The organism is Kitasatospora sp. NPDC034533, assembly GCF_055575155.1.
In genome coordinates, this window is record NZ_JBVITE010000025.1 from 1 (window position 1) to 57,083 (window position 57,083).

General features: G+C 74.8%; 44 protein-coding genes and 1 pseudogene (1 of these 45 running past the window's edge). 24 read left to right on the forward strand and 21 right to left on the reverse strand.

The annotated features are described in order from the left end of the window. Positions 1-146 precede the first annotated feature (146 nt). The 4 genes from ACZ55U_RS18935 to ACZ55U_RS18950 all read right to left on the reverse strand — a co-directional run bounded on the left by ACZ55U_RS18935 (position 147) and on the right by ACZ55U_RS18950 (position 6,398). Positions 147-1,736, reverse strand: coding sequence for a TolB family protein (locus ACZ55U_RS18935; protein WP_465527271.1), 1,590 nt, complete (start codon positions 1,734-1,736; stop codon positions 147-149). Positions 1,737-1,885: 149 nt separating this feature from the next. Further along, entirely contained in the window at positions 1,886-3,283 is a 1,398-nt protein-coding gene (locus ACZ55U_RS18940; RefSeq protein WP_465527272.1) for a TolB family protein, read from the reverse strand. Positions 3,284-3,433: 150 nt separating this feature from the next. Next, positions 3,434-4,813 carry a TolB family protein gene (locus ACZ55U_RS18945; RefSeq protein WP_465527273.1) on the reverse strand — a complete coding sequence of 460 codons (1,380 nt, stop codon included), beginning with the start codon at positions 4,811-4,813 and terminating at the stop codon, positions 3,434-3,436. A 151-nt stretch (positions 4,814-4,964) separates the two neighbouring features. Beyond that, positions 4,965-6,398 (reverse strand): hypothetical protein, encoded by a 1,434-nt coding sequence (locus ACZ55U_RS18950; protein WP_465527274.1) that lies wholly within the window; start codon positions 6,396-6,398, stop codon positions 4,965-4,967. A gap of 208 nt (positions 6,399-6,606) precedes the next feature. Between ACZ55U_RS18950 and ACZ55U_RS18955 the strand changes: the two genes are divergently transcribed. Beyond that, positions 6,607-7,518 (forward strand): LysR family transcriptional regulator, encoded by a 912-nt coding sequence (locus ACZ55U_RS18955; protein ID WP_465527275.1) that lies wholly within the window; start codon positions 6,607-6,609, stop codon positions 7,516-7,518. Between the two features lie 74 nt (positions 7,519-7,592). Here the strand turns inward: ACZ55U_RS18955 and ACZ55U_RS18960 are convergent, their stop codons facing one another. After that, positions 7,593-8,609, reverse strand: coding sequence for a hypothetical protein (locus ACZ55U_RS18960; RefSeq protein WP_465527276.1), 1,017 nt, complete (start codon positions 8,607-8,609; stop codon positions 7,593-7,595). Positions 8,610-8,894: 285 nt separating this feature from the next. Here ACZ55U_RS18960 and ACZ55U_RS18965 point away from each other — a divergent pair, with 285 nt between their 5' ends. The 7 genes from ACZ55U_RS18965 to ACZ55U_RS18995 all read left to right on the forward strand — a co-directional run bounded on the left by ACZ55U_RS18965 (position 8,895) and on the right by ACZ55U_RS18995 (position 18,723). Beyond that, on the forward strand, positions 8,895-10,463 hold the full coding sequence (locus ACZ55U_RS18965) for a DUF3604 domain-containing protein (RefSeq protein WP_465527277.1): 1,569 nt from the start codon (positions 8,895-8,897) through the stop codon (positions 10,461-10,463). An 89-nt stretch (positions 10,464-10,552) separates the two neighbouring features. Further along, on the forward strand, positions 10,553-11,329 hold the full coding sequence (locus ACZ55U_RS18970; RefSeq protein WP_465527278.1) for a polysaccharide lyase: 777 nt from the start codon (positions 10,553-10,555) through the stop codon (positions 11,327-11,329). Between the two features lie 75 nt (positions 11,330-11,404). After that, the gene (locus tag ACZ55U_RS18975; protein WP_465527279.1) at positions 11,405-12,967 is read left to right on the forward strand and encodes an ABC transporter substrate-binding protein; all 1,563 of its coding nucleotides are present in this window, start codon (positions 11,405-11,407) and stop codon (positions 12,965-12,967) included. A 78-nt stretch (positions 12,968-13,045) separates the two neighbouring features. Further along, positions 13,046-14,005, forward strand: coding sequence for an ABC transporter permease (locus tag ACZ55U_RS18980; protein WP_465527280.1), 960 nt, complete (start codon positions 13,046-13,048; stop codon positions 14,003-14,005). After that, a complete protein-coding gene (locus tag ACZ55U_RS18985; protein WP_465527281.1) occupies positions 14,002-14,853 on the forward strand; it encodes an ABC transporter permease in 852 nt (283 codons plus the stop codon). The genes ACZ55U_RS18980 and ACZ55U_RS18985 overlap by 4 nt, the downstream gene beginning before the upstream one ends. Beyond that, a complete protein-coding gene (locus ACZ55U_RS18990; protein ID WP_465527282.1) occupies positions 14,850-16,706 on the forward strand; it encodes a dipeptide ABC transporter ATP-binding protein in 1,857 nt (618 codons plus the stop codon). Before ACZ55U_RS18985 ends, ACZ55U_RS18990 begins: the two co-directional genes overlap by 4 nt. A 37-nt stretch (positions 16,707-16,743) precedes the next feature. Next, positions 16,744-18,723 carry an NHL repeat-containing protein gene (locus tag ACZ55U_RS18995; protein WP_465527283.1) on the forward strand — a complete coding sequence of 660 codons (1,980 nt, stop codon included), beginning with the start codon at positions 16,744-16,746 and terminating at the stop codon, positions 18,721-18,723. Between the two features lie 121 nt (positions 18,724-18,844). Here the strand turns inward: ACZ55U_RS18995 and ACZ55U_RS19000 are convergent, their stop codons facing one another. From ACZ55U_RS19000 to ACZ55U_RS19010, 3 genes are all read right to left on the reverse strand, one after another. Continuing rightward, positions 18,845-20,119: a sulfatase family protein gene (locus tag ACZ55U_RS19000; protein WP_465527284.1), complete on the reverse strand. Its 1,275-nt coding sequence runs from the start codon at positions 20,117-20,119 to the stop codon at positions 18,845-18,847. 3 nt (positions 20,120-20,122) lie between these two features. Beyond that, complete coding sequence (locus ACZ55U_RS19005) at positions 20,123-21,121, reverse strand: hydroxyacid dehydrogenase (protein WP_465527285.1); 999 nt, start codon at positions 21,119-21,121, stop codon at positions 20,123-20,125. A gap of 287 nt (positions 21,122-21,408) precedes the next feature. Then, positions 21,409-22,623, reverse strand: a complete 1,215-nt coding sequence (locus ACZ55U_RS19010) for an ROK family protein (RefSeq protein WP_465527286.1) — start codon at positions 22,621-22,623, stop codon at positions 21,409-21,411. A gap of 173 nt (positions 22,624-22,796) precedes the next feature. Between ACZ55U_RS19010 and ACZ55U_RS19015 the strand changes: the two are divergent. The 3 genes and pseudogenes from ACZ55U_RS19015 to ACZ55U_RS19025 form a co-directional block, all read left to right on the forward strand. Beyond that, a pseudogene (locus ACZ55U_RS19015) lies at positions 22,797-23,573 on the forward strand (sugar phosphate isomerase/epimerase family protein); the annotation flags it as partial. A gap of 124 nt (positions 23,574-23,697) precedes the next feature. Next, positions 23,698-24,651, forward strand: coding sequence for a Gfo/Idh/MocA family protein (locus tag ACZ55U_RS19020; RefSeq protein WP_465527287.1), 954 nt, complete (start codon positions 23,698-23,700; stop codon positions 24,649-24,651). Between the two features lie 221 nt (positions 24,652-24,872). Beyond that, positions 24,873-26,741, forward strand: a complete 1,869-nt coding sequence (locus tag ACZ55U_RS19025) for an endonuclease/exonuclease/phosphatase family protein (RefSeq protein WP_465527288.1) — start codon at positions 24,873-24,875, stop codon at positions 26,739-26,741. 124 nt (positions 26,742-26,865) lie between these two features. Here the strand turns inward: ACZ55U_RS19025 and ACZ55U_RS19030 are convergent, their stop codons facing one another. The 3 genes from ACZ55U_RS19030 to ACZ55U_RS19040 form a co-directional block, all read right to left on the reverse strand. Continuing rightward, on the reverse strand, positions 26,866-29,241 hold the full coding sequence (locus tag ACZ55U_RS19030; RefSeq protein ID WP_465527289.1) for an ATP-binding cassette domain-containing protein: 2,376 nt from the start codon (positions 29,239-29,241) through the stop codon (positions 26,866-26,868). Positions 29,242-29,384: 143 nt separating this feature from the next. Next, positions 29,385-29,798 (reverse strand): VOC family protein, encoded by a 414-nt coding sequence (locus tag ACZ55U_RS19035; protein ID WP_465527290.1) that lies wholly within the window; start codon positions 29,796-29,798, stop codon positions 29,385-29,387. A 110-nt stretch (positions 29,799-29,908) separates the two neighbouring features. Beyond that, positions 29,909-31,138 (reverse strand): C40 family peptidase, encoded by a 1,230-nt coding sequence (locus tag ACZ55U_RS19040; RefSeq protein WP_465527291.1) that lies wholly within the window; start codon positions 31,136-31,138, stop codon positions 29,909-29,911. A 241-nt stretch (positions 31,139-31,379) separates the two neighbouring features. On the opposite strand from ACZ55U_RS19040, the gene ACZ55U_RS19045 reads away from it, so the two are divergent. From ACZ55U_RS19045 to ACZ55U_RS19075, 7 genes are all read left to right on the forward strand, one after another. Next, positions 31,380-33,083: an acyclic terpene utilization AtuA family protein gene (locus ACZ55U_RS19045; protein ID WP_465527292.1), complete on the forward strand. Its 1,704-nt coding sequence runs from the start codon at positions 31,380-31,382 to the stop codon at positions 33,081-33,083. Beyond that, positions 33,080-34,678, forward strand: a complete 1,599-nt coding sequence (locus ACZ55U_RS19050; RefSeq protein WP_465527293.1) for an acyl-CoA carboxylase subunit beta — start codon at positions 33,080-33,082, stop codon at positions 34,676-34,678. The genes ACZ55U_RS19045 and ACZ55U_RS19050 overlap by 4 nt, the downstream gene beginning before the upstream one ends. A gap of 21 nt (positions 34,679-34,699) precedes the next feature. Further along, positions 34,700-36,751, forward strand: coding sequence for an acetyl/propionyl/methylcrotonyl-CoA carboxylase subunit alpha (locus ACZ55U_RS19055; RefSeq protein WP_465527294.1), 2,052 nt, complete (start codon positions 34,700-34,702; stop codon positions 36,749-36,751). A 68-nt stretch (positions 36,752-36,819) separates the two neighbouring features. Beyond that, complete coding sequence (locus ACZ55U_RS19060) at positions 36,820-37,992, forward strand: acyl-CoA dehydrogenase family protein (protein WP_465527295.1); 1,173 nt, start codon at positions 36,820-36,822, stop codon at positions 37,990-37,992. A gap of 301 nt (positions 37,993-38,293) precedes the next feature. Then, positions 38,294-39,892, forward strand: a complete 1,599-nt coding sequence (locus ACZ55U_RS19065) for a 4-coumarate--CoA ligase family protein (RefSeq protein ID WP_465527296.1) — start codon at positions 38,294-38,296, stop codon at positions 39,890-39,892. A 113-nt stretch (positions 39,893-40,005) separates the two neighbouring features. Continuing rightward, on the forward strand, positions 40,006-40,626 hold the full coding sequence (locus tag ACZ55U_RS19070; protein ID WP_465527297.1) for a TetR/AcrR family transcriptional regulator: 621 nt from the start codon (positions 40,006-40,008) through the stop codon (positions 40,624-40,626). Positions 40,627-40,774: 148 nt separating this feature from the next. Beyond that, positions 40,775-43,252 carry a SpoIIE family protein phosphatase gene (locus ACZ55U_RS19075; protein ID WP_465527298.1) on the forward strand — a complete coding sequence of 826 codons (2,478 nt, stop codon included), beginning with the start codon at positions 40,775-40,777 and terminating at the stop codon, positions 43,250-43,252. A 114-nt stretch (positions 43,253-43,366) separates the two neighbouring features. On the opposite strand, the gene ACZ55U_RS19080 is transcribed toward ACZ55U_RS19075, so the two are convergent. The 7 genes from ACZ55U_RS19080 to ACZ55U_RS19110 form a co-directional block, all read right to left on the reverse strand. Further along, entirely contained in the window at positions 43,367-44,926 is a 1,560-nt protein-coding gene (locus tag ACZ55U_RS19080; protein WP_465527299.1) for an MFS transporter, read from the reverse strand. Then, positions 44,923-45,534 carry a TetR/AcrR family transcriptional regulator gene (locus ACZ55U_RS19085; RefSeq protein ID WP_465527300.1) on the reverse strand — a complete coding sequence of 204 codons (612 nt, stop codon included), beginning with the start codon at positions 45,532-45,534 and terminating at the stop codon, positions 44,923-44,925. Before ACZ55U_RS19085 ends, ACZ55U_RS19080 begins: the two co-directional genes overlap by 4 nt. A gap of 162 nt (positions 45,535-45,696) precedes the next feature. Continuing rightward, positions 45,697-46,089 carry a cell division protein SepF gene (locus ACZ55U_RS19090; RefSeq protein WP_465527301.1) on the reverse strand — a complete coding sequence of 131 codons (393 nt, stop codon included), beginning with the start codon at positions 46,087-46,089 and terminating at the stop codon, positions 45,697-45,699. 283 nt (positions 46,090-46,372) lie between these two features. Then, positions 46,373-46,888, reverse strand: a complete 516-nt coding sequence (locus tag ACZ55U_RS19095; RefSeq protein ID WP_465527302.1) for a DinB family protein — start codon at positions 46,886-46,888, stop codon at positions 46,373-46,375. A gap of 137 nt (positions 46,889-47,025) precedes the next feature. Next, a complete protein-coding gene (locus ACZ55U_RS19100) occupies positions 47,026-47,742 on the reverse strand; it encodes a TVP38/TMEM64 family protein (RefSeq protein WP_465527303.1) in 717 nt (238 codons plus the stop codon). Positions 47,743-47,786: 44 nt separating this feature from the next. After that, positions 47,787-48,557: a dienelactone hydrolase family protein gene (locus tag ACZ55U_RS19105; RefSeq protein WP_465527304.1), complete on the reverse strand. Its 771-nt coding sequence runs from the start codon at positions 48,555-48,557 to the stop codon at positions 47,787-47,789. Positions 48,558-48,686: 129 nt separating this feature from the next. Further along, a complete protein-coding gene (locus ACZ55U_RS19110; protein WP_465527305.1) occupies positions 48,687-49,898 on the reverse strand; it encodes an MFS transporter in 1,212 nt (403 codons plus the stop codon). A gap of 116 nt (positions 49,899-50,014) precedes the next feature. Between ACZ55U_RS19110 and ACZ55U_RS19115 the strand changes: the two genes are divergently transcribed. From ACZ55U_RS19115 to ACZ55U_RS19135, 5 genes are all read left to right on the forward strand, one after another. After that, complete coding sequence (locus tag ACZ55U_RS19115) at positions 50,015-51,202, forward strand: ROK family transcriptional regulator (protein WP_465527306.1); 1,188 nt, start codon at positions 50,015-50,017, stop codon at positions 51,200-51,202. A 101-nt stretch (positions 51,203-51,303) separates the two neighbouring features. Further along, the gene (locus tag ACZ55U_RS19120; RefSeq protein ID WP_465527307.1) at positions 51,304-51,720 is read left to right on the forward strand and encodes a TOBE domain-containing protein; all 417 of its coding nucleotides are present in this window, start codon (positions 51,304-51,306) and stop codon (positions 51,718-51,720) included. A gap of 51 nt (positions 51,721-51,771) precedes the next feature. Then, on the forward strand, positions 51,772-52,212 hold the full coding sequence (locus ACZ55U_RS19125) for a hypothetical protein (protein ID WP_465527308.1): 441 nt from the start codon (positions 51,772-51,774) through the stop codon (positions 52,210-52,212). Beyond that, a complete protein-coding gene (locus ACZ55U_RS19130; RefSeq protein ID WP_465527309.1) occupies positions 52,209-52,913 on the forward strand; it encodes a glycerophosphodiester phosphodiesterase in 705 nt (234 codons plus the stop codon). Before ACZ55U_RS19125 ends, ACZ55U_RS19130 begins: the two co-directional genes overlap by 4 nt. 137 nt (positions 52,914-53,050) lie before the next feature. Beyond that, positions 53,051-54,142 (forward strand): AI-2E family transporter, encoded by a 1,092-nt coding sequence (locus ACZ55U_RS19135; RefSeq protein WP_465527310.1) that lies wholly within the window; start codon positions 53,051-53,053, stop codon positions 54,140-54,142. Between the two features lie 6 nt (positions 54,143-54,148). On the opposite strand, the gene ACZ55U_RS19140 is transcribed toward ACZ55U_RS19135, so the two are convergent. Next, complete coding sequence (locus ACZ55U_RS19140; RefSeq protein ID WP_465527311.1) at positions 54,149-54,667, reverse strand: SMI1/KNR4 family protein; 519 nt, start codon at positions 54,665-54,667, stop codon at positions 54,149-54,151. Positions 54,668-54,785: 118 nt separating this feature from the next. On the opposite strand from ACZ55U_RS19140, the gene ACZ55U_RS19145 reads away from it, so the two are divergent. Continuing rightward, on the forward strand, positions 54,786-55,667 hold the full coding sequence (locus ACZ55U_RS19145; RefSeq protein WP_465527312.1) for a Vgb family protein: 882 nt from the start codon (positions 54,786-54,788) through the stop codon (positions 55,665-55,667). Positions 55,668-55,723: 56 nt separating this feature from the next. Here the strand turns inward: ACZ55U_RS19145 and ACZ55U_RS19150 are convergent, their stop codons facing one another. After that, positions 55,724-56,278 (reverse strand): GAF domain-containing protein, encoded by a 555-nt coding sequence (locus tag ACZ55U_RS19150; RefSeq protein ID WP_465527313.1) that lies wholly within the window; start codon positions 56,276-56,278, stop codon positions 55,724-55,726. Continuing rightward, positions 56,262-57,083: the 3' portion of a S8 family peptidase gene (locus tag ACZ55U_RS19155; RefSeq protein WP_465527314.1), read on the reverse strand. Its footprint extends 21 nt past the window's final position; the window shows 822 of its 843 coding nt (coding positions 22-843); its start codon lies beyond the right edge, outside the window — the gene reads right to left on this strand; its stop codon occupies positions 56,262-56,264. Before ACZ55U_RS19155 ends, ACZ55U_RS19150 begins: the two co-directional genes overlap by 17 nt.

Here is a 57,083-nt window from a genome sequence, read left to right on the forward strand (position 1 = left end):
CGGGGCGTGGGTGTGATCGGCTTCTCCTACCTGGGGGTACCGCACGGCTCACCAGCCACCTGCCCCACCCTCCCTCGACGGGGGCGGGACGCCGGCCCCCGCCGGTGTCCCGCCCCCGTCGGGGTTCCGGCCCGGTTCCGCCGGGGTCAGCCGTTCTGGTCCTCGCCCTGGTCCTCGCCCTGGTCGTCGGCCGCTCCCCGGCCGACCGCTCCCCGGTCGTCACCGGCGGTCCGGTCGTGGCCGCCGGGGCGGCTCCGGGCGGGCTTGGCGAAGACCTGGTAGCCCTCGGCCGCCGGGGCGTCGGTGCCCGCGACCAGGTTGCCGCTGGACGATTCGAACACCACGGTCCTGCCGGACCCGGACACGAACGGCTGCTTCGACGAGCCGTTGCCGAGCGAGCCGTCCGGCGCGGTGGAGACCCGTTCGGTGCGGCCGGTGCGCAGGTCCTGGCGGTAGACGTCCCAGCCGGGGTGCTGCGGGCCCGCGACCAGGTTGTCGGCGGCGGACTCGAAGTAGAGCCAGCGGTTGTCGGCGGTGACCGAGCCGTGGCCGGAGGAGCCGACCGAACTCGTGCCGGGCAGGCCGCCGCTGACCCTCGTCACGGTGCCCGTCCGCAGGTCCCGGACGTGGAGCACGGTGTGGTAGCGGTGGCCGCCGGTCGAGCCGCCGGGCTCGGGCAGGGCGTAGACCGCCAGCCGCCCGTCGGGGCTGATCGTGGCGTCGAAGGCCGCGTAGGCGAGCGAGCCGTTGAGGTCGAAGCTCGCCGGCGAGAGCTTCCCCGAGGCCACGTCGTACGTGTAGTAGACGGCGGTCGTCGGCAGGGCCAGGTTCGGCCGGGCCCCTGCGGGCGGGTGCGCCTCGGCGCCCGGGGGCAGGTCCACGTCGGCGGGCGCGGCGGCCGCGGCGGTGGGGGACTGCTCGGGCGGCAGCAGGTCGGAGAGGGAGCCGAACCCGATGGTGCGGCCGTCCGCGCTGAGCTTCGGGTGGAAGGAGGCGCTCTCGCCGGGCTTGCCGGACGCGTCGCGCGTGACCAGCCGGGTGGTGTGGGTCCAGCGGTCGGTGAGGTAGACGTTGAGCTTCAACGTGTAGGGCCTGGCGAGCGAGGGCTCGGGTTCCGGCTCCGGGTCCACGACGGTCGGGTCCAGGTCCTTCCGGGAGGACACGAAGGCGACGTACCGGCCGTCGGCGCTGATCGAGGGCGCGTAGGAGTAGTGGAACCGGTCGGGATCGGTGGAGGTGAGCCCGCCGCTGACGAGCTCGGTGCGGCCGGTCCTCCGGTCCCGGACGTACACCTCGGTGCGTCCCTTGACCTGCATGCCGGGCACCACGTCCTCGCCGTTGCTGACGAAGGCGACGTAGCGGCCGTCGGCGTTGATCGCGGCCTCCTCGGACCAGCCGGCCTGTCCCTCGCCGGAGTCCGCCAGGCTGACCCGCTCGACACGGCCGGTCCGCAGGTCCTTCAGGTAGACGTCGCGTCCGCCCTTCGCGGGCTGGGGCACCAGGTTCGTGGCCCAGGAGCCGAACAGCGCGTAGCGGCCGTCGGCGTTGACGCCCAGGCTGAAGGACTCGTCGTCGGGCGCGGCGCCGTTCGCCCCGGTGCTGACCCGGACGGTGCCGCGGGGCGGCGGGCCGGCCTGGGCGGGCGCGGCGGTGACGGCGAGCAGGGCGCCCGCGGCCAGCACGCTGCCGCCGAGCGCCGGCCACCGGCCGCGGGTGGTCCTGGTGGTGCGGGTCATGCTGCCTCCCCTGTGATCGCCCGGCCGGGCTCCCTCCCGGCGACGGGCTCTCGCAGAGCCAATCGCCGGGAGGGCCGGAGGGTCAACGGGCCGGGGCGAGCTTGGCGAAAAATACGCCAACAGGCCTACGCGGCAGGGGAGTCAGGGCATCACAGGCGGCGCAGGAAGGCGTCCTCGAAGCCGTTGGTGTCTCCTGGAACCAGGTTGCCGTCGTAGGCGCTGAAGACCACCGTGTCGCCGCTCGCGTCCACGAACGGGACGCTGCCCGAGGCGTTGCTCTGCTCGCCGTCCCGGGTGAGGCTGACCCGTTCGATCCGGCCCGTCCACAGGTCGCGGCGGAACACGTCGTAGACGCCGTTGGTGTCGCCGGGGACCAGGAAGTCGATGCCGGAGTCGAAGTAGACCCAGCGGCTGTCGGCCGTCATGACGCCGCTGGTCGTGTGCCCCTTCGGTTCCTTGCCCGACACCTCGGGGTTGACCGGGGTGACCTTGCCGGTGGCCAGCTCGTGGACGTACAGGTCCCACCGGGCGCCGCCGTGGCCGGGCATCCCGGCGGCGTCCTCCGCGAGGCTGTAGACGGCGTAGCGGCCGTCCGGGCTGATCCGGGCGTAGCGGCTGTCTTCGAGTGCCCCGGCTTCGTTCAGGCTGGCGCCGGCGATCGTGCCGGTGGTGGCCCTCCAGACGTAGGTGGGGTAGGAGCGGGGCCCGCTCGCCAGACCGGGGGCTTCGGGTTCGGGCGCGGACCCGTCGTCGGGGTCCGGTTCGGCGGGATCGGCCGGGAGCAGGTTCCGGGCCTTGGAGGTGAAGGCGACGGTGGAGCCGTCCGCGCTGATCGTCGGGTTGAGGGACTCCTTGTCGGCCGGCGCGCCGGCCGCGCCGACGGTGACGAGCCGGCTGGTGTGGGTCCAGCGGTCGGTGACGTAGATGTTGTTCATGCCGTTCTTCACCGGGCCGGGGGCGAGGTCGGTGCGGTTGGAGACGTAGGCGACGTAGCGCCCGTCCCCGCTGATGCCGGGAGTGAGGGCGTCGGCGGCGCTCTGGTCGCCGGTGCCGGGCAGGGCGGCGGCGGTGACCAGTTCGGTGTGCCCGGTCCAGCGGTCGCGGACGAAGACGTCGCTGCCGTGGGCCGGCTGGCCGGGCACCACGTTGGTGGCGGTGGTGCTGAAGGCCACGTACCGGCCGTCGCCGCTGATCGAGGCCTCGGTGGTGGGGGCGTTGAGCCGGGAACCGTCGTCGGCGACGCTGACCCGCTCGATGTGCCCGTTGCGCAGGTTCCGTACGTAGACCTCGTCCGAGTTCGGGGTGCCCGGCCCGGGCAGGAGGTTGGCCGCGGCCGAGGTGAACAGGGCGGAGCGGCCGTCGTCGCTCAGCCCGAGGGCCCTCGACGGACCGTCGAGCTGCTCGCCCTTGGGGGTTTCGCTGATCCGGGCGGTGTCGCCCTTGGGTGGCTTGGCCTCGGCGGCGGGCATCGCGGCGGCGGCCACGGCGGCGGCCATCAGGACGGCGGCGGTGCGGGCCTGCCATCGGCGGGTGCGTGCGGTGGTCATGGATCGTCCTCCCCTGGGGCCGCCCGGCCGGGCTCCCTCCCGGCGGCGGGCTCCCGCGGAGCCGGCCGCCGGGAGGGGTGGGGGCGGCGCGTGTGTGCGGTCGCGGCGAAATGGGTGTCAACAGGCTTGTGCGGAACGGGAGTCAGGAGGTCACAGGCGGCGCAGGAAGACATCGGTGGCGCCGTTGGTGTCGCCCGGCACCAGGTTGCCGTCCCCGGCGTCGAAGAGGACCGTGCCGCCGCCTTCGTGGACCCGGGGGTTCCCGGCGGCGGTGTCGCTCTGGCCGCCCTCCCGGGTGAGGCTGACCCGCTCGATCCGGCCGGTCCACAGGTCACGGCGGAAGACGTCGCTGACGCCGTTGGTGTCGTCGGGCACCAGGTTGTCGGCGGCGGAATCGAAGTACGCCCATCGGCCGTCGGCGAGGACGGGGTTGTAGGCGCTCTCGGTCGTCGTGGTGCCCGGCAGGAAGGCGTTCAGCTGGGTGAGCCTGCCGGTGGCGAGTTCCCTGGCGTACAGGTCCATCCGGTAGCGGTAGGAGTTGGGCGCGAGGCGGACCGGTAGGCCGAAGAGGGCGTAGCGTCCGTCACGGCTGAGCCGGGCTCCGACGCTGACGCCGCGCAGCCGCCCCTCGTCGTCCACGCTGGCGCCGGAGATCGTGCCGGTGTCGGCCTTCCACACGTAGTAGGGGTAGAAACGGGGAGCCGAGAGCGGCGCCGCGCCACCGGTGGGTTCCGGGGCGGCGGGCTCCGTCGGGACCGGGGGCCGGGGTAGCAGGTTGCCGGCCCGGGAGGCGAAACCGATGGTGGAGCCGTCCGCGCTGATCATCGGGTTGTAGGAGGTGTTGCTGGCGGGCTCGTCGTCCGTGCCGGGCGTGACCAGTCTGGTGGTGCCGGTCCGGCGGTCGGCGAAGAAGATGTTGAAGTAGCGCCCGCTCTGGCCCGGGGCGAGGTCGGTGCGGCTGGAGGCGTAGGCGACGTAGCGGCCGTCCCGGCTCAGGGTCGGGTGGTCGGAGTAGCCGTTGTTCCCGCTCCCGCTGCCGGGGACGTCCGCGGTGATCAGTTCGGTGCTTCCGGTCCAGCGGTCGTGGACGAAGACGTCGCTGGGGTGCGCCACCTGGCCGGGGACGACGTTGGTGGCGCTGGTGCTGAAGGCGACGTAGCGGCCGTCGCCGCTGATCGAGGCGTCCGAGGTGGGGGCGTTGAGCCGGGAGCCGTCGGCGGCGACGCTGACCCGTTCGACCTTCCCGTTGCGCAGGTCCCGGACGTACACCTCGTCCGAGTTCGGGGTGCCGGCCCCCGGCAGCAGGTCGGTGGCGGCCGAGGTGAACAGGGCGAAGCGGCCGTCGTCGCTCAGCCCGAGCGCGGACGAACTCCCGTCGAGCTGCTCGCCCTTGGGGGTTTCGCTGATCCGGGCGGTGTCGCCCTTGGGTGGCTTGGCCTCGGCGGCGGGCATCGCGGCCCCGGCCACGGCGGCGGCCATCAGGACGGCGGCGGTGCGGGCCTGCCATCGGCGGGTGCGTGCGGTGGTCATGGATCGTCCTCCCCTGGGGCCGCCCGGCCGGGCTCCCTCCCGGCGGCGGGCTCCCGCAGAGCCAACCGCCGGGAGGGGCGGGGGTCAACGGCCGGGGGTGATCCCGTCGGGAAATACGTCAACAGGCGTATCCCGCAAGGGAGTCAGGGATTCACAGGCGGCGCCGGAAGACGTCCTGGACGGTGTTGGCGCCGCCCGGCACCAGGTTGCCGTCGTCGGCGCTGAACAACAGCGTCGTGTTGCCGGCGTCGACCTGCGGCCAGCGGGCGTCGGTGTCGCTCTGCGAGCCGTCCGCGGTGAGCGTGATCCGCTCGGTGCGGCCGGTCTCCAGGTCGTGGCGGAAGACGTCGGCCTTGCCGTTGGTGTCGCCGGGGACCAGGTCGGCGACGTCCGAGCTGAAGTACACCCAGCGGTCGCCGAGCGGCATCACCGGGTCGGAGGAGGAGTCGCGGTTGGTGGCGCCGGACAGCGGCTTGCTCACCTTGGTGGTCCTGCCGGTGGCCAGCTCGCGGACGTAGACGTCCGTGTGGACGCCGTGCGAGCCGGGGCGACCGCCGTCCTCGAAGACGGTGTAGGTCGCGTAGCGGCCGGACGGGCTGATCCGGCCGTCGGTGCCGGCCGCGGTGAACTCGCCGGCCTCGTCGTAGCTGGCGGCCGTGGTCCTCCCGGTACGGGCGTCCCAGACGTAGTACGGGTAGGCGCGGATGGCGGCGGCGCCGGCGGTCCGCGGGGCGGGCGCGCCGCCGGCGGCGTCGGGGGTGTCGTCGGCGCCGGCCGTGTCCGCGGCGAGGGCGGCGGGCGGGGCCTGGTCGGCCGGGAGCAGGTTGCCCGCCCGCGAGCTGAACCCGATGACGCCGCCGTCCGCGCTGATCGTCGGGCGGTAGGAGTTGTTGTCGGCCGGAGTGCCGTCGGCACCGGTGGTGACCACCCTGGTGGTGTGGGTCCAGCGGTCGGTGACGAAGACGTTGAACTTGCCGCGGCGCACGCCGGGGGCCAGGTCGGTGCGGTCGGAGGCGTAGACCACGTACCGGCCGTCGCCACTGATGGCGGCGTCGAGGGCGTTGCGGTTGCTCTGGTCGTCGCCCGCGCCGGAGGTGCCGTCGCCGGCGGTGACCAGCTCGGTGTGCCCCGTCCAGCGGTCCCGGACGAAGACGTCGGTCGGGTGCTTGACCTGCCCGGCCACCACGTTGCCCGCGTCGCTGACGAACGCCACGTACCGGCCGTTGCCGCTGATCGCCCCGGTGTAGCTGCCGCCGTCCAGCGAGGAGCCGTCGTCGGCGACGCTGACCCGCTCCAGGTGGCCGTTGCGCAGGTCGCGCACGTACACGTCGCCCGCGGACCCGGCGCCGCCGGGCAGCACGTTGGTCGCCCACGAGGAGAACAGGGCCAGTCGGCCGTCGCCGCTCAGCCCGAGGGCGAAGGAGGCCCCGTTCAGCGGCTCGCCCTTGGAGGTCTCGCTGACCCGGGCGGTGTCGCCCTTGGGCGGCCTGGCCTCGGCGGCGGGCATCGCGGCCCCGGCCACGGCGGCGGCGACCAGGACGGCGGCGGTGCGGGCGAGTCGGCGGCGGGTGCGTGCGGTGGTCATGGATCATCCTCCCCTGATGACGGTGCCGGGCCCTCGACCCCCGCGGCCCGGTGGGACAGAGCCAAGCGCCGGGCCCGCCGGGCGGTCAACGACCGGGACGGATCTCGTCCGGAAATGCGCTCTCGGTGGTGCTCGCGGCCGAAACCCCCGCCGCCGCTCCTCCCGGCTCCGCAGACGGTCGGCCGCGCCGCGCTGGCAGAATTGGCCCGTGATCGACGCACGACGGCTGCGGACCCTGCGGGCCGTGGCGGACCACCGGACCGTGACCGCCGCGGCGGCGGCCCTCTACCTGACCCCCTCCGCGGTCTCCCAGCAGCTGGCCGCCCTGGAGCACGAGACCGGCCACCACCTGCTCGCCCGGGAGGGCCGGGGGGTGCGGCTGACGGCCGCCGGGGAGATCCTGCTGGGCCACGCCGACGTGGTGCTCGCCCAGCTGGAACGGGCGGAGGCCGACCTCGCCGCGTACAGCGCGGGCGTCTCCGGGGAGGTCACCGTCGCCTCCTTCGCGACCGCCATCGCCTCGGTGCTCGCCCCCGCCGTGGGCCTGCTCGCCGGGCACGCGCCCGGGGTGCGGCTCAAGGTGCTGGACGCCGAGGGCGACGCCAGCCTGCCGATGGTCCTGGACGGCCGGGCCGACCTCGCGGTGGCCGTCGAGTACCGGGGCGCCCCGCGCGCCGACGACGCCCGGCTGACCAGGGTGCCGCTGTACGCCGAGCCCTTCGAGGCGGTGCTGCCGCTGGACCACCGGCTGGCCGCCGAGTCCGGACCGCTGGCCGTCGCCGCGCTGACCGACGAGCCCTGGATCGGCCCCTACCCGGGCAACCCCTGCCACGACGTGGTGCTGCTGGCCTGTGAGCACGCCGGGTTCCAGCCCCGGGTGCTGCACTCCTCGGACGACTTCCGGGCCGTGGTCGCGCTCGCCTCGGCGGGCCTCGGGGTGGCGCTGGTGCCGCGCTCGGCCCTGCGCGGTGTCGATCTGGGGCGGGTCGCGGTGCGTCCGGTGGACAGCGAGCTGGCCACCCGTCGGGTCTTCGCGGCCGTCCGGGCGGGGGCCGATGGTCACCCGTTGATCCGGCCGGTCCTGGAGGCTCTCGCGGAGGCCGCCGCCTCGGGCGGGTGAGCCGGCCCGGGACACCGCCGAGCCCCCGCCGCCGACCCCGCCCCCGCCGCCGGGACCGGCCTTCGGCCCGCCGGTCAGCCGAGGTCCGGTGCGGCGCAGCCGCCGTCGGGGCGGACTCCGGCGAACTCGTCGAGGACGGCCACCCGCAGCTCGTGGGCGCCGTCCGGGCGGCTCCGCTCGTAGTAGAGGTACCAGCGGCCGCGGGCCGGGACGAGGTCGGCGTACCGGACGTCCAGCCAGGGGCCGTCCGGGGTCAGGCGCCGCCAGTCGCGCAGGTCGGCGGAGGCGGCGAGGCCGCAGCGCTCCTCGTAGTTGCCGGCGGCGTCGGACGAGCCGTCGTACAGAGCGAGCCAGCCGCCCCGGCCGTCCGGGAGGACGGCGGTGATCCGGGACTCGTAGCCGTCCCAGGCGCCGGCCGGGCCGACGTCCAGGACCTCGGCGGCCCGGCCGGGCGGGGCGGTGAAGCGCAGCCCGTCCGGGGACACCGCGAGCGCGGTGGGCTGGACGGTGAGGCCGGTGGTGTGGATGTCGGCGTCGGCGTGGGCACGGGACCGCTCCTCGGGGGTGAACGGCCGGGCGCGGGAGACGGTGGTGAACAGGTGCACGCCGTCCCCGGTGTCGAGCAGGTACGGGTCCTTGACGCCCTCGGTGCCGGTGCCCGCGGCGGTGAGCACGGGGGTGCGGGCGGCGAGGTCGAACGATCCCGGGGAGTCGGCCCGCAGGGCGTCGACCCGCCAGCGGTTGTCGGCCGGGTCGACGTAGCTGAGGTGGAGCAGGTAGCCGTCCCCGCGGCGCAGCAGGGCGAGGCGCTCCATCGACGGGGAGCCGAGCTCGTCGCGCCGGACCGACCACAGGTCGTCGAAGGCGACGCCGTCGGTGCTCTCGGCGACGGCGCAGCGCCAGCCCCGGTCGAGGCCGTCCGCCGTGCCGCGCGGACGGCGCTCGCGGTAGGTGAGCAGGAAGCGGTCGAGGTCCGGTTCGTACCGGACGCTCGGGCAGCCGGCCCAGTAGCCGGGCTCGGGGCGCTCGGGTGCGCGGACCAGGTGGGAGCCGCCCAGGTCGGGCGCGGCGGGCGGGGCGGAGTGCGGCATCGGGACCGTCCTAGGGGAGGGGAGGCGGGGTTGTCGCCGAGGATCGGAGAAGTTTCTATCAGATCGATCAAAAGTCCGGGCCGGTCGTACCGGGCCTCACTCGACCCGCTGACCGGCTCTTCGCCGCTTCCACCAGCTGATCTTCTGTGAAGCCCGTGTTTCGCCCGATGGCGATCACGCGACACCGAACGCCCGGCCCTTGACCGCCCCGGGGAGATCGCGGCTAGCTTCTTCTCACAGTCGATCAAACATCGCCGCCCGCGACCCCGAGGAAGCCCAGCCCCGATGACCGCCCCCACCACCGACGCGCCCGGTTACGCCGGCCTGGGCCTGTACGTCGGCGACCTCCACAACCACTGCGGCATCAGCTACGGCCACGGGAGCATCGAGGACGCCTACGCCAACGCCCGGCTCCAGCTCGACTTCGCCAGCGTCACCGGCCACGGCTGGTGGCCCGACCTGCCCGAACGCACCCCCGAGCTGGCGAGCCTGGTCGACTACCACACCGAGGGCTTCGCCCGGCTGGCCCGGCTCTGGGACCACGTCCAGGACGTCACCGCCGCCGCCCACGAGGACGGCCGCTTCGTCACCTTCCAGTCCTTCGAGTGGCACAGCCTCGCGTACGGCGACCACTGCGTGTACTTCGACGGCCCGCGCGGCGAGATCATCCGGGCGGCCGACCTGGACGAGCTGCGCGCCCGGCTGCGGACGCTCGCCGCGCGGGGCGTGCGGACCTGGGCCCTGCCGCACCACATCGGCTACGGGCCGGCCCGCCGCGGCATCGACTGGGCCTCCTACACCGAGGAGTTCGCCCCGGTGGTGGAGATGGTGTCGATGCACGGCTGCGCCGAATCCGACGAGGCGCCGCGCACCTACCTGCACACCATGGGCCCTCGCGCCGCCGCCGGGACGGCCGTCCACGGCCTGCGCCTGGGCCACCGCTTCGGGCTGATCGGCTCCACCGACCACCACAGCGCCTTCCCCGGCAGCCACGGACACGGCCGGGTGGCGGTCTGGGCGCCGGAGCTGACCCGGGACGGGATCTGGAACGCCGTCCAGCAGCGCCGCACCTACGCGATCACCGGCGACCGCATCCTGCTCGCCACCTCCGTGAACGGCGCGCCGATGGGCGCCGAGGCCGCCTCGGCCGACCGGCGCCGGATCCGGGTCACCGTGCGGGGCCGGGACGCGCTCGACCACGTGGAGGTGCTGCGGGGCGGCGTCCCGATCCACCGGGTCAGCCGGCCCGAACTCCTCGCCGGGGCCGGGACGGCGGACGCCTTCACCGGCACCCTGGGCTTCGCGGTCGGCTGGGGCCGGCGCGGCGAGCAGGTCCGCTGGGACGTCCGGCTGCGGGTCGAGGGCGGCCGGCTGCTGGACGTCCAGCCCCGGCTACGCGGGCCGGAGACGGTCGCGCCGGCGGAGGCCGAGCCGGACACCTACCGGCCGTCCGCCTGGGAGCGCACCGGGCCGGGCGAGGTCCGGCTGCGGACCGTCACCGACGGCAACCCCAACACGGCCACCGACAGCACCCAGGGCTTCTCCCTGCGGGTCGAGGGCGACGCGCGGACGCGGCTGGTCGCCGTCGTCAACGGCGTCGAGACGGCCCACGCCGTCGGCGAGCTGCTGGCGGGCGCGCGGACCGGTTTCACCGGCGGGTTCGTCTCCGGCGCCTACCGCTTCGACCGGGCCGTGCCCGACCGGGAGGCCACCGCCGACTTCGAGCTGACCGACGAACGCCCGGACGGCGACGGGGACTTCTACCACGTGCGGGTCCGGCAGGTGAACGACCAGTGGGCCTGGTCCAGCCCGACCTGGGTCGGGCCGGCCGGCTCCTGTCGCCGGGCCGGTTGACCCGCCCGGGTCGACCGGCCCGGACCACCGGCCGCCCGTCCCCGCCCGAACCCCGAACCGTCCCCGCACGAACCCCAAGGAGCAGAACCATGTCCCGCCTCCCCGGCCGCCTCGCCGGCGCCGTGCTCACCGCCGCCCTGGCCGTCGCCGCCGTGCCCGCCCACGCCGCCGTCCCGGTGCCCGCGGCGGTGTCCGGCACCGACGTCTTCGCCGACGACTTCGAGTCCGGCACCGTCTCCGCCTGGACCCGCCAGCGGATCGACGGCAACGGCAGCATCACTGTGGCCCCCGCGCCCGCCGGCGGCACCGGCCTGGCCGCCCGCTTCAGCGTGCCGGACGACGGCGTCTCGTACCGCTCCGAGGTCGCCGTCAACTCCCTCGGCTGGGGCAGCTACCGCTTCGCCCTCGCCGACTACCTGCCCGCCGACTGGGTGCGGACCTCCACCGAGACGATCCTCGCCCAGTGGCACGGCTACCCGCTGGCCGACGGCAGCGACACCAAGCCGCCGATCGCCCTGACCGTCAAGGACGGCAGCTGGCGGCTCAAGGTGCACTGGCTGACCGACCCGACCACCGTCCAGGAGGCGGTGATCCCGCTCGGCGACGTGCAGTTCGGCCACTGGAACCAGTGGGCCTTCGACATCACCTGGTCCACCGCCACCACCCCCGGTGCCATCACCGTGTTCCGGGACGGCACGCAGGTCGGCTCGTACAGCGGCCTCAACAACTACCACCAGAACCAGTCGCCGTACTTCAAGACCGGCATCTACCGGGCCAACTGGAACCCGGCCAAGAACATCCCCTACCCCACCGGCGGCCCCGACGTGGTGGCCTGGAGCGACAGCGTCGTCGTGACCAGGTACTGACCGGCACCCGTCCGCCCGCCCGAGCCGACCGCACGACGTACCCGCGTCCCCGAGAACCGAAGAGGTAGCACCACCATGAGCGATGCGGCCCGCCACCGCGGCCTGCCCCGAAGAGGCTTCCTGGGCCTGAGCGCCGGCGCGGTCCTGCTGGCGGCGGGCTGCCGCTCCGCCACCGAGGACGCCGCCGGCGGGGCCGCGGCCTCCGCCACCGCCTCCGCGCCGGACCTCCAGATCGTCTACGGCGCCGCCCCCGACCCCACCCAGCTGCTCCACCGCGGCCCGGACACCCCGGTGTTCGTCAACCTGGTGCTGGACCGGCTGGTCGACCTCGACCCGCAGACCCTCCAGCCGGTGCCGTGGCTCGCGACCTCCTGGGAGTGGAGCGCCGACCGCACCAGGCTGGTGCTCAAGCTGCGCGAGGACGTCACCTTCCACGACGGCCGCCCGCTCAGCCCGGACGACGTCGTCTTCTCGCTCACCGGCGCGACCAAGAGCTCCCAGGTCAAGCCGCTGCTGGAGCGGATCGCCGACATCCGGGCGAGCGCCCCGAACGAGGTCACCCTCACCCTCGCCAAGCCCACCAGCAACCTGTTCGACGCGCTCGCCTTCAACCCGGTGGTGGACGCCCGCAGTTACGTCGACGGCAAGGCCGCCGAGAAGGTCAACGGCACCGGGCCCTTCACCTGGCAGTCGTTCAAGGGCGGCAATCAGCTCGACCTGGCCCGCTACGACCGCTACTGGCGCAGCGGCCTGCCCCACTTCGAGCGGATCACCGTCCGGTCGGTGACCAGCAGCCAGGCCGCGCTGTCCGCCCTCCAGTCCGGGCAGTCCCACCTGATCGGCGCGGTGCCCGGGCGCGACCTCAAGGTGCTCGGCGGGAACCCGGCGTACGCGGTGCAGTCCGCGAAGTCCTCCTACCAGCAGGCCTTCCTCGGCGTGAACGTCACCACCAGGCCCTTCGACGACCGCCGGGTGCGCCAGGCCCTCCAGTACGCGGTGGACCGCGAACGCGTCGTCGCCCAGGTGTACGGCGGCCACGCCGAGGCCAGCAGCCTGCCCTGGCCCTCCACCACCCCGGGCGTCACCCCCGACCAGGTCACCCGCTACCCGCACGACCCGGAGAAGGCCCGCGGGCTGCTCCGGGAGGCCGGTGCGGAAGGCACCCGGGTGCCGCTCACCGCCGCCAACTCGCCGGTCTTCGCCTCCCTCGTGGAGCTGGTCAAGTACGACCTGGAGCAGGCCGGGTTCGGCGTCGACGTCCAGCTGCTGGACAACGCCGCCATCCAGCCGAAGATCCAGCAGGGCACGCTGGAGGGGCTGTTCATCGCCAACCACGGCATGGTCAGCGTCTCCCCGCTGAGCGGGATCACCGTCTCCGGCCCGCTCCAGGTCGGCCGGAACACCTCGCACGTCACCGACCCCGCCTACGCCGACCTCCAGGCCCGCGCCTTCGCCGCCGTCGACGAGCGGGCCCGGGCCGACGTCAACCACGAACTGTCCGAGTACCTGCTCACGGAGTCCTTCCACATCACCCTCGCGCACGCCTGGGAGACCTACGCGCTGGCCTCCTCGGTGCGCGGCGTGGCCACCAGCGCGCTCGGCTACCTGCGGCTCGACGACACCCGCCGCACCGCCTGACGCACCGCCCCAGGACGACCCCCACCGTCCTGGGGCGGTCGGCGCCCCCGCCCCGCCCCGACCACCCGGAGTACCCCCGTGCCCTACTGGACCAGAAAGGCGGCCGGCGCGCTGGCCACGCTCTGGCTCGCCTCCGTCGCCGTCTTCCTGCTGCTCCGCCTCGCCCCCGGCGACCCGGTGTCCGCCGCGCTCGGCGCCGAGGCCGACCAGGAGCAGCGCGACCGGCTCGCCGACAGCCTCGGCGTCGACCGGCCGATGCCCGTCCAGTACCTGGGCTGGCTGCGCGGGCTGCTCACCGCGGACCCGGGCGACTCCTTCCACTACCGGGAGCCGGTCACCCGGCTGATCGGCCAGAGCGTCGGCAGCACCGTCCAACTCGCCCTCGCCGCGGGTCTGCTGATGCTGGTCCTCGGCCTGCTGCTGGGCACCGCCCTGGCCACCGAACGGCGCGCCCGGCTCGCCCGGGTGCTCGACCCGCTGGCCACCGCCCTGCTCGCCCTGCCGGTGTACGTCACCGCCGTGCTGTTCGTCTTCGTCTTCGCCGTCCTGCTGCGCGTGCTGCCCGCCGGCGGGGAGCGGGACCTGTTCGGCGCGCCGGACCTCGCCGTCCAGTACCTCGCCCTGCCCGCCGTGGCGCTCGCGCTGCCGGGGTCGGCGGTGCTGGCCCGGCTGCTCGCCACCGAGCTGCGGCGCACCCGCCAGGAGGAGTTCGTGCTGACCGCCGTCGCCAAGGGCGCCTCGCCCCGGAGGGTCCTGACGCGCCACGTGCTGCCCAACAGCCTGGCGCCGTTCTGCGTCGAGTTCGGCCTGCACCTGGGCGAGCTGCTGGGCGGCGCGGTGGTCGCCGAACAGCTCTTCGCCCGGCACGGGCTCGGTCAGCTGCTGCTGGACGCCATCAACCAGCGGGACTACCCGGTCGCCCAGACCCTGATCATGCTCGCGATCGCGGTCGCCGTCCTCGTCCAGCTCGGCTCGGAGCTGCTCGTCGGCCGGCTCGACCCGCGGATCGCCCGCGCCGGAACGGGGGAGGCCCGGTGACCGTCACCGCCACCGCCCCCGGGCGCCGCCCGTGGCCGCCGCCCCCGCTGCCGCCCGCCCTGCGCACCCCGCGCGGGCGCACCGGTGCGCTCCTGGTGCTCCTGGTGGTGCTGGCGGGGCTGCTCGGCCCGCTGCTGGTCGGTACGGACCCCTACCGGCAGGGCCCGGACGCCCTGGCCGGGCCCTCGGCGGCCCACCTGCTGGGCACCGACGAGGTCGGCCGGGACCTGCTGGCGCGGGTGCTGGCCGGCGTCCGCACCGAGCTGCTGGTCTGCCTGCTGGCCGTACCGGCGGCCGCCGTGCTCGGCACCCTGCTGGGGCTGCTGGGCGGCCTGAACCGGCTGCTGGGCGAGGCCGTCCAGCGGCTGTTCGACCTGCTGCTCGGCCTCCACGGCCTGCTGCTCGGACTCGCGCTCGCCCTGCTGACGCGCCCCGGGCTCGGCACCGTGGTGGCCACCATCGTGCTGAGCGCGCTGCCCTCCTTCGGGCGCCAGGCGCGGGCGGCGCTGCTCGGCCAGCTCGCCCGCGACCACGTGGTGGCCGCCCGGGTGCTGGGCGTGCCGCGCGGCCGGATCCTGCGCCGCCACGTGCTGCCGAACGTCGTCGACGCCACGACCGCGCTGCTGGCCGTGGCGATGGCGAACGCCGTCAAGATCGAGGGCGGGCTGAGCGTGCTCGGCCTCGGCATCCAGCCGCCCGCGCCCTCGCTCGGCACGATGATCAACACCGGCTCCAAGTACCTCTTCCTGTACCCGGGTTACGCCCTGGCGCCGGTCGTCCTGCTCGGGCTGCTGGTGTTCGGCCTGACCCTGCTCGCCGACTCGTTCAACCGGGAGAGACTGCGGTGACCACGACCGACACGGCCAAGGGCCCGAACGCGGCGGGCCCGGCCCCGGCGGCAGCGGGCGGGGCCGGGGCCCCGGCCGCCGCGCAGGCCGGCCCGCCGCTGCTGGAGGTGCGCGGCCTGCGCGTCACGGCGGGCGGCGGCGAGGCGGTGCGCGGGGTGGACTTCACGGTGCGGCCGGGCGAGATCCTCGGCCTGGTCGGCGAGTCCGGCTCGGGCAAGACGCTCACCGCGCTGGCCGTCAACCGGATGCTGCCGCCGGGCTGCCGCACCACCGGCGGCACCGTCCGCTTCGACGGCACCGACCTGCTCGCCCTGCCCGAGCCCGCCGTGCGCGCGGTGCGCGGGCACCGGATCGGCATGGTCTTCCAGGACCCCCTGGCCTACCTCAACCCCCGGATGCCGGTCGGCCGCCAGCTCGCCGAGGCCGCGCTGGTGCACGGCGCGGGCCGGCGCGAGGCCCGGGCCCGGGCGCTCGAACTGCTCGACCTGGTCGGCATCGACGGTCCCGCGCGCCGCTACGGCGACCGGCCGCACGAGTTCTCGGGAGGCATGCGCCAGCGGGTGCTGATCGCGATGGCGATGGCCAACCGGCCCGAGCTGCTGATCGCCGACGAGCCGACCACGGCGCTCGACCCGAGCACCCGGGTGGAGATCCTGGACCTGCTGGTCCGGCTGCGCGACGAGACCGGCACGGCCGTCCTGCTGATCACCCACGACCTGGGCGTGGTCGCCCGCAGCTGCGACACCGTCCAGGTGATGTACGCGGGGAGGATCGTCGAACGGGCCCCGGCGCGCGAGCTGTTGGGCGGCCCCCGGCACCGCTACACCGCGGGGCTGCTGGCCGGGGTGCCCCGGCTGGACGGCCCGCCCGGCGTACCGCTCACCGTCATCGGAGGGCGCCCGCCGGCGGCCGGTGAGGCACCGGACGGCTGCGCCTTCGCGCCGCGCTGCGCCGCCGCCGTCGAGCGCTGCGCGAGCTCGGCGCCGCCGTGGACGGGCGGTGGCGAGTCCGGATTCGCCTGCCACCGTCCGGTCGCACGAACGGAAGTGACGGAGCGTCAGGAAGCGGCGGAGCGGAGCGTGGAGCGGGCCGCGGAGCCCGTCCTGGTCGCCGAGGACGTCACCATACGCTACGGCCGGCGGCGGCCCCCGGCCCTGGAGGGCGTGAGCCTGAGCGCCGCGCCCGGCCGGGCGGTGGGAGTGATCGGCGAGTCCGGCTCCGGGAAGTCCACCCTGGCCCGGGCGCTGCTCGGACTGCTGGCCCCGCGGAGCGGGACGGTACGGGTGGCCGGCCGCTCCTGGGCCGGCGCCGGCCGCGCCGAGGAACGCGAGCTGCGGCGCCGGGTGCAGCTGGTCTTCCAGGACCCGTACGCCTCGCTGAGCCCCCGGATGACCGTGCGCGAGGCGCTGGCCGAACCGCTGGTCGCCCACGGCCTGCGGGACCGGCGGGATCCGGGTGACCTGTGCCAACTGGTCGGCCTGCCCGAGGCGGTGCTCGACGCCCGACCGCACCGCCTCTCCGGCGGCCAGCGCCAGCGGGTCGCGATCGCGCGCGCCCTCGCCGTCGACCCGCAGGTGCTGGTGGCCGACGAGCCGACCTCGGCCCTGGACGTCTCGGTCCAGGCGCAGATCCTCAACCTCTTCGCCGACCTGCGCGAACGGACCGGCGTGGGGCTGGTGTTCATCTCGCACGACCTCGCGCTCGTGCGGCACCTGTGCGACGAGGTGCTGGTGCTGCGGCACGGCCGGGTGGTCGAACGGGCCCCCGCCGCCGAGCTGTTCGCCGCCCCCGCGCATCCGTACACCCGGGAGCTGCTGGCGGCAGCCGGTTCCCCCGTCCCCTCCCGCCCCTGATCCGCCCCTGATCCGACCCTGGAGAACCATGCCTGCCGTGACCCCTTCGCGTCGCCAACTCCTGCTCGGCACCGGTGCGGTGGCCGCGCTCTCGGCCCTCGGCCCGGTCGGGTCCGCCGCCGGTGCCGCCGGACCGGAGGTGACCGGACTCGGCCCCGGGAACGCCGACTTCCCCCTGATGAGCGCGACGCTGATCGGCGAGACCCTGTGGATCGGCTCGCGCAACCTCGCCCCCGCCCGGGTGATCGGCTACCACCTGCCGACCGGCCGGGTGACGGCCACCGTGGAGCTGCCCACCGGCAACTTCGTCCAGGGCTCGGCCGCCCGGGACGGCGTGCTCCACCTCGGAGTCACCGACGCCCCCGGCGCCGCCAACCTCTACCGCTACGACGGCACGCTGACCGCCCTGGGCAACGTCCCCGGGGCCGACGTGCGCGACGTGGCCCTCGCGCCCGACGGGACGCTCTACGCGACCGGACGGCAGAAGGGCCGGGCCGCCGGCCCCGGCCTGTACGCCTGGGACCCGGCCACCGGCGCCGTCACCGAGGTCGCCTCCCCGGCGCCGAACGCCACCCAGGGCCGTGCCGTCGCGGCCACCGCGACCCACGCCTACCTCGGCGTCGGCAGCAACCTCGCGGGCGGCGGCGGAGCGACCCGGGCGAGCCTGTTCGCCGTCGAGCGGGCCACCGGCACCGTCACCGACATCACCCCTCCCGACCTGCGGGGCGACACGATCATCCGCCGGATCACCGTCCTCGGCGACGACCTGCTGGCGGTCTCCACCGAGGGCGCGCCCGCCCACGTGGCGCTGCTCGACCCGGCGGGCCACCGGGTGCTGCGCTCCTTCGCCGTCCCCGGCACCAAGAGCGTCACCAACTTCCAGCGCCGGGGGGACACCCTCTGGTTCACCTCCACCGAGCACGGCGTGCTGTGGCGCCACGACCTCGCCACCGGCGCGCTGGAGCAGCTCGCGGTCCCGGTGCCGGACGGCAACTCCTGGGGCCTCGGCCGGCTCGGCGACACCCTCGCGGGCGTCACCGAGGGCGGCACCGTGTGGACCCTGGACCTCGGCACCGGGGCCGTCACCACCCGGGACCTGGTGGAGGCGGGCGCGCCCGCCGCCGCCCAGCTCGGCATGTCGGTGGCGGCCCGCGCCGGGCGGGTGTACGTCGGCGGCAACGGCTCGCTCGCGCTGCACGACCTGGCGGCCGGGACCGTCCACAAGCTCCCGGTGCCGGGCGAGGCCAAGGACACCCTGGTCCTCGACGACGGCACCCTCTACCTGGGCGTCTACTCCTCGCAGGGCATCTGGCGCTACCGCCCGGGCGTCGACCGGGCACCCGTCCAGGAGGCGGCGCTGCCCCAGGAGCAGAACCGGCCGCAGGTGATCCGGCTGGACCGGGACAGCGGGCTGCTGCTGCTCGGGGTGCAGGCCGACACCACCGGCGGCGGCTCCTTCGTCACCTACCGCCCGGGCAGCGGCCGGCCCACGGTGCACACCGACCCGCTCGGCCCCGAGCAACTGGTGCGCGCCGTCGCCGTCGGGCAGGGGCAGGCCTTCCTCGGCGGCGACAACGCCCGGCCCACCGGCCCGCGCGGCGACCTGGCCGCCTGGGACCCGGTGGCCGGCCGGGAGCTGTGGCGCACCGCGACCGACCTGGGCGCGGGCGTCAGCAGCCTCGCGGTGCTCGGGCACACCCTGTACGGCCTGACGGTGGACGGCCGGGTGTTCACCGTCGACCTGCGCGGCTCCCGGCGGCCCGGGTACGCGCCCGTGGTCGGGCGGCGCGCCGACCTGGGGGCGGTGTCCGGTGCCAACCCGCGGCTGCTGGCCGTCGGCGGAGCGCTGTACGGGGTCAGCGAGCGCACCCTGTTCCGGCTGGACCGCGACACCCTGGCCGCCACCGTGCTGGTCCGGCTGGACGCCGAGTGGTACAGCGGCGCCCGGCTGGCCGCGGACGAGGACGGCGTGCTCTACACGCTGCGCGGGCGCGAGCTGGTCGCCGTGCGCCCGTAGGCCGTGAGCCCGTAAACCGTCGCGGTCGGGGGATCGTCGCGGCCGGGGGATCGTCGACGTCGGGGGAGCGCCATGGTCGAGGGGCCGGCCCGAACGGGCCGGCCCCTCCGCCGTCGGACGCTCAGCCCGCGGCGCGCGGCACGAAGCGCGCGAACGGGTCGGCGACCCGCACGCAGTGCTCGGAGAGGAGGGCCCGGAACCGGTCGAGCAGCCCCGCGTGCCGGGCGTCGACCGCCAGGTTGACCAGCTCGCCCGGATCGGCGGCGAGGTCGAAGAGCTGCTCCCGGTGGTCGCCCCAGGCGTAGCAGACGTACTTGTGGTGTCCGGCGCGGACCATCCGGCCCAGGGCGTTGTTGAAACCGGGGATCTCCCAGCGGGTCTCCACCACCACGCTCTCGTGCGGCCGGGACGCGCGCACGCTGCGGCCGGGCAGCCCGTCCGGCGCCTCGATGCCGGCCAGGTCGCAGAGCGTCGGGATGAGGTCGAGTCCGGCCGCGACCAGCCGCTCGTCGACCGCGCCGGCGGGCAGGCCGGGAGCGGTGACCACCAGGGGCACCCGCACGCACTCCTCGTACAGGGCCCACTTCTGGTTCCAGCGGTGGGCGCCCGCGCCGTCGCCGTGGTCGGAGCTGAACACCACCACGGTCTCCCGCTCCCCGGCGCGGTCCGCCAGCGCCGCCAGCAGCAGGCCGATGTGCCGGTCCACCCGCTCCACCAGGGCGTAGTAGGCGTGCCGGTAGCGGCGCCAGTCGTCCTCCCGCCACTCGGCGGTCGGGTGGGTGTGCGGCTGGGCCAGCCGGGCCAGCCGGGGCAACGCCGGGTCGTACGGTCCGACCGGGAAGTTGGCGGGCAGCGGCGGGAGTTCGGGGACGGGCGGCGCGGGCGGCAGCGGGCCGGTGCGCGGGTCCTGGCCGCGTGCCCACTCGCAGATGCCGTGCGGCTCCAGGAAGGAGGCGACCAGCAGGAACGGCCGGTCGCGCGGGGCGCGCACGAAGTCGGCGGCGGCGCGGGCGAGTCCGGCGTCGTCCCCGCCGGCCGGGTGGATCCGGTGGAAGCCCCGGTCGGCGGGCAGGTCGAGTTCCGGCAGGTGCCACTTGCCGCCGTAGCCGCAGTCGTAACCGGCCTCGGTGAACAGCCGCCCGAGCAGCGGGTCCTCGGGGCCGCCGGTGTTGCCGGTGACGCCGACGGTGCTGGGCAGGCGGCCGGTCATCAGGCTGGCCCGGGAGGGGGTGCAGAGCGGCTGGGCGCAGTAGGCGTGGGGGTAGCGGGTGCCGGCGGCGGCGAGGGAGTCCATCGCGGGGGTGCGCAGGTACGGGTTCCCGGCGGCGCTCATCGCGTCCGCCGTCTGCTGGTCCGTCAGGATCACGACCACGTCGGGGCGTTGTGGGCTCGGCACGGGTCAGGCCATCCGTTCGTAGGTGTGCGGGTCGAGCGCCCGGCGCAGTGGGGCTCCGCGCAGCCAGCGCTCGAACTCGTCGACGACCAGGTCTCCGAGGCGCCGGCGCTCCAGCCCCCGGCTGCCGGCCAGGTGCGGGGTGACGACCACGTTGGGGAGGGTGAACAGCGGTGAGCCGGGCAGCGGCGGCTCGGGATCGGTGACGTCCAGCACGGCGAACAGGTCCGGGCGTTCGGCGAGGACCGCCAGCAGCGCGGGCTCGTCCAGGACGGCCCCGCGCGAGGTGTTGACCAGTGTGGCGCCGGGCTTCATCGAGCTCAGCAGCCGTCGGCCGACGAGGCCGCGGGTGGCGGGGAGCAGCGGGGTGTGCACGCTCACCACGTCGGCGGTGGCGAAGAGTTCGTCCAGGCCGACGGGCCGAACCCCCGGTGGCACCGGGGCGTACGGATCGTGGGCGATGACCCGCAGGTCGTAGCCGCGCAGCATCTCGCAGACCAGTCGCCCGGTCGCGCCGAGCGACAGGACGCCGACCGTGGCGCCGTAGCCGCCCGGGGTGGGGGCGGCCGGGACGGCGGCGCGGGCGGCCCGGGCGGCGAGGACGTGGCGCCAGCCGCCCTTGAGGGCGTAGACGATCTGGGCGACGGTGAACTCCGCGACCGGGACGGCGTTGGCGTGCGCGGCGGTGACGATCGGTATGCCCGCCGCCCAGAACGCCTCGCCGGCGATCCGGCGCACCGAGCCGGCGGCGTAGAGCACCAGCCGCAGCCGGGGGAGCCGGGCCAGCGCGGCGGAGTCCAGCACCGGGCCGCCCCAGCCGGTGAACAGCACCTCGACGCCGCGCAGTGCCTCCGGCGCGGCGGTCAGCCGCTCGGCGCTCCACACCCCGCCGGGCGCGGCCGGGTCGGCCAGCACCTCGGCCCGGGCGGCGACCCGGGCGCGCGCCTGCGGGCCGTAGACGTCGGGGAAACGCTCCGGGTCCATCGCGAAGGCGGCGGTGGGCATCCGGTTCTCCTCGGGTCGCTGACGTACGAGGAGTTTCTATCATAGTGAGAAATAGTCCGGGCGGCCGGGAGGTGGGGTGGTGGGCGAGAGACGGGGTGGCGGCGAGCGGTGCGGTGGTGGGGAAGGGGCAGGGACGGCGGGGCTGCGGTGAGGCGGGGTGAGGGCGGTGCGGTGGCCGGGGTGAGGCAAGGTGACGACGGGGCGGTGCGGGCGCGGGTGAGAGGCAGGCCGACGGCGGAACGGGCTGTGGCCGGGGAGAGGCGGCGTGACGGCGCGCAGCGGGGGCCTCAGCGGGTGATGAAGGTCGCCCCGTCCGCGAGCCGGACGGCCGCCGCGGCCGCGCCGACCAGCTCGGTGGTGGTGCTGTGCACCACCACCAGGCGCGGCAGCACCGGGACCCGCCCCTGCAACCGGCTCTCGATCGCGGCCGGCAGCTCGCCGCCGCTCTCCCAGAACAGCCGCCCGCCGAGGGCGATCAGCTCCGGCGCCAGCACCACGCTCAGACCGGCCACCAACAGCGCCAGGTCGTCGGTGAGTTCGCCGATCAGCCGGACGGCCGCCGGATCGCCCTCCCGCCCCAGCCGGAACAGCCCCGCCACCCGCCCGGCCGGGCCGCCGGGCACCGTCAGGCCCGCCTCGGTGATCCGCCGGTCCACGGCGTGGTCGCCGATCCTCGCCTGGGTGTCGCCGGTCCGCCCGAGCGGCCGGTCCAGCGCCGCGTGCCCGGCCATCAGGTGGCCGAGCGCCCCGGCCGCGCCCAGCCGGCCGCGGTGCAGCCGGCCGCCCAGCACGATCCCGGCGCCGACCTCGATGCCCACCACGACGGCGGCCAGGTCGCTCACCCCGGCGGCGGCCGGTGACTCCCGGACGGCCAGCGCGACCAGGTTGACGTTGCTCTCGACCGCCACCGGGACGCCGTAGCGCTCCTGGAGCAGCACCCCCAGCCGCAGTCCGGGCCAGTCCAGCGCGGGCGCGAACTCCACCAGCCCGGTGTGGTCCCGGACCACCCCGGGCACGCCCACGACGAGGGCGCGGGGCGCGCCCGCGTGCCGTGCGGCCCAGTCCCGCAGGCCGTCCACCAGGGCGAGCAGCGGGCCGGTCAGGTCCTCGGCGACGATCTCCCGCGGCCGGTCCGGGCCGGGGAACGCCCAGTGGTGCTCGGTCTCGTGCAGCACCGTGCCGTCCAGGGCCGCGACCACGCCGACGATCCGGCGCGGGCGCACCGCGATCGCCAGCACGGTCTGCGCGCGGGCGTTGTAGCGGATCAGCTGGGGCGGCCGGCCGCCGCTGGACGGCGCCCGCTCCGTCTCCACCTCCACCAGCCCCTCGGCCCGCAGCACCTCCACCAGCCGGTGCACGGTCGCGGTGCTCAGCCCGCTCTCGGCAGCCAGCCGCTGCCGCGACAGCGTCCCGTGCCGCCGCAGCACCTCCAGCAGGACGGTCTGGTTCACCTGGGCGACGGTCTGCGTCGTGGCGGTGGCGGGGGTACGGCTCGGGGGCATCGCGGGCTCCTCGGACCGGGACGGGCCCGGGCGGTCAGGACTTTGTCTCAGCTTGAATATATCCTTGGCCAGGCCTTCCCTCGGTCCTCCCGGGGCCTTCCCCCGGCCTTCCACGGCCTCCCCCGGCCTTCCAGGGCCCGACCCGGCCGTCCGACACGCCACGGAGCCGCCCCATGCCGCTCGCCTACTCCACGCTCGGCGTCCCCGGGCTCCCCCTGGCCGAGGCCGTCCGGCTGGCCGTCGACCACGGCTGGGCGGGGCTCGAACTGCGCTGCGCCGAGGGCGAGTCCGTCCACCCGGTGATGACCGGGCCGGAACGCCGCGCGGCCGCCCGCACCCTGCGGGCCCACGGCCTCGTCCCCCTCGCGCTCGCCTCCTACGTCGGCGTCGCCGCCCCCGGGGCGGACGCCCCGGTGACGGAGGCGCTGCGCACCCACCTGCGCCTCGCCGCGGACCTGGGCGCGCGCGCCGTCCGGGTCTTCCCGCGCGGTGGCGACGGCCCCCGGGCCGAGGCCGACGACCGGGCCGTGCGGCGGCTCACCGCCGTGGCGGAGGAGGCACGGCGGCTGGGCGTGCGCGTCCTCGTCGAGACCCATGACTCCCACCCGAGCGGACGGGCGGTGGCCGGGCTGCTGGAGCGCGTCGCCCACCCCGCCGTCGGCGCCCTGTGGGACCTGATGCACACCCACCTGGCCGCCGAGACCCCCGCCGACTCCCACGCCGCGCTGGCGCCGTACCTCGGCCACGTCCAGGTCAAGGACATCGCCGGCCCGCACGACCGCACCCCGCTCCCGCTGGGCACCGGCGTCCTGCCGATCGCCGACTGCCTGCGCCTGCTGCCGCCGGGGGCCTGGGTCTGCTGGGAGTACGAGGCGCCCTGGCACCCGGCCGCCGCGCCGCTGCCCCCGCTGCTCGCGTCGGGCGCGGCCTTCCTCGCGGCGGGGGCCCCGCCGGGCTGGGGTCCTGGGGGCACCTCCGGGCCGCCGGGCCGGGGGGAGCGCCGCCCCGCGGACGCGCGTGTGAGGACAGACCCTAGGGTGTACCCGGACGACCACCCCGCCGGCAGGAGGCCCGATGAACGCGCGCGCAGTGACCGAGACCCCGCTCCCGGTCGGGGTGATCGGCCTCGGTGACATCGCGCAGAAGGCCTACCTCCCGGTGCTCACCGCGCTGCCCGGCCTCGACCTGCGGCTGATGACCAGGGACGCGGCCAAGCTGGACCGGATCGGCGAGGCCCACCGGATCGCCCCCGACCGCCGCTTCACCGACCTCGACGCGCTGATCGGCAGCGGCATCGAGGCAGCGTTCGTGCACGCCGCCACCACCGCGCACGTCCCGATCGCCGAGCGGCTGCTCACCGCCGGGGTGGACGTCTTCGTGGACAAGCCGCTCGACCACACCCTGGACGGCGCCCGCAAACTGGTCGACCTCGCCGACCGCACCGGCCGCTCGCTGATGGTCGGCTTCAACCGCCGCCACGCGCCCGGCTACGCCCAGGCGCTGGAGCGCCCGCGCGACCTGATCGTGCTCCAGAAGAACCGCGAGGGCCTGGCCGAGACCGCCCGCACCCTGGTGTACGACGACTTCATCCACGTGGTGGACGTGCTGCGCTTCCTGGCGCCCGGCGAGATCGAGCACGTCGACGTCCGCTCCCGGGTGCGGGACGGACTGGTCGAGCACGTGGTGCTCACCCTCGGCGGCGAGGGCTTCACCGCGCTGGGCATCATGAACCGGGTCTCCGGCTCCACCGAGGAGGTGCTGGAGGTCTCCGGCGGCGACTCCAAGCGCGAGGTGCGCAACCTCGCGGAGGTGGTCGACCACCGCGGCCAGCCGACCGTCCGCCGCCGCGGCGACTGGGTGCCGGTGGCCCGTCAGCGCGGCATCGAGCAGTGCGTGCTGGCCTTCCTGACGGCCGTCCGCGCCGGGCAGCGGCTGGACGCCCACGACGCGCTGCGCACCCACGAGCTGTGCGAGCTGGTCGTCGAGCGGATCGAGGCCTCCTGGGAGTCCGCTGGGAGCGGGCTGTGAGCGGCCGGGGCTGAGCGGCCGTCACGTCACCTCAGGGGAACCGGGCGTTCACCGACCAGGTCTTGTCCGGGTGATTTCTACGCGCGTATCTTGAGGGGCGCCGCGGGGGGCGGCCTTCCGTTCCCCGCTACTTCCCCACGCGAGCAGCGCGCCTGAGCGCGCCTGCGCCCGGACCGCCGTGCCACACCGTGCCGCACGACGGAGCTAGGAGCCCTGCCCCGGTGACCACCGCCCCCGCACCCCGCCCGCGCCGTACCCTGCTGCGCGCCGCCCTGATCCCGGCCACGCTGGCCGCCTCGCTGGTCCTCGTCCCGCTGCCGGTGGCGAACGCCGCCGCGCCCGCGACGCCCGCCCCGACCGAGGTCGGCCCGCTGCGGATCCACGACATCAAGGGCAACACCCGGACGTCCCCGCAGATCGGAAAGGCCGTCACCGGCGTGCCCGGCGTCGTCACCGGCCTGCGCGCGTACGGCAGTTCCAAGGGCTTCTGGATGCAGGACCCGAACCCGGACGCCGACCCGGCCACCGGCGAGGGCATCTTCGTCTACACCGGCGGCAACCCCACCGTGAAGGTCGGCGACTCGGTGCTGGTGAGCGCCAAGGTCACCCGGTACTACCCGAACTTCGCCGGCGGCTCGCAGTCCATCACCGAACTCAGCGCCCCCGCCGTCACCGTGCTCTCCGCCGGCAACCCGCTGCCCGCCCCGGTGGTCGTGGACACCCGCAACATCCCCGGCCGCTACGCCCCGCCGGCCGGCCCGGACGGCACCATCGAGGCGTCGGTGCTCAACCCGGAGAAGTACGCCCTGGACTTCTACGCGTCCCTGGAGGGCACGCTCGTCCGGGTCGAGGACGTCCGGGTGGTGCAGGCGACCGACAAGTACAACGAGCTGTGGGTCGCCGCCGACAAGCAGGACCAGCGCAGCAAGCGCGGCGGCCTGCTGTACGAGTCGTACAAGGAGCCCAACGTCGGCCGCCTGATGATCCAGCAGCAGGCGCCGGTGAACCAGCAGCCGTTCCCGGTGGCCAACGTCGGCGACGAGCTGACCGGCGCCACCACCGGCCCGCTGGACTACAACCAGTTCGGCGGCTACACCCTGGTCGCCGGCACCATGGGCACCCTGAAGGACAACCACCTCCAGCGCGAGGTCACCCCCCAGGCGACCGACCGCGAACTCACCATCGCCACGTACAACGTGGAGAACCTGGCCCCGACCAACCCGGACGCCAAGTTCGCCGAGCTGGCCCAGGCCGTGGTCACCAACCTGCGCTCGCCCGACATCGTCGCCCTGGAGGAGATCCAGGACAACAACGGCAACAAGAACGACGGCACGGTGGACGCGAGCCAGACCGTCGCCAAGTTCGTCGCCGCGATCAAGGCGGCGGGTGGCCCGGCCTACGACTGGCGCTCGATCGACCCCCAGGACGGCAAGGACGGCGGCGAGCCCGGCGGCAACATCCGCCAGGTCTTCCTGTTCAACCCGCAGCGGGTGTCCTTCACCGACATACCCGGCGGCGACGCCACCACCGCCGTCGGCGTGACCGGCACCGGCGCGAACGCCGCGCTGACCGCCTCGCCCGGCCGGATCGAGCCGAACGACGAGGCCTGGACCAACAGCCGCAAGCCGCTGGTCGGCCAGTTCTCCTTCCGCGGCAAGAAGGTCTTCGTGATCGCCAACCACTTCAACAGCAAGGGCGGCGACCAGGGCATCGACAGCCGCTTCCAGCAGCCGACCCGCAGCTCCGAGGTGCAGCGGATCAAGCAGGCCACCGTCGAGCAGCGCTTCGTCTCCCAGCTGCTGGCCGCCGACAAGGAGGCCAAGGTCGTCTCCCTCGGCGACTTCAACGACTACCAGTTCTCGCCCGCGCTCGCCGCGCTCACCAAGGGCGGCGTGCTGCGCGACCTGGTGAACGAGCTGCCGGAGACCGAGCAGTACTCGTACGTCTACCAGGGCAACTCGCAGGTGCTGGACCACATCCTGGTCAGCCCCGAGGTGGGCTACGCCAAGTACGACGTGGTGCACATCAACGCCGAGTTCGCCAAGCAGGCGAGCGACCACGACCCGCAGGTGGTCCGCATCAAGCCGTAGCCCGGCGCCGGGCCCCCGCGCGCAGCCCCGCGGGCGGTCCCGGCCACGGCCGACGCCGCCTCCGCCACCGGTGCTCCACCGGCCGCGGAGGCGGCGTCGTTCCGGCTCCCGCCGACCAGCGGGCTCAGCCCAGGTACCGGGCCAGCGCCTCGCCGGTCAGCGTGGAGCGGGCGGCCACCAGCTCGGCCGGGGTGCCCTCGAAGACCACCCTGCCGCCGTCGTGCCCGGCCCCCGGGCCGAGGTCGATGATCCAGTCGGCGTGCGCCATCACCGCCGGGTGGTGCTCGATCACGATGACCGACTTCCCGGACTCGACCAGCCGGTCCAGCAGCCCGAGCAGCTGCTCGACGTCGGCCAGGTGCAGGCCGGTGGTCGGCTCGTCCAGGACGTAGACGCCGCCCTTGTCCGCCATGTGGGTGGCCAGCCTGAGCCGCTGCCGCTCGCCGCCGGAGAGCGTGGTGAGCGGCTGGCCGAGGTTCAGGTAGCCGAGGCCGACGTCCGCCAGCCGCTCCAGGACGCGGTGCGCGGCCGGCAGCTTCGCCTCGCCCGAGCCGAAGAACTCCAGCGCCTCGGTCACCGGCATGGCCAGCACCTCGGCGATGTCCCGCCCGCCCAGGCGGTACTCCAGCACCGCCGGCTGGTAGCGCTTGCCCTCGCAGTCCTCGCAGGTGGTGGCCACCCCGGCCATCATCGCCAGGTCGGTGTAGACCACCCCCGCGCCGTTGCAGGTCGGGCAGGCGCCCTCCGAGTTGGCGCTGAACAGGGCCGGCTTCACCCCGTTGGCCTTGGCGAAGGCCTTGCGGACCGGCTCCAGCAGCCCCGTGTAGGTGGCCGGATTGCTGCGCCGGGAGCCCTTGATCGACCCCTGGTCGACCGAGACCACGCCCTCGTCGGCGGGGATCGAGCCGTGGATCAGCGAGCTCTTGCCCGAGCCCGCCACCCCGGTCACCACGGTGAGCACCCCGAGCGGGACGTCCACGTCCACGTTCCGCAGGTTGTGGGTGCTCGCGCCGCGGATCTCCAGCACACCGGTCGGCTTGCGCACCTCCTCCCGCAGCGCCGCACGGTCGGACAGGTGCCGGCCGGTCACCGTCCCGCTGCTGCGCAGCCCCTCGACACCGCCCTCGTAGCAGACCGCGCCGCCCGCCGTACCGGCTCCCGGGCCGAGGTCGACCACGTGGTCGGCGATCGCGATGGTCTGCGGCTTGTGCTCCACCACCAGCACCGTGTTGCCCTTGTCCCGCAGGCGCAGCAGCAGCCTGTTCATCCGGTCGATGTCGTGCGGGTGCAGGCCGGTGGTCGGCTCGTCGAAGACGTAGGTGGTGTCGGTGAGCGAGGAGCCCAGGTGGCGGACCATCTTGACCCGCTGGGCCTCGCCGCCGGAGAGGGTGCCGGTGGGGCGGTCCAGCGAGAGGTAGCCGAGGCCGATCTCCACGAAGGAGTCCAGGGCCTGCCGGAGGGAGTCGAGCAGCGGGGCCACCGAGGGCTCGTCGAGGTCGCGGACCCAGGCGGCGAGGTCGCTGATCTGCATCGCGCAGGCGTCGGCGATGCTGATCCCGGCGATCTTCGACGAGCGGGCCGCCTCGCTGAGCCGGGTGCCGCCGCAGTCGGGGCAGGCGGCGAAGGTGACCGCCCGCTCCACGAAGGCCCGGATGTGCGGCTGGAGCGCGTCCTTGTCCTTGGAGAGCATGGACTTCTGGATCTTGGGGATCAGGCCCTCGTAGGTGAGGTTGACGCCGTTGACCTTGACCTTGGTCGGCTCCCGGTACAGGAAGTCCCGCATCTCCTTCTCGGTGAACTCGCGGATCGGCTTGTCCGGGTCGAGGAAGCCCGAGTTGGCGTAGACACCGACCGTCCACCAGCTGTCCGTCTTCCAGCCGGGGATGGTGAACGCGCCCTCGGAGATCGACTTGGAGTCGTCGTACAGCTGGGTGAGGTCGATGTCCGAGACGGTGCCCCGGCCCTCGCAGCGCGGGCACATGCCGCCGGTGATGCTGAAGCTGCGCCGCTCCTTGACCGTCCTGCCGCCGCGCTCGACGGTGACGGCGCCGGCGCCGCTGATCGAGGGCACGTTGAAGGAGAAGGCCTTGGGGGAGCCGATGTGCGGGGTGCCGAGGCGGCTGAAGAGGATGCGCAGCATGGCGTTGGCGTCGGTGGCGGTGCCGACGGTGGAGCGCGGGTCGGCGCCCATCCGCTGCTGGTCGACGATGATCGCGGTGGTCAGGCCTTCGAGGACGTCCACCTCGGGGCGGGCCAGGGTGGGCATGAAGCCCTGGACGAAGGCGCTGTAGGTCTCGTTGATCAGCCGCTGGGACTCGGCGGCGATGGTGTCGAAGACCAGCGAGCTCTTGCCCGAGCCGGACACGCCGGTGAACACCGTCAGCCGGCGCTTGGGTATGTCGACGCTGACGTCCTTGAGGTTGTTCTCGCGCGCGCCGTGCACGCGGATCAGGTCGTGGCTGTCGGCGACGTGCGGCTGTGCGTCCGTCCGCTTGGGCATCGTTCTCTTCGCTCCCTGGCTCTCGGCGGTCTCGGGCTCTCGGCGGTCCGTGGGCTCTTCGGCCTCCGGGCTTCGCGGCCTCTGGGGTCCATTGTGCTGACCGGCACCGGGCGCACCCGGTGCCGGTCGGCTCCCGGGCGGGCTCAGCCCAGCTCGTTGAAGCGGACCATGTTGCCCGCCGGGTCGCGGAACGCGCAGTCGCGGACGCCGTACGGCTGAAGGGTCGGTTCCTGGACCAGCTCGGCGCCGCCGGCCTTCAGCCGGTCGTAGACGCCGTCCAGGTCGCGGGTGCCGAGGACGACCCGGGCGTAGGTGCCCTTGGCCATCATCTCGGTGATGGTGCGCTGCTCCTCCTCGGTGCGGCCCGGGTCGGCGGAGGCCGGCTCCAGCACCAGGGAGACGTCGGGCTGGCCGGCGGGGCCCACGGTGATCCAGCGCATCGGGCCGCCGCCGACGTCGTTGCGCACCTCGAAGCCGAGCAGGTCGCGGTAGAAGGCGAGGGAGGCCTCGGGGTCGGTGTGGGGGAGGAAGGTCCAGTGGATGGTGATGTCGCTCATGACCGCAACGCTAGGCGAGCCCCCGGGCCGGGCGCTTCTCGAATCCTGATCGGTCGGCGCGACGGCCCGGGGGCGGCGGTCTTCCCGCGGGGTCTTCCGAGCGGGGTCCGCTAGCAGTCGGGGATGGTGGTGCCGCTGTTGTCCTTGGCCGTGTCGTTGCCCCAGCGGGACAGGTAGAAGGCGGACACCCACTGGCCGGCCGGGCCGCCGTCCGAGTCCGTCTTCAGCCACCAGTGGTTGTAGCCGCTCCCGTTGGAGACCTCGCGGCCCCAGGCCTTGCAGTAGACGTAGTTGGTGCCCTGGTACAGGGTGCCGGTGGCGTTGGTGGAGGTCGGCGAGGGGTAGACGCTCGCGTTGGCGAAGGTGTCCACCCAGTACTTGCCGGTGGCGGGCGGGGTTCCGCCGCCCGGGCAGGTGGGGATGACCGTGCCGTCGTTGGCCTTGGCCACGTCGTTGCCCCAGCGGGACAGGTAGTACGCGGAGACCCACTGGCCGCCCGGGCCCACGTCCGGGTCGGTCTTCAGCCACCAGTGGTTGTAGCCGCTCCCGTTGGAGACCTCGCGGCCCCAGGCCTTGCAGTAGACGTAGTTGGTGCCCTGGTACAGGGTCCCGGTGCTGGTGGTGGAGGTGGGGGAGCCGTACACCGGGGCGGTGGCGTTGGTGTCCACCCAGTACTGGCCGCTGTTCGCCGGCGGCGGGGTGGTCGGCGGGGTGGGGGTGGTGCTGCCGGGGCCGTAGAGCCGGATGGCGCCGTAGTAGTCGCCGTGCGAGGAGAGCGGCGCGACCTGGACGTAGCCGCCGGAGTACGGGGCCTCGACGATGTAGCCCTGTCCGAGGTACATCGCGACGTGGTGGATGGTGGAGGCGGTGTTGCCGAAGTACACCAGGTCGCCGGGGAGCAACGGCGCGGTCCCGTCCGCCCGGTAGTAGCGGGCGACGGCCCGGGAGGTCGGCCACTGGGTGCGCGTGGTGCCGTTGATGACGTCCTCGCCGACGGCCAGGTAGTAGGCGTAGCGGACCAGGCCGGAGCAGTCCAGGCCGCGGACGTTGCAGTCGTTGGGCGCGCCGTTGGCGGAGTCGCACAGGCCGTACGTCGGGCCGGGCTGCGAGCCGTGGCCGCCGCCCCAGGAGTACGGGGTGCCTATCTGCCCGCAGGCGGAGCGGACCGCGGCGTTCGCCTGGGCGGCCGCACCGGTGGAGAGCACTCCGCAGGCGGGCGCCGCGTGGGCCGGCTCGGCACCGGCGAAGAACACGCCGACCGACACCAGCACCGACAGCAGGGCGGCCCACCGCAGCGGCGCGACCAGCCGTCTCGACAAGGGGTTTACGCGCGTAGTCATGGTCGCGCATCTTTCCGGAACCGCTGACTCCGGGTCAATGGTCCTGCGGCACACTCCCGCTGTGGCCTCCGCAGTTGCCGGTTCGCGGGCCGCGGGCCCCGGCGACCGGCAACTTCACGGCGGGTGACCGGATGTCGAAAACAAGCAAGCGTGATTGCTTTTTTCTCCGTCCGGTGCCACGCTGCTGCCGGCGGCGCCCGTCGGGCTTGCCGCCCAACTCGCCGACAGGGGAGGCGCATTGGTGGACGACGGCGCGGTGCTGCGGATCGGCAACGCCTCGGGCTTCTACGGGGACCGCTTCGCCGCGATGCGGGAGATGCTCACCGGCGGACCGCTGGACGTGCTCACCGGGGACTACCTGGCCGAGCTGACCATGCTGATCCTCGCCCGGGACCGGCTGCGCGATCCGTCGCTCGGCTACGCCCGGACCTTCCTGCGGCAGATGGAGGAGTGCCTGGGCCTGGCCCGGGAGCGGGGCGTGCGGATCGTGGTCAACGCGGGCGGCCTCAACCCCGCCCGGCTGGCCGAGGAACTGCGCGGGCTGGCCGGGCGGCTGGGCGTGGAGGCGGCCGTCGCCCATGTCGAGGGGGACGACCTGCTCTCACGCCGGGCCGAACTCGGCCTGCCGGACGGGCTGTTGGCGGCCAACGCCTACCTCGGAGGGTTCGGTGTCGCCGCCTGCCTGGCCGAGGGCGCGGACGTGGTGGTCACCGGGCGGGTCACCGACGCCGCGCTGGTGGTCGGCCCCGCCATCGCCCGGTTCGGGTGGACGGCCGGCGACCTGGACGCCCTGGCCGGGGCCGTGGTGGCCGGACACGTGCTGGAGTGCGGGGCGCAGGCGACCGGCGGCAACTACGCCTTCTTCCGGGAGCACGACGTCACCCGCCCCGGGTTCCCGCTCGCCGAACTGCGCGCCGACGGCTCCAGCGTGATCACCAAGCACCCGGGCACCGGCGGCGCCGTCACCGTCGGCACCGTCACCGCCCAGCTCCTGTACGAGACCGGTGGACCGCACTACCTCGGCCCGGACGTCACGGCCCGGCTGGACACCGTCCGCCTCACCGAGGAGGGGCCGGACCGGGTGCGGATCGACGGGGTGCGCGGCGAGGCCCCGCCGCCGACCCTCAAGGTCGGCCTCAACCGGCTCGGCGGCCACCACAACGAGGTGGTGTTCGTCCTCACCGGCCTGGACATCGAGGCCAAGGCCGCGCTGGTGCGGCGGCAGTTCGCCGACGCCCTGCCGCCGGAGGCCCGCCCGGCCGAGCTGCGCTGGACCCTCGCCCGCACCGACCACCCGGACGCCCCGACCGAGGAGGCCGCCTCCGCGCTGCTGAGGCTGTCCGCCCGGGACCGGGACCCGGCCAGGGTGGGGCGCGAACTCGGCAAGGCCGCCGTGGAGTTGGGCCTGTCCGGATACCCGGGCTTCCACCTCACCGCACCACCCGGACCGGGCGCTCCCTACGGGGTGTTCGACGCCGTGTACGTCGACGCGAAGGCCGTCGGGCACACCGCCGTGCTGCCGGACGGCCGCCGGATCGCCGTACCGCCGGCCCCGGTCACCTCCCAGCCGGGCGACGCCGCCCAGGAGTTGCCGGCGCCACCGCCCGCCGGGCCCACCCGCCGGGCCCCGCTCGGCCTGGTGGCCGGCGCGCGCAGCGGCGACAAGGGCGGGGACGCCAACCTCGGAGTCTGGGCGCGCTCCGAGGACGGCTGGCGCTGGCTCGCCCACACCCTCACCGTCGAGCGGCTGCGCCAACTGCTGCCCGAGACCGCGGGGTTGCCCGTCACCCGGCACCTGCTGCCGAACCTGCGCGCGGTCAACTTCACCCTCACCGGCCTGCTCGGCGAGGGCGTCGCCGCCCGGCACCGCTTCGATCCGCAGGCCAAGGCCCTGGGGGAGTGGCTGCGCGCCCGCCACCTCGACATCCCGGAGGCCCTGCTGTGACCGTCCTGACCACCCGCGTCGACCCGGCCGGGCCCGACCACGCGCAGAACCGCGCCGCGATGGCGGCCAAGCTCGCCGAGCTCGACGCCGAGCACGCCAAGGCGCTGGCGGGCGGCGGCCCCCGGTACCTGGAACGCCACCGCCGGCGCGGCAAGCTGTCGGCCCGCGAGCGGATCGAGCTGCTGGTCGACCAGGACTCCCCGTTCCTGGAGCTGTCCCCGCTGGCCGCCTGGGGGAGCGACTACCCGGTCGGCGCGGCCCTGGTCACCGGCATCGGCGTGATCGAGGGCGTCGAGTGCGTGATCACCGCCAACGACCCGACCGTGCGCGGCGGCGCCAGTAACCCCTGGACCCTGCGCAAGGCCCTGCGCGCCGACGAGATCGCGCTGGACAACCGCCTCCCGCTGGTCAACCTGGTCGAGTCCGGCGGCGCCGACCTGCCCAGCCAGAAGGAGGTCTTCATCCCCGGCGGCGCCCTGTTCCGCGACCTCACCCGGCTGTCCGCCGCCGGAATCCCCACCGTGGCCGTGGTGTTCGGCAACTCCACGGCCGGCGGCGCCTACGTGCCGGGCCTCTCCGACCACACCGTGCTCGTCAAGGAGCGCGCCAAGGTGTTCCTCGGCGGCCCGCCGCTGGTGCGGATGGCCACCGGCGAGGAGGCCGACGACGAGTCGCTGGGCGGCGCCGAGATGCACGCCCGCACCTCCGGCCTGGCCGACCACGTCGCGGCGGACGAGGCGGACGCGCTGCGGATCGCCCGCCGGATCGTCGCCCGGCTCGACCACCGCAGGCCCGGCCCGGGACCGGACCCGCTGGCCGAGCCGCCGAAGTACGCCGAGGAGGAGCTGCTCGGCATCGTCCCCGGCGACCTCAAGGTGCCCTTCGACCCGCGCGAGGTGATCGCCCGGATCGTCGACGGCTCCGACTTCGACGAGTTCAAACCGCTCTACGGCACCAGCCTGGCCACCGGCTGGGCCCGCCTGCACGGCTATCCGGTCGGCATCCTGGCCAACGCCCAGGGCGTGCTGTTCAGCCAGGAGTCCCAGAAGGCCGCCCAGTTCATCCAGCTGGCCAACCAGCGCAACACCCCGCTGCTGTTCCTGCACAACACCACCGGCTACATGGTCGGCAAGGAGTACGAGCAGGGCGGCATCATCAAGCACGGCGCGATGATGATCAACGCCGTCGCCAACTCCACCGTCCCGCACCTGTCGGTGCTGATGGGCGCCTCCTACGGGGCCGGCCACTACGGCATGTGCGGCCGGGCGTACCGGCCGCGCTTCCTGTTCTCCTGGCCGAGCGCCAAGTCCGCCGTGATGGGCCCCCAGCAGCTCGCCGGGGTGCTGTCGATCGTCGCCCGGCAGTCCGCCGCGGCGAAGGGGCAGCCGTACGACGAGGACGCGGACGCCGCGATCCGGGCGATGGTCGAGCAGCAGATCGAGGCGGAGTCGCTGCCGGTGTTCCTCTCCGGCCGGCTCTACGACGACGGGGTGATCGACCCACGCGACACCCGTACGGTGCTCGGCCTCAGCCTGTCCGCGGTCCACAACGCGCCGGTCGAGGGCGCGCGCGGCTACGGCGTCTTCCGATTCTGAGAGGTCAGGGCCTGTCTCTTGATGATCACCAACCTGCTGGTCGCCAACCGGGGCGAGATCGCCCGCCGGGTCTTCCGCACCTGCCGGGAGCTGGGCATCGCGACCACCGCCGTCCACTCCGACCCGGACGCCGGGGCCCCGCACGTCCGCGAGGCCGACGCCGCCGTCCGGCTGCCCGGCGCGGCGCCCGCCGACACCTACCTGCGCGCCGACCTGATCGTCGGGGCCGCGCTCGCCGCCGGGGCCGACGCCGTCCACCCCGGGTACGGATTCCTCTCCGAGAGCGCCGAGTTCGCGCGGGCCGTGCGGGCGGCGGGCCTGCTCTGGGTCGGCCCGCCGCCGGCCGCGATCGCCGCGATGGGCTCCAAGACGGCCGCCAAGCGGCTGATGGCCGCGGCCGGGGTGCCGGTGCTCGACGCCCTCGCCGAGCCCACCGAGGCCGATCTTCCGGTACTGGTCAAGGCCGCGGCGGGCGGCGGCGGGCGCGGCATGCGCGTGGTGCGCGGCCTCGCGGAGCTGCCCGGCGAACTGGCGGCCGCCCGTGCCGAGGCCGCCAAGGCCTTCGGCTCCGACGAGGTGTTCTGCGAGCGCTACCTGCCCACCGGGCGGCACGTCGAGGTCCAGCTGCTGGCCGACGCCCACGGCACCGTCTGGGCGGTCGGCGACCGGGACTGCTCGCTGCAACGGCGCCACCAGAAGGTGATCGAGGAGGCCCCGGCCCCCGGCCTGCCCGCCGAGGTCCGGGCCGAACTGCACACGGCGGCCCGCAACGCCGCCAAGGCCATCGGCTACACCGGCGCCGGCACCGCCGAGTTCCTCCTCGCCGAGGACGGCCGGTTCTTCTTCCTGGAGATGAACACCCGCCTCCAGGTCGAACACCCGGTCACCGAGGCCGTCACCGGACTGGACCTGGTCGCCCTCCAACTCGCCGTCGCCGAAGGGCAGCCGCTGCCCGCGCCGACCCCGCCGCCGACCACCGGCCACGCGATCGAGGCCCGGCTCTACGCCGAGGACCCGGCGCACGACTGGCGGCCCGCCACCGGCACCCTGCACCGGCTCGAACTCACGCTCCCGCACCAGGAGTTCACCGGCTCCGGGCTCCGACTCGACTCCGGTGTGGCGCCCGGCGGCGAGATCACCGCGCACTACGACGCGATGCTCGCCAAGGTGACCGCCTGGGCGCCGACCCGCGCCGCCGCCGCCCGCAAGCTCGCCGACGCGCTCGCCCGCGCCCGCGTCCACGGCCCGGCCACCAACCGGGAGCTGCTGGTCCGCGCGCTGCGCCACCCGGCGTTCCTGGCCGAGCGGCTGCACACCGGCTTCCTGGCCGAGCACGCGGACGCGCTCACCGCCCCGGCCGCCGGCGCCGTGGCACGCGCCGCGCTGGCGGCCGCCCTCGCCGACGCCGCCGCCCGCCGGAGCCCCTTCCCCTCCGGCTGGCGCAACCTGCCCTCCCAGCCGCAGGTCAAGCGCTACCGCGGCGCCGACGGCACCGAGACCGAGGTCCGCTACCGGCTCACCCGGGCCGGCCTGCTGGCCGAGGACCACCCGCGGACCGAGCTGGTCGAGGCCGCCCCGGACCGGGTGGTGCTGGCCGAGGGCGGGCTGCGCCGCACGTACCTCGTCGCCCGGTACGGGGACCGGGTGTACGTCGACACCCCCGACGGCGGCACCGCGCTCACCGCGCTGCCGCGCTTCCCCGAGCCCGGCGCCCGCACCGACCCCGGTGCGCTGCTGGCCCCGATGCCGGGCACCGTCGTCCGGGTCACGGCCGCCGTCGGGGACACCGTCACCGCGGGGCAGCCGCTGCTGGTGCTGGAGGCGATGAAGATGGAGCACCGGGTCGCCGCCCCCGCCGGCGGCACCCTCGTCGAACTGCTCGCCGCCCCCGGCCGGCGGGTCGAGACCGGCGCCCTGCTGGCCGTCGTCCGACCCGCCGACGCCGGAGAGCCCACCGACGCCGGAGAGCCCACCGACGCGGGAGGGCCCAGCAAGGGCGGAGCGCCCGCCGGGGCCGGAGAGTCCACCGATGCCGGAGAACCCGCCGGAGCCCGCGAGAGCGCCGAGGCCTGAACCCCCGCGGAGACCCCAACACCCCACCCGGGCCCGAGGGGCCCACCCGAGCCCGAGGAAGGACCCGCATGTCCACCATCGGCAGTCAGCTCCTGGAGACCCCGGAACGCCGCGACCTGCGCCGGGCCGTCGGCGACCTCGGCCGCCGCTACGGCTCCTCGTACTACCTCGCCAAGGCCCGGGCCGGCGAGCCCGCCGACGAACTGTGGGCGGAGGCCGGCCGGGCCGGCTACCTCGGCGTCAACCTGCCCGCCGAGTACGGCGGTGGGGGCGGCGGCATCACCGACCTCGCCATCGTGCTGGAGGAACTCGGCGCCGCCGGCTGCCCGTTGCTGCTGCTCATCGTCTCCCCGGCGATCTGCGGCACCGTGATCGCCCGTTACGGCACCGAGGAGCAGAAGCGCCGCTGGCTGCCGGGCCTGGCCGACGGCAGCCGCAAGATGGCCTTCGGCATCACCGAACCGGACGCGGGAAGCAACTCGCACCGGATATCCACCGTCGCCCGGCGGGACGGCGAGGACTGGCTGCTGACCGGCCGCAAGGTCTTCGTCTCCGGCATCGACCACTCGGACGCGGTGCTGTTCGTCGCCCGCACCGAGGACGCGCGCACCGGCAAGCTCAAGCCCTGCCTGTTCGTCGTCCCGCGCGAGGCCCCCGGCTTCGAGTACCGGGCCATCCCGATGGAACTCGTCGCCCCGGAGAAGCAGTTCCAGGTGTTCCTGGACGACGTCCGGCTGCCCGCCGACGCCCTGGTCGGCGACGAGGACGCGGGTCTGCTCCAGCTGTTCGCCGGCCTCAACCCCGAACGCGTCCTGACCGCCGCCTTCTCGCTCGGCCTCGCCCGGCAGGCCCTCGGCAAGGCCGTGGAGTACGCGAGGACCCGCACCGTCTGGTCCACCCCGATCGGCGCCCACCAGGGCCTGGCCCACCCGCTCGCCCAGTGCGCGGTGGAGATCGAGCTGGCCCGGCTGATGACCCAGAAGGCCGGGCTGCTCTACGACGCGGGCGAGGACCTCGCCGCCGGGGAGGCCGCCAACATGGCCAAGTACGCCGCCGGGGAGGCCGCCGCCCGCACCGTCGACCAGGCGGTGCAGACCCTCGGCGGCAACGGCCTGACCCAGGAGTACGGACTGGGCGCGCTGCTGGCCGCCACCCGGGTGGGCCGAGTGGCCCCGGTCAGCCGGGAGATGGTGCTCAACTACGTCGCCCAGCACACCCTGGGGCTGCCCAAGTCGTACTGACCTCCGGCCGGCCGGACGGGTGAGCGAGGCGTGGGGGCGGGCGAGCGGGACGAGCGGGCGGGGGACGGACGTCCGGCGTGGGTGCCCCGGGGGCGGGGAAGGCCACCCGGGGCGGGTGGCGGTGGTGCGCGCCGTCCGGGCGGGCGCCCCCCGGGAGCGGGCGCGCCTCCCCTGCTCCCTCACGGGTTCCCCACAATGGCGGAGCCAGCACCCCGACTGTCCGTATGCTCCTGAAAGCGCCCTCGCACCGAATTTGCCCACCGGTTCGTTGCAACGTCAACTTCCTTACTGGAGGCCCACCTTGGTGTTCCGAAGCGAGTTCCCCGACGTCCCCGTGGTCGATCTGCCGGTCCACGAAGCGGTGCTCGGCGCCGCGGCGGAGCACGGCGACCGTCCGGCCCTGATCGACGGCCTCACCGGCGAGACCATCAGCTACGCCCGGCTCGTCTCCTCCGTCGAGCGGGTGGCCGCCGGGCTGGCCGAGACAGGCGTGCGCCACGGAGACGTCGTCGCCCTCTTCAGCCCCAATTCGACCGCCTACCCGATGGCCTACTACGGCGCGAGCAGGGCCGGCGCCACCGTCACCACGGTCTCCTCCCTGGCCACGCCCGCGGACCTGGCCTCCCAGCTGCGCGACAGCGGCACCCGCTGGCTGGTCACCGTCGCCGACTTCCTGCCGACCGCCCGCACGGCCGCCGGACTGCTCGCCGAACAGGGCCGCCCACTGGCCGAGATCATCGTCCTGGACGGCGCCGAGGGCCACCGCTCGCTCGCCGACCTGCTGGCCGCCCCCGGCCCCGCCCCCGAGGTCGCCGTCGACCCCGCCGAGGACCTCGCCGTCCTCCCGTACTCCAGCGGCACCACCGGCCTGCCCAAGGGCGTGATGCTCACCCACCGCTCGATCTCCACCAACCTCGCCCAGTGCGACGCCCTCTACCGCCCCGCCGAGGGCGAACGGGTGCTCGCCGTCCTGCCCTTCTTCCACATCTACGGACAGGCCGCGCTGCTCAACCAGCCGCTGCGCTGCGGCGCCACCGTCGTCATCCTGCCCCGCTTCGAGCTCGAACAGTTCTGCCGCACCATCCAGGAGCACCGGGTGCAGGCCCTGGTGGTGGCCCCGCCGATCGCCCTGGCACTGGCCCGGCACCCGGTCGTCGACCGGTACGACCTCTCCTCGGTCGAGTACCTGCTGTGCGCCGCCGCCCCGCTCGACCACGAACTCGCCGACGCCTGCGCCCGCCGCCTCGGCCTGCCGCACCTGCTCCAGGGCTACGGCATGACCGAACTCTCCCCGGTCAGCCACGTGGTCTCCCCGCACGAGGACAACCCCCCGCCCGGCTCGGTCGGCCGGATGCTCCCCTCCACCGAACTGCGGATCGCCGCCCTCGACGGCTCCGACGGCGACCTCGGGCCCGGCGAGCGCGGCGAGATGCTGATCCGCGGCCCCCAGGTGATGAAGGGCTACCTCGGCCGCCCCTCCGAGACCGCCGCGGTGGTCGACGCCGACGGCTGGCTGCACACCGGCGACGTCGGCTACGTGGACGAGCGCGGCTACCTCCACATCGTCGACCGGGTCAAGGAACTGATCAAGTACAAGGGCTACCAGGTCGCCCCCGCCGAACTGGAGGCCGTGCTGCTCGGCCACCCGCAGATCACCGACGCCGCCGTCATCGGCGTCCGGGACGCCGAGGGCACCGAGTGCCCCAAGGCCTTCGTGGTCCGCGCCCCCGGCAGCGCCCTGACCGAGGACGAGGTCACCGGGTACGTCGCCGCCCAGGTCGCCCCGTACAAGAAGGTCCGCGCCGTCGAGTTCGTCGAGACCGTCCCCAAGTCCGCGGCCGGCAAGATCCTCCGCCGCGAGCTGCGCGCCCGCGAGGCGGAGCGCGCCGCCGTCCGCTGAGCGGCGCGAGCCGCCCCGGCGGCCCGGCACCGGCGCCCGTCTGTGAGGATCGTCCCGCCGCTCCCCGACCGGGAGCCGCCGCGCCCCGACCGGAACAGGAACCGCCCGCCGCCATGACCAGCCACCCCGCCGCCCGCACCCCGCAGCAGGACCGCAGCCGAGCCACCAGGGCCCGGCTGCTCGCGGCGGCCGTGGACTGCCTGGCCGAGCTCGGCTGGCACGGCTCCACCGTCGCCGTCGTCGCCGAGCGCGCCGGGGTCTCCCGGGGCGCGGCCCAGCACCACTTCCCGACCCGCGAGGACCTCTTCACCGCGGCCGTCGAGCACGTCACCGCCGAGCGGCTGGCAGCCGTCCGCGCCCACGCGGACGAACTGCCGGCCGCCGGGCCCGACCGCACCCGGGCCGTGGTCGACATGATCGTCCGCCTCTACACCGGCCCGCTGTTCCGCGCCGCCCTCCACCTGTGGACCGCCGCGGCCACCGAGGAGGCGCTCCGGGAACGGATCATCGCCCTGGAGGGCCACGTCGGCCGGGAGGCCCACCGGGCCGCCGTGGAGTTCCTGGACGCCGACCAGAGCCGCCCCGGCGTCCGCGAATCCGTGCAGGCCACCCTGGACCTCGCCCGCGGGCTGGGCCTCGCCAACCTGCTCACCGACGACAGCCACCGACGTTCCGGAGTGATCCGGCAGTGGGCGGGCGTTCTGGAGAGTACGCTGCGCCCGGTACGCCCATGACGCCCGTACACCCGGAGCGGCCGGACGCCCCCTGACCAAGGGGTCGCCGGGCGGCCGATGTCCGTGCAGTCTGGAGAAGAACCCCGGCCGGCACGGACCGCGAGGCCCACCCGGCCGGGCACGAGCCGAACCGGGGTGCTGCCTGATCATGCACGGACACGAGTGGGACGCGACCGCCGCCGGCCTGGCACGGGGCGCGACCCCGACACGCCCCGAGGCCGAACGCGCCGAAGGCCATCGGCTGGTCCCGCTCGCGACGGCGCTGCTCCAGGACGACGGACTCATCCTGCACTGGAGCGAGGACGCCGAGGCCCTGCTCGGCTACTCCGCCGAGGAGGCCGTCGGCAGCCACGCCGCCCGGCTGCTCACCGACGGGTCCGACCGCGCCGAGGTCCTCGACCTGTTCCGGCGGATCATGAGCGGCACCGGCTGGTCCGGCGTCTTCCCGGTGCGCCACCGCGACGGCCACCGGGTCGACCTGGAGTTCCGCACCTACCCGATCGTCGGCCCGGCCGGCACCCTGCTGCTGCTCGCCACCGCCTCCGACACCCGCGCCCTGCACGCCGTCGAGGCCGACCTCGCGGTGCTGGACGGCATCTTCGCCCGCTCGCCGATCGGCATGGCCGTCTACGACACCGACCTGCGGTACCTGCGGATCAACGAGGCGCTCGCGCGGATGAACGGCGTCCCGGTCGCCGCCCACCTCGGCCGCCGGATATCCGCCGTCCTGCCCGGCATCAACAGCAGTGAGATCGAACAGATCATGCGCCAGGTGCTGAAGACCGGAAGACCCGTGGTGGACGCACGCTCCCACGGCCGGGTCCCCGGCGACCCCAAGCGGGACCGCGCCTGGTCCGCCTCCTACTTCCGGCTGGAGGACTCCACCGGACGGATCTTCGGGGTCTGCTCCTCGATCATCGACGTCACCGAGCGCTTCCAGGCCGAGGCCCGCGCCGCCCGCGCCCAGGAGCGGCTGGCCACCATCGCCGAGGCGACCGCCCGGATCGGCACCACCCTCGACCTCCAGCGCACCGCCGAGGAACTGATCGAGGCCGTCGTCCCCCGCTTCGCCGACTTCGCCACCGTGGACCTGCTGGAACCGGTGCTGCGCGGCGCCGAGCCCACCGCGATCCCCTCCGACCGGAACATCATGCTGCGCGCCGTCGCCGTCGGGGAGTCCTACGAGAGCGGCCTCGCGCACGCCGTCGACGTGGTCGGCGAGACCTCCGAGTACGGCCCCGACCGCAGCTACGTCCAGTGCCTGCGCAGCGGGAAGCCGCTGCTGCGCACCCGGGTGGACGAGGAGGCGCTGCGCGGACTGGTCGCCAGCGAGGACCGGGTGGCCCCCGGGATCGCGGCGGGCATCCACTCGTACCTGATGGTGCCGATCACCGCCCGCGGCATGGTGCTCGGCGGCTCCGAGTTCATCCGGATGCGCAACCCCGAGCCGTTCACCGCCGCCGACGTCGCCCTCGCCGAGGAACTGGTCGCCCGCACCGCGCTGGCGCTCGACAACGCCCGGCTCTACCGCCGCGAGCGGGAGACCGCCCTCACCCTCCAGCGCAGCCTGCTGCCGCAGGAGGTGCACCGCACCCTCGGCCTGGAGATCGCCTACCGCTACCTGCCCAGCAGCGTGGTCAGCGAGGTCGGCGGGGACTGGTTCGACGTGGTGCCGCTGTCCTGCGGGCGGGTCGCCCTGGTGGTCGGCGACGTGATGGGCCACGGCATCCGGGCCGCCGCCACCATGGGCCAGCTGCGCACCGTCGCCCGGACCCTCGCCACCCTCGACATGCCGCCCGAGCAGGTCCTCACCCGACTGGACGAAACCGCGTCGGGGATCGGCGAGGGCCAGTTCGCCACCTGCATCTGCGCCGTGTACGACCCGCTGGAGCGCAGCGTCCAGGTCGCCTCGGCCGGGCACCTGCCACCGGTGCGGGTCGGCCCCGACGGCACCGCCACCAAGGTCGAGGTGCCGCCCGGGGTGCCGCTGGGCGTCGGTGGGGTGGCCTTCGAGTCGATCGAGTTCACCATCCCCGAGGGCGGCATGGTGGCGCTCTACACCGACGGCCTGGTCGAGCGGCGCGGCCAGGACCTGGACGCCGGGATCGACCTGCTCGCCCGCACCCTGGCCGGCCCCGGGCGGACCCTGGAGGAGAGCTGTGACGCCGTCCTCGGCGCGCTGGTCACCGACGGCACCGAGGATGACATCGCGATGATCATGGCCCGGGTGCTGCCGCTGCCCGCCGACCGGATCGCCACCCTGCCGCTCACCGGCGGCGGCCGGGTGCCCGGCCAGGCCCGCCGCTTCACCCGGGCCACCCTGGAGGCCTGGGGCCTGGCGGCGCTCACCGACTACGCCGAACTGCTGGTCAGCGAGCTGGTCACGAACGCCCTGCTGCACGCGGGCGCCCCGCGCCGGCTGCGGCTGTTCCGCGACCGGGTGCTCACCGTGGAGGTCTCCGACGCCGGCGGGCAGACCCCGCAGCTGCGCCCGTTCGCCGAGCAGGACGAGGGCGGGCGCGGGATGTTCCTGGTCAGCGAGCTGGCCCAGCGCTGGGGCAGCCGGCTCACCCGGGACGGCAAGGTGGTCTGGGCCGAGCTGGAGCTGCCCTTCGGGATCTCGTAGGGCCGCGCTCGCCCACGGCTCGCGGCCTCGCAGGGCCCGCTCGCGGAGAACGGGTGCCCCGCAACGGAGAACGGTCGTTTCCCCCGGGGGAAACGACCGTTCTCGCGGGCGCTGCTACGCCTTGGCCTTCGGCCGGACGGGTGAACCGGTGCCCACGCTCTCCGGGGCCACCGCCGGGGTGGAGAGCCCGCGCAGCAGCCGCCAGGCCATCACGGCCGCCCCGGCCAGCAGGGCGGCGGCCAGCAGCCCGGCGCTGTTCATGCCGTGGACGAAGGCCGTCCGGGCGCTCGCCAGCAGCGGCTGCGCCAGCTCGGCCGGCAGGCCCTGCGCCGTCTCGACGGCCGATCCCAGCGACTCGCCGGCCCGGGCGGCGGACGCCGGGTCCGTCCCGGCCGGGACGGCCAGCCCGTTCGCGTAGATCGAGCCGACCACCGAGCCCACCAGGGCGATGCCGAGTGCGGTGCCCAGCTCGTACGCCGTCTCGGAGACCGCCGAGGCGGCGCCGGCCTTGTCGGCGGGCGCGGCGCTCAGCACCAGGTCGGCGCCGAGCGTGTAGACCACGCCCTCGGCCGTCCCGGTCACCAGGAAGGAGGCGGCCAGCACCAGGTAGGTGGTGTCCTGCTCCAGCCAGCCGAGCACGCCCACGCCCAGGCCCATCGCCAGCAGGCAGACCGTCAGCGCCTTGCGGGCGCCGAAGCGCCGGGCCAGGCGGGCGGTCAGCAGACCGCCGGCCACCGAGCCCGCGAAGGCCGGCAGCTCGGCCAGCCCGGCCTGGAGCGGCTCGTAGCCGCGGACCAGCTGGAGGTACTGGGAGACCACGAAGATCACGCCGGAGAGCCCGACCAGGGAGATCAGCGAGGCCGCGACGGCCGCGGTGAACCGGCGGTCGCGGAAGAGCCGGACGTCGAGCAGCGGGGTCTCCAGCCGCAGCTGGCGGCGGACGAACAGGAACAGCGCGGCGCCGCCGGCCAGGAAGGTGACCGGAACGTCCCAGCGGTCCACGCCGTGGGCGGCGGCCTCCTTGACCGCGTAGACCGCGCCGATCACGCCGGCCATCGACAGCAGCACGCTCAGCACGTCCCAGCGGCCCGGCTTCGGGTCCTTGGACTCCGGCAGCAGCCAGGCACCGGACACCAGCAGCAGGAGCAGCACCGGGATGTTCATCAGGAACACCGAGCCCCACCAGAAGTGCTCCAGCAGCACCCCGCCGACCACCGGCCCGAGGGCGGCGCCGGCGGTGGCGGCGGCGCCCCAGATGCCGATCGCGGTGGCCCGCTCCCGGTCGTCCGGGAAGAGGGCGCGGATCAGCGAGAGCGTGGAGGGCATGATCGTCGCACCGGCCACGCCGAGCAGGGCGCGGGCCAGGATCAGCCAGCCGGGGCCCGGGGCGTAGGCGGCCAGCAGCGAGGCGGCGCCGAAGGCGACGGACCCGGCCAGCAGCAGCTTCTTGCGGCCGATCCGGTCGCTCAGCGCGCCCATGCTGACCAGCAGTCCGGCCAGCACGAAGGAGTAGGAGTCGCCGATCCAGAGCAACTGGGTGCCGCTGGGTCGCAGCGTCTCGCTGATCGACGGGATGGCGAGGGAGAGGACGGTCGCGTCCAGGGCGACCACGGTCACGGCCAGGACGAGGACGGCGAGGCCGGTCCAGCGCTGGCGGGTGGTCAGGGTGTTCATGGGGTATCGGTGTCCGGCCCGTGGTCGCAGGTGCGGTGGATGGGGGGAGTGGTGGTGCGGGCGTCCGGTCCGCGCAGCGCGCCGCCGAGGAACAGCTCGGCGAGCGAGAAGGCGGCGTCGCGCGGGGCGAGCCGGCCGTCCTGGATGGACCAGCCGACGCCGGCCACCAGGTCGAAGAAGGCCTCGCTCAGCCAGGCGGCGCTCAGCTCGATGCGGAACACGCCCTGCTGCTGGCCGCGCAGGAAGAGCGCGTGCAGCCGGGCGATCTGGACCTCCCAGAGGTCGTTGATGTCGTCGTGCTCGTAGAGCTGGTTCTCGCCGGCGAGGAAGGCGCAGAGCATGGCGTCCGGGACAGCGGCGTCCACCAGGCGGCGCAGTGCGGCCTCGGCGTCGCCCCGCTCGACCTCGGCGGTGTCCAGCGCGGCGGCGAACCGGTGCAGCCCGAGCAGGCCGACCTCGCGGATCAGCGCGTCGCGCCCCGGGAAGAGCCGGTGCAGCGTGGCGCGGCTGATGCCGGCGGCGCGGGCGATCTCGTCCAGGTGGGCGGTCGGGCGGCGGGAGAGCACGCCGACGGCGGCTTCCAGCACGGTGTCGCGGTCGGTGGCCATGAAGCGAGTGTAGTTCACATGAGACACAGATGTCTCATTCATTCTCGCGAGGTCTCATCTGAGTCGCATCCGATCGGCGCCCGGACGCCAAAAACCGGGGACGGTGGGTCACCGTCCCCGGCCGGGGGTGTTCGGGTGCCGCTGCCCGGCAGCGGCGGCGGCTCAGCTCTGGTTGTAGAAGCCGGTGTCGTCCAGCGGGCGGTCGATCACCATGACCTCGACGTCGGCCGGCGTCAGCAGGAAGACCCGCCGGGCGATCCGCTCGATGCCGCCCTGGGTGCCGAAGATCAGCCCGGAGGCGAAGTCGACCATGCGCTTGGCCTCGGCCTCCTCCATCTCGGTCAGGTCCATGACCACCGGGGTGCTCGCCCGGATGTGCTCACCGACCGTCCGTGCCGCCTCGAAGCCCGTCGGCCGCAGGGAGACGATCTTCGCGGGCGCCGGGGAGGACGGAACCGCCTCCTGGTCGACCCACTCGTCGTCGTACACCGCGGCCGGGTAGTGACCCGAGGGCATCAGCCACCCGTTGTGGTGCTCGTCGCGAAGTGCTCCCATGCCGCGCCTCCCTGCCTCGTCCCGTCCTGGTCCCCCGGGGGCGCGTGTCCGTTTTTGACACGTCATCCACTCGTCGGAACTGTCCGAGTATCGCACTGTTCACCGGTCCCGTGCCCGCTCGCGACCCCCGTACGAGTCGTGCCGCGCCGGAAACCCGGGCGGACCCGGGCACTTCCAGCGACGCGACGCGGCGCCGTACGGTTGCGCGCGTTGACCTTATCGGCCGTGCCGGACCGGTAATTGACCGCCTGTCAACAATGCGGAAACGATTTCACCCGGCGCTTCACTCGCCGGTCGCGCCGTCGACCAATTCGCGCAGAAGATCCGCGTGGCCGTTGTGTCGGGCGTACTCCTCGATCATGTGGGCGAGGATCCAGCGCAGGGTCACGGGCCGGCCCCGGCGCGGCTTCTTGCCGACGGTGTCCAGCGGCAGGCCGGCGGCCGCGCGGCGGGCGGCCTCGACCTCGGCGCGCCAGACGGCGAAGTCGGCCGCGACGTCGGCGGTGTCGACGTCGTCGAAGTCGCCGTCCTCGTTCTCCTTCGTCCAGAAGTGCCCCTCGGTGATCTCCCGGCCGAGCAGGACGGACTGGAACCAGTACTGCTCGACCTCGGCCATGTGCCGGACCAGGCCGAGCAGCGAGAGGTTGGACGGCGGGACGGAGCGCAGCTTCAGCTGGTCGTCGGTCAGGCCCTGGCACTTCAGGGCGAGCGTGCTGCGGTGGTAGTCGAGGAAGGCGGTGAGGGTGGTGGCCTCGTCGGCCACCATCGGCGGGTCCACCCGCGGGTTCGGTTCGCTCATGCGCGCCATCCTGGCGGCCGGCGGCGGGGGGCGCGAACGATTTTGCGCCGCCGGTTCGTTCCGCCGTCTTCTCGCCGGTTCGTCCCGCCGATTCCTCCCGCTGGTTCGTCCCGCCGCGCGGGCTCGGGGGAGCGCGGTCAGCCCGCCATCGCCCGGCGGCGGGCCTTGGCCGCCCGCCACAGCCCGACCACGCTGCCCACCCCCAGCAGGGCGATCACCCCGGCCGACAGCAGGAAGGCCGCCGAGTCCGGCCGGCCGGCGCTGGCCGCCGCCGTCACGTACACCAGCGTGTTCGGCACCACGCCGATCGCGGTGGCGAGCACGAAGGGCAGGAAGCGGACGCCGGAGAAGGCCGCCCCGAAGTTGGCCGCCTGGAACGGCATGCCGGGCAGCACCCGCAGCACCAGCACGCTGCGGAAGCCCTTCTCGGTGAACCGCTGGTCCAGCGGGCCGAGCACCTTGCCGCGCAGGTACGGACGCAGCGCGTCGCGGCCCAGGCTCCGGCCGAGCGCGAAGGCCATGGCGGCGCCCAGGGTGCTGCCCAGCACCGCCAGCGCCAGGCCCAGCTGGATGCCGAGCAGCAGTCCGGCCGCCATGTTCAGCGCCAGGCGGGGCAGGAAGGCGAGCGTCCCCACCGCGTAGACCAGGGTGAACAGCGGGCCGAACCAGTACCAGGGCATCCGGTCCGCCAGCCCGCCGTTCAGCAGGTCCGTCGGGCTCCACAGCAGCAGCGAGGAGGCGACCGCCGCGAGCAGCGCCACCAGCAGGGCGAAGCGCCACCACGGGGAGCGCGGCGCGGCGGCGGGTACCGGGGGCGTGGCGGGCGGCGCGGTGGCGGCATCGGGCTCGGACACGGCGCGAAGCCTAGCGGGTGTCCACGGACGATCCGCCCGGGGGTTCAGCTCGCCCGTGCGAGGAACTCCAGCAGGCGCCGCCAGGAGTCGCGGGCGGCGGCGGCGTGCGCGGCCGCCGAGAGTTCGAAGAAGTTGTGCGGTGCGCCCGGATAGGTCACGAACTCGTGGGGGCAGCCGGCCGCGGTGAGCGCCGCGTCGAAGTCCTCGACGGCGGCGGCCGGGATGTGCTCGTCCGCGCCGCCCCAGAAGGCGAGGACCGGGGCGGTCAGCCCGGCGGCGAGCTGGGTGGGCCCCGGGGCTCCGTTGATGGCGTCCGGGTAGCCGTAGTACCCGACCGCGCCGGCCAGGCCGAAGCGCGGCGCGGCGGCGCGGAAGGCCTGCCGGCCGCCGAAGCAGAAACCGAGCGCCACCACCTCGGCGGGCCCGGCGGCGCGCAGCCGGGTCAGTGCGGCGGTGATGTCGGCGTCCAGCCCCTCGGGGGTGAGCGCGAGCAGGTGGGGGAGCAGGTTCGGCAGTTCGCCGAATTCCGCCGGGCGCTTTTCCGGATCGGCGCCGGCGGTGCGTCCGTAATAGTCGAGGACGAGTGCCGGATGGCCCTGTTCGGCGAGCCGGGCGGCGGTCTGCCGGTAGAACGCGGAAAGGCCCTTGTTGTCCGGCAGGACGAGCACGGCGGCGCCGGTGGCGACCTCCGGGCGGGCCAGGAAGGCGCCGAACCCGGTGCCGTCGGCCGAGGTCAGGGTGAGTGGGGCGGCCTCGGCCAGGGGCCACAGGGCGGGGCTGAAGGCGGGCGGCGCGGCGTCCGGGTCGTAGCACACGGGGAATCCCTCTCGCGGAGTACGGAAAACCGCCGGGCGCGCGGCGGCGCCCGGCGGTTCGAGACTCTAGCGGGGAATTCCCTGGTGAATTCACCATCATATCGTGAACGGATCTTTTTCGGAAGGGCTTTACGGTGACGATGTGGTCACGTTCTCGCCGCCGGAATTCCGTTCGGCCAGCCGCAGTGCGCCGGCGCTCAGCAGCAGGGCGCAGGCGAGCGCGGTGACCAGTCCGAAGGAGACGGTCAGCGAGGTGGCCTGGGCGAGGGCGCCGATCACCGCCGGGGCGATCAGGCCGGAGGTGTAGGTGACGGTGGCGACGCCCGCGATGGCCTGGCTGGGGTTGCTGCCGATCCGGCCCGCCGCGGCGAAGGCCAGCGGGACGATGACCGCGATGCCCACGCCGATCAGGGCGAACCCCGGGATGGCCAGGGCGGGGCTGTCGGCGGCGACCACCAGCAGGCCGCCGGCGGTGGCGACGGCGCCGCCGATGCGGGTGGTGCGCACGGCGCCGAGCCGGCGGATCGCCGCGTCCCCGGCCAGCCGGCTGACCGCCATGGTGAGCGAGAAGGCGGTGTACGAGGCGGCGGCGACGGTGGCCGAGGCGCCGGTGACGTCCCGCAGGTAGACGCCACTCCAGTCCATCGAGGCGCCCTCGGCGAAGACCGCGCAGAAGCCGACCAGGCCGATCACCAGCGAGCTGCGCGGCGGCAGCGCGAACCGCGGCGGCTCCTGCGCGTCCTCGTGCGCCCGGATGTCGGGCAGGCCCCGGCAGACGGGCTGGGCGAGGGCGAGCAGGACCAGCGCCGTGACGGCCAGCTGGAGCCGGGCGTCGAGGTCCAGGTGGGCGGCGAGGATGCCGAAGGGGGAGGCCAGCAGGCCGCCCGCGCTCCACATCCCGTGCAGGCCGGACATGATCGAGCGGCCGAGCCGCTCCTCGATCTCCACGCCCTGGGCGTTCATCGCGACATCCGCCATCCCGGCGGAGGCCCCGTACACCAGCAGGGCCGCGCAGAGCGTGAGCAGCGAGGGGGCCAGGGCCGGGAGGGTGAGGGCCAGGCACCAGAGCGAGATCAGCCCGCGCACCGCGGCCCGGCCGCCGTACCGGTGCACGAAGCGGCCGGCCAGCGGCATCGCGAGGGAGGAGCCGATGGCGGGCATGACCAGGGCCAGGCCGAGCCGGCCGGTGGAGAGGTGGAGGTGCTCCTGGATCCACGGGATGCGGGTGACGAAGCTGCCGCTGACGGCGCCGTGCACGCAGAAGACCAGGGCGATGCTCGCCCGGGCCCGGCGCGGTGCGGTCAGCGCCTGCGGTGGTGGTGGTGCGGTGGTCCCGCTCATGGGTGTTCCCTCCCGGTCGCGCGACGAGGGGCGCGACAGTGCCCTTGACGGCCGATAAATTATCAGGAAGGGACCCTGATAGAAACACTCCGGCAGGACTGGAAGGATGACCGGCCATGACCACCGCGCGTACGGCCACGCCGAGCACCGCCCGGGCGATCAACGACCGGCTGGCGCTCAACCTCCTGCTCGAACAGGGCCCCCTGACCGCGACCGAGCTGCGCGACCTCACCGGCCTGTCCCGGCCGACCGTCGCCGACCTGCTCGAACGCCTCCAGCGCACCGGCCTGGTGGCCGTCGTCGGCGAGCGCGGCGAACAGCGGCGCGGCCCCAACGCCCGGCTCTACGCGCTGGTCGCCTCCCGGGCCCACCTGGCCGCCTTGGACGTCCGCTCCGGCGGCGTGAGCCTGGTCGTCGCCGACCTGGTCGGGCGCAGCCTCGCCACCGCCGAGGTCCCGGTCGAGGGAGAGGGCGGGCCGGACACCGCCGGAGCGATCGTCGCGACCCTGCGGGAGACCGCGCGCGGCGCCGGCGTCGAGCGGCTGCACACCGTCGCGGTCGGCGCCCCCGGACTGGTCGACCCGGCCACCGGACGCCTCCAGAGCACCGGCCAGCTCCCCGCCTGGCACACCGAACTCCTCGCCGCACTGCGGGAGGGGCTGCCCGGTGTCGAGGTGATCGTGGAGAACGAGGTCAACCTGGCCGGCCGGGCCGAGTACCGGCTCGGTGCCGCGCGCGACCGCGACACCTTCGTGCTGCTCTGGCTGGGCCACAGCGTCGGCGCCGCCGTGATCCTGGACGGGCGGCTGCGCCGGGGCTTCTCCGGCGGCACCGGCGAGATCTGCTTCCTGCCCGTCCCGGGCACCGCCGGCCTGCCGAGCGCCGACAGCTGCGAGGGCGGCTTCCACGGCCTGGTCGGCAGCGCCGCGATCTGCGCGCTGGCCCGCGCCCACGGACTGCCCGCCGGCCCGGCCGGGGACGCCGCCGCCGCCGAGGCCGTCGTCCGGGCGGCGCCGGCGGGCGGCGAGGCGGGCGAATCGTTCCTGGACGAGCTGGCCGAGCGGATCGCGATCGGCGCGGCCGGCGTCTGCGTGGTGCTGGACCCGGGCTGCGTGGTGCTCGGCGGCGAGATCGGCCGGGCCGGCGGGCCGGACCTGGCCGCCCGGGTCGAACGGCGGCTGGCCCGGCTCTCCCCGCTGAGCACCGAGGTGCGGGCCGGCACGGCGGGCGGCGGCGCGGTGCTCGCCGGCGCGGTGCTGACCGCGGGGGACGCGGTGCGGCGGGACCTGTTCGGCGAGCCGTGAGGCCTGTCCGGCGGCCCTCGCGTGATCACCCGCGCCGCGGTACGGCAGGATGGCGCGGGGGCGTCCGCCCCCGGACCACGAACCACCGTCAGGAGACGCCCATGGGCCAGCCCGAGGTGCCGGCCAACCCGTACCGCATCGGCGAGGCCGCGGCGCTGCTCGGCGTCAGCGCCGACACCATGCGGCGCTGGGTGGACGCCGGGCGGGTCGCCGCCGCGCGGGACGAGCACGGGCACCGGATCATCCCCGGCGCCGAGCTGGCCGCCTTCGCCCGGGAGCTGGCCCGGCCGGAGACCGCCGAGGCGGAGGGACGGCCGTCCTCGGCGCGCAACCGCTTCCCGGGGATCGTCACCGACGTGGTGCTCGGCGACGTGGCCGCGCAGGTGGAGATCCAGGCCGGGCCGTTCCGGGTGGTGTCGCTGATCAGCCGGGAGTCGGCAGAGGAGCTGAACCTCGTCCCCGGCGCACCCGCCACGGCGGTCATCAAGTCCACCAACGTGATGGTCGAACGACGCTGAAGCCCCCCCGGGGCGCCCACCACCACTCCCGGAAGCGAACGAGAGAGCCGGATGAAACCCCCGCACCTGCCGACCACCCAGAGCGCCGTGTTCGCGATCGAGGCCGTCGCCCGGCGGCACGGCCGCACCGTCCGCGCCCAGCACGACATCGGCTCCGACCGGACCTTCGCCGGGCTGGTCGGCGCGGGAGACCCGGAACGCGACGGCATCCCGCACGAGGCGCTGCTGGAGTTCGACGGCCGCCCCGCCGTCACCGTCCGGCTCTTCACCCACGACGAGGTCACCGTGACCGTCGAGGGCATCGCCTTCGACGTCGACCGCGACCGCGTCCCCGGCTTCCTGAACGCCGTCTGGTCCGACCTGGTGCACGTCAAGGCCCGCGCCTTCCCGCCGTCCACCACGCTGATCGTCACCGTCCCCGGGGAGCCGAGCTACCGCGAGAGCGTCGGCGTCCACGACCTCACCCCCTGGCTCGCCGGAAGGATCCGATGAACGCCGCCGCCAAGCCGCTCGCCGTCGCCCACCGCGGCGACCCGTACCGCCACCGCGAGAACACCCTGCCCTCCGTCGAGTCCGCGCTCGCCGCCGGCGCCGACGCCGTCGAGGTGGACGTCCAGCTCACCCGCGACCGGGTGCCCGTCCTGCTGCACGACCGGACGCTGGAACGGCTCTGGGGCGACCGGCGGGCGATCGACCGGGTCACCACGGAGCAGCTGGCGCAGCTGCGGCAGGGCCGGCTCGCCGTCCCCACGCTGGCCGAGGCGATCGAGGCGGTGGCCGCCGTCGACGGCCGCCGGCTGCTGATCGACCTGGACGACGCCGTACCGGTGGCCGCCACCTGGTCGGTGGTCACCGAGCTCGGCGCCGAACGGTCGGTCGCCTTCTGCGGCTCCGCCACCGCCATGCTCGCGGTGCGCGAGCTGGCCCCCGACGCCGAGATCGCGCTCACCTGGAAGCAGCCCCGGATGCCGGTGCGCGCCCTGCTGGACGACCTGCGCCCGCGCTACCTCAACCCGCCGTTCGGCCTGGTCACCCCGGAGTTCGCCGCCGCCGCGGCGGACCACGGGCTCGCGGTCTCCACCTGGACCGCCGACCTGCGCCGCACCATGCGCCGGCTGCGCGCCGCCGGGGTCTCCTCCATCACCTCCAACCGGATCTCCGTGCTGCGCTCGGTGCTGGACGGCCGCCGCTGAGCCGAGCCGGCGGCGGGGGCGGGGCGGGCCCGGGTAGCTCGTTCGGGTGCCCACGGCCGATCCGCCGCGCGGCCCGCCGGAACCTCTGCTGAGCTGGGGCGGTCCGGAATCGTCGACGACCCCCGGCGGAGGTGGCCGTGCCCGTGGAGCCCTCGCCCGGCGAACAGCGGCCGGCCGACCACCGCAGGCCGTACCTGATGCTGCCGCCCGCGCTGCGGCAGGCGGCGGCCTGGTCGGTGGCGGTGATCCTGCTGCTCGCCGTGGCCTCGCTGGTGGTCTTCGCGCTGGTCGAACTGCGAGCGGCCACCGTGCCGTTCGTCCTGGCGCTGCTGGGCGCCTCGCTGCTCTACCCGGTGGTGCCCTGGCTGGTGCGCCGGGGCGTCGGGCGGGGCCTGGCCGCCGGGCTCACCTGCACGGTGCTGGTCGCGGCCGTCGGCGGGGTGATCGCGCTGCTGATCAACTCGCTGGTGCACAGCGCCCCGCAGATCGCCTCCTCGCTCCAGGAGGCCGGCGAGCGGCTGGCGGACTGGCTGGGCCCGCTCGGGGCGAAGATCCAGCACGCGCTGAGCAACGCCAAGGGGGAGACCAACTCGCTGGTCTCCACCCTCACCAACGGCGTGCTCTCCGGGCTCGGCCTGCTCACCCAGCTGATCACCGGCGGGGTGCTGGCGCTCGCCCTGGTGTTCTTCTTCCTCCGGGACGGCCACCGCACCGGCGACGCCATCCGCGGCTACCTGCCCGAGCGCAGCGCGGCCACGGTGATCGCCTGCGCCGAGCGGGCCTTCGACGCGATGGCCGGGTTCATGCGCGGCACCACGCTGATCGCCCTGATCGACGCGGGCTTCATCACCATCGGCCTGGTCGCCCTCGGCGTGCCGGGCGCCCCGGGGCTGGGCGCGCTGGTCTTCATCGGCGCGTACATCCCGTTCGTCGGGGCCTTCCTGTCCGGCACCGTGGCGGTGCTGGTGGCCCTCGCGGACGGCGGTCTCGGCACGGCGCTGTGGGCGCTCGGGGTGGTGCTGACGGTGCAGATGATCGAGGGCAACATCCTCCAGCCGGTGATCCAGAGCCGCACGGTGGAGCTGCACCCGGCCACCATCATGGTCGCCGTGGTGGCCGGGGCGGGGATCGCCGGGATCATCGGCGCCCTGCTGGCCGTCCCGGTCTGCGCGGCCGGGATGGGCGTGGTCTCGGTCCTCAGGGGCGACCCGGACCGGGCGGCGCGGTAGGCGGGGTCAGCAGTCCGCGCAGTCCACCTGCCCCGGTGGCGACGGAAGGGCGCGGTTGCCCCGCAGCCAGTCGGTCAGCCACTCGGCCAGGGTGAAGCGCTCGGGGAACCACCGGTGCCGTGGGCAGCGGAGCGGCTCCCAGCCCCACATCCGGCCCTCCGCGCTGCGGAGGTCGATGAACCACCAGACCGCGCAGCCGAGCGTCGCGAGGGGGACCACGTGGCGGGGAGCGCCGTGCTCGTGCGGCGCCTGCGACCAACGCCGGTGGACGAGGACGAGGGACTCCTCGTCGCTGAACCAGTCGCCGGTGTCGGTGAGGGACAGCACGCCGTACCCCGCTCCGAATCCGCCGTCGGCGACTTCGCGGTAGAGCCTGCGGAGCAGTGCCGGCATCGGTCCGCCCAGCTCCGCCTCGAAGTCGTCGACCGCCTCGGCGGGCGCGGGTGGGGGCAGGCCGTGCGCGGCGGCGAAGGCGCGGACCGCGACGAGGACCTCGCCGTCGGTCAGGGCGGGTGGCTCGGTCATGGGCGGCATCGTAGGGCGGGCCGCCGACAGGACTCCGAATGCGGTTGCCGGCGGCGAGACGGGATGCGAGGATCGCTAATGCGACGAGGGTCGCATTAGTGATCTGGAGGGGTCGCCCATGGAACTGATCGACGTCGCCGAGGCCGGTGCCGGGCCGTACGGGGTGGCCGTGGGGCCCGATGGGGGTGTCTGGTTCACGCTGGTGCACGGCGGGGAGATCGGGCGGCTGGCTCCCGGCGGGGCGGTGGAGCGGTTCGGGCTCGGGGCGCCCGAGTGCGGGCCGGCGGTGATCGCGGCTGGGCCGGACGGGGCGATGTGGTTCAGCCGGATGCGGGACCACCGGATCGGGCGGATCGCCCCGGACGGGACGGCCACGTCCTTCGCGCTGCCGACGGAGAAGGCCGGGCCGTACGGGCTCGCCGCCGGCCCGGACGGGGCGCTCTGGTTCACCGAGCCGAACCTGGACCGGGTCGGGCGCATCACCGTGGACGGCGGGGTGACGGAGCACCCGCTGCCGCTCCGGGGGGCCTTCCCCTCGCTGATCACCACGGGCCCGGACGGGGCGCTGTGGTGCACGCTCAACCAGGCGGACGCGGTGGCGAAGGTCGGCACGGACGGCGCGGTGACCGTCCACCGGCTGCCCACCGAGGGCACCGCGCCGGTCGGGATCACCGCCGGGGCCGACGGCGCGCTCTGGTACGTCGGCATCGGCGGCGGGCTGGTCGGGCGGATCACCGTGGACGGCGAGGTGACGGAGCACCCGCTGGCCGACCGGGCGGCCAAGCCGCACGCCGTCGCGGCCGGGCCGGACGGCCGGCTCTGGTTCACCGAGTGGGGCGCGGGGCGGATCGGCGTGCTCACCCCGGGCGGGCGCCTCGACGGCTACCCGCTGCCGGGCGCGGGCGCCGAGCCGCACGGCATCGCCGTGGCCCCGGACGGCACCGTGTACGCGGCCCTGGAGCGCGGGCAGCTCGCCCGCCTGGACGCCCGGGACCAGTGAAGCCAGGACCGATCCGGGGCTGCTGACCCGCCGCCGCCCGGCCACCGCGCCCGGGACTACTGACGGCGCAGCAGCTCCTCCAGGTCGGCCAGCAGGCCGAGTGCGGCGGCCCGGTCCGGGACCGGCTCCGGGGCGGGCGAGCGGTCGGCGACCACCCGCAGGGCGGCGGCGGCCTGCCGGGCGAACATCGCCAGCAGATCCAGCTCGGGCAGGCCGGCGCGGGCCAGGGGGGCCGGGTCCAGCACCTCCAGGACGCCGAGCACCCGGCTGCCGTGGGTGAGCGGGGCGGCCATCAGGGCGTTCGGGACGTACGCGGTGGACTCGGCGAACTCCCGGTCGAAGGTGCGGTCGGCGCCCAGGTCGTCCACCACCATCGGCTCGCCCGAGGCGGCCACCCAGCCCGCGATGCCCCGGCCGGCCGGGAAGCGGCGGCCCACCAGCGACTCCTCGCCCCGCCCGGAGACGGCCTGGAAGACCAGCTCCCCGGCCGCCTCGTCCAGCAGGCACACCGAGCCGGCCTGGGCGCCGAAGATCGCCCGGGCGACGTCCACCACGGACTGGAGCAGCTCGCGGGCCAGCGGGTCGACGGCGGGGTCAGTGCTGAGGGTCATCGGGCGCCTCCGGGGCGGGGGTGGAAGGGACCTGGACGTTGGCCGCGGTGAGGTAGAGCGCGCTCTTCAGCTGGAAGACGGTCAGCCTGGGCCGCCGGGACAGGATGCGGGCGCAGAGCCCGGCGACGTACGGGGTCGCGAAGCTGTTGCCGGTGGTGCGGATGCTGGCGCCGCCGAGCCAGGGCACCCGGACGTTGCGGCCGGGGGCGAAGAACTCGACCGGCGGCGCCGGGTTGTACAGGTGCAGCCGCTGGTCGTCCTCCTGGTGGCTGCCCACCGAGATGACCGAGGAGAACCGCCACGGGTAGCTCTCCACCGGGGTGTTGTGGGCGGAGGCGACGATCGCGGTGCGGGCGAAGAAGGCGTCGTCGGCGATCGCGTGCAGCTGCTCCAGGAAGCGGGTCCGGGTGGTGGAGAGGCTGAGGTTGACCACGTCGAAGCCCTGCCCGACGGCCCAGCGCAGGCCGGCGATCAGCATGTCGCCGGTGCCGGTGAAGCGTTCGCCGAGGACCCGGACGCTGTACAGCTCGCAGTCCGGGGCGGTGCGGCGGATGATGCCCGCGCAGGCGGTGCCGTGCCCGCAGGTGTCGCCGGAGGTGTCGGGGCGGACGGTCAGCTCCCGGGTGTCCGGGTCCTTGACCACCGCCCAGGAGCCCTGCACCGGCCCGACCAGCGGGTGGTCGGGCTCGACCCCGGAGTCGACCACGCAGACCCGGACGCCCCTGCCGGTGCCCTCGTCGTCGGGCGCGACGGCGTCGGCGAGCACCGGGAGGTCGTCGGGGGTGCGGTCGCGCAGGCTCCAGGT

Excerpts from the sequence above, each read along its gene's own strand:
- ACZ55U_RS18935 (WP_465527271.1), bottom strand. The coding sequence starts at position 1,736 with ATGACCCGCACCACCAGGACCACCCGCGGCCGGTGGCCGGCGCTCGGC.
- ACZ55U_RS18940 (WP_465527272.1), bottom strand. The coding sequence starts at position 3,283 with ATGACCACCGCACGCACCCGCCGATGGCAGGCCCGCACCGCCGCCGTC.
- ACZ55U_RS18945 (WP_465527273.1), bottom strand. The coding sequence starts at position 4,813 with ATGACCACCGCACGCACCCGCCGATGGCAGGCCCGCACCGCCGCCGTC.
- ACZ55U_RS18950 (WP_465527274.1), bottom strand. The coding sequence starts at position 6,398 with ATGACCACCGCACGCACCCGCCGCCGACTCGCCCGCACCGCCGCCGTC.
- ACZ55U_RS18960 (WP_465527276.1), bottom strand. The coding sequence starts at position 8,609 with ATGCCGCACTCCGCCCCGCCCGCCGCGCCCGACCTGGGCGGCTCCCAC.
- ACZ55U_RS18965 (WP_465527277.1), top strand. The coding sequence starts at position 8,895 with ATGACCGCCCCCACCACCGACGCGCCCGGTTACGCCGGCCTGGGCCTG.
- ACZ55U_RS18970 (WP_465527278.1), top strand. The coding sequence starts at position 10,553 with ATGTCCCGCCTCCCCGGCCGCCTCGCCGGCGCCGTGCTCACCGCCGCC.
- ACZ55U_RS18975 (WP_465527279.1), top strand. The coding sequence starts at position 11,405 with ATGAGCGATGCGGCCCGCCACCGCGGCCTGCCCCGAAGAGGCTTCCTG.
- ACZ55U_RS19005 (WP_465527285.1), bottom strand. The coding sequence starts at position 21,121 with ATGCCCACCGCCGCCTTCGCGATGGACCCGGAGCGTTTCCCCGACGTC.
- ACZ55U_RS19010 (WP_465527286.1), bottom strand. The coding sequence starts at position 22,623 with ATGCCCCCGAGCCGTACCCCCGCCACCGCCACGACGCAGACCGTCGCC.
- ACZ55U_RS19020 (WP_465527287.1), top strand. The coding sequence starts at position 23,698 with ATGAACGCGCGCGCAGTGACCGAGACCCCGCTCCCGGTCGGGGTGATC.
- ACZ55U_RS19030 (WP_465527289.1), bottom strand. The coding sequence starts at position 29,241 with ATGCCCAAGCGGACGGACGCACAGCCGCACGTCGCCGACAGCCACGAC.
- ACZ55U_RS19035 (WP_465527290.1), bottom strand. The coding sequence starts at position 29,798 with ATGAGCGACATCACCATCCACTGGACCTTCCTCCCCCACACCGACCCC.
- ACZ55U_RS19040 (WP_465527291.1), bottom strand. The coding sequence starts at position 31,138 with ATGACTACGCGCGTAAACCCCTTGTCGAGACGGCTGGTCGCGCCGCTG.
- ACZ55U_RS19055 (WP_465527294.1), top strand. The coding sequence starts at position 34,700 with ATGATCACCAACCTGCTGGTCGCCAACCGGGGCGAGATCGCCCGCCGG.
- ACZ55U_RS19060 (WP_465527295.1), top strand. The coding sequence starts at position 36,820 with ATGTCCACCATCGGCAGTCAGCTCCTGGAGACCCCGGAACGCCGCGAC.
- ACZ55U_RS19070 (WP_465527297.1), top strand. The coding sequence starts at position 40,006 with ATGACCAGCCACCCCGCCGCCCGCACCCCGCAGCAGGACCGCAGCCGA.
- ACZ55U_RS19075 (WP_465527298.1), top strand. The coding sequence starts at position 40,775 with ATGCACGGACACGAGTGGGACGCGACCGCCGCCGGCCTGGCACGGGGC.
- ACZ55U_RS19080 (WP_465527299.1), bottom strand. The coding sequence starts at position 44,926 with ATGAACACCCTGACCACCCGCCAGCGCTGGACCGGCCTCGCCGTCCTC.
- ACZ55U_RS19085 (WP_465527300.1), bottom strand. The coding sequence starts at position 45,534 with ATGGCCACCGACCGCGACACCGTGCTGGAAGCCGCCGTCGGCGTGCTC.
- ACZ55U_RS19090 (WP_465527301.1), bottom strand. The coding sequence starts at position 46,089 with ATGGGAGCACTTCGCGACGAGCACCACAACGGGTGGCTGATGCCCTCG.
- ACZ55U_RS19095 (WP_465527302.1), bottom strand. The coding sequence starts at position 46,888 with ATGAGCGAACCGAACCCGCGGGTGGACCCGCCGATGGTGGCCGACGAG.
- ACZ55U_RS19110 (WP_465527305.1), bottom strand. The coding sequence starts at position 49,898 with ATGAGCGGGACCACCGCACCACCACCACCGCAGGCGCTGACCGCACCG.
- ACZ55U_RS19115 (WP_465527306.1), top strand. The coding sequence starts at position 50,015 with ATGACCACCGCGCGTACGGCCACGCCGAGCACCGCCCGGGCGATCAAC.
- ACZ55U_RS19120 (WP_465527307.1), top strand. The coding sequence starts at position 51,304 with ATGGGCCAGCCCGAGGTGCCGGCCAACCCGTACCGCATCGGCGAGGCC.
- ACZ55U_RS19125 (WP_465527308.1), top strand. The coding sequence starts at position 51,772 with ATGAAACCCCCGCACCTGCCGACCACCCAGAGCGCCGTGTTCGCGATC.
- ACZ55U_RS19130 (WP_465527309.1), top strand. The coding sequence starts at position 52,209 with ATGAACGCCGCCGCCAAGCCGCTCGCCGTCGCCCACCGCGGCGACCCG.
- ACZ55U_RS19140 (WP_465527311.1), bottom strand. The coding sequence starts at position 54,667 with ATGACCGAGCCACCCGCCCTGACCGACGGCGAGGTCCTCGTCGCGGTC.
- ACZ55U_RS19145 (WP_465527312.1), top strand. The coding sequence starts at position 54,786 with ATGGAACTGATCGACGTCGCCGAGGCCGGTGCCGGGCCGTACGGGGTG.
- ACZ55U_RS19150 (WP_465527313.1), bottom strand. The coding sequence starts at position 56,278 with ATGACCCTCAGCACTGACCCCGCCGTCGACCCGCTGGCCCGCGAGCTG.